The organism is Mesorhizobium sp. RCC_202 (assembly GCF_041355295.1).
Taxonomy (GTDB): Bacteria; Pseudomonadota; Alphaproteobacteria; order Rhizobiales; family Rhizobiaceae; genus Mesorhizobium.
In genome coordinates, this window is sequence record NZ_JBFUPO010000016.1 from 1 (window position 1) to 56,918 (window position 56,918).

Below are 56,918 nucleotides of genomic sequence, written 5' to 3' on the forward strand. Positions count from 1 at the left end.
ACAGATCGAAACTTCAGCGCAATGATCTACGCTTGCGCATCCGTCATCAACTCACGCTGATTCTCAACAGGCCCTAGGCCGCAGCCCGCGCTGCCGACAATTGGATCGAACCGGCATCGTCGACCGCAATGGCAACTTCGTCATAGGAACGTATTGCCGGGTGCGGCGTGACCAGCGGATGGACGTGCGTGGCGGCGATCACCATCACCGAGGCGCCGGAAGCCTCGCCGGCCGCTATTCCCGCCGGCGCATCCTCGAAGACGAGGCAGTCGCGTGCCGCGACGCCGAGACGCTTTGCCGCCATAAGAAAACAGTCCGGCGCAGGCTTGCCGTGGGTGACTTCCTCGCCTGTGACCATCATGGCGGGAACCGGGATGCCGGCCGCGTGCATGCGCAACAGCGCCAGCTCGCGCGGGGCCGACGTGACGATGGCCCAGCGCTGCGGCGGCAGCGCGTTGAGGAACGCTACGGCGCCCGGGATCGGGACGACGCCTTCGAGATCCTCTGCTTCGGCCTTGAGCAGTGCCGTGGCCTCCGCGACGGCGTCAACGCCAGGCAGCCCCAGTCCGCCAATCGTCTCGATTGCCCGCTTGCCGTGGATCGTCGGCAGGAAGCTTGCCACGTCGAGCCCATGGCGCTCTGCCCATTTCGCCCAGACACGCTCCGCGGCAGCGATCGAATTGAGGACCGTGCCGTCCATGTCGAAGAGAAATGCAGCGAACTTTCTGCCTGCGAACATCGGGTGCCCTGAGTCTGTTTCGGTGAGGGGATCTGTTTTCGGGGAGGCGCCAAGCGCGACCGCACCGTAGCCGCGATGGCGCCATGTGGGAAGGCGGCATTTCGACATGACCCGGGAACAAGGCCGGCCTTGTGGCGTTGAGCGAAAAGTTTTCCAACAATCGTCAAGGGGGAATGCGATGCTGATCCGGCTCGGCTATGAAATCACCATCGGCTGCGTCGCCGCGACGCCCATCATTTCGCTGCTCGAAATCCATCCGGAACGGCAATCCGACATCAAGCGGCAGACGCGCGTGCTGACGTCCCCTTCCGTACCGACTCGAACCTATCGTGACGGCCATGGCAATATGTGCCGGCGCTTCACCGCACCGGCCGGAAGCTTCCGTATTCTCTATGACGCGGCGATCGAAGACAGCGGCGAGACCGACGAGGTCAACACGCTGGCGGGTGAAACGCCGGTGGCGGATTTGCCGGATGACGTGCTGGTGTATCTGCTCGGCAGCCGCTATTGCGAGACGGATCACCTCAGCAACGTCGCCTGGCAGCTTTTCGGCCATGTACCGCCCGGCTGGGCCCGGGTGCAGGCGATCGTCGACTACGTCAACAACCGGCTTTCCTTCGGCTACGGTTACGCACGCTCCACCCGGACGGCCGCGCAAGCGCATGAGGAGCGGGTCGGGGTCTGCCGCGACTTCGCGCATCTGGCGATCACGCTCTGCCGCTGCATGAACATTCCGGCGCGCTATGTGAACGGCTACCTCGGCGATATCGGCGTGCCGGCCGATCCGGCGCCGATGGATTTCTCGGCCTGGATGGAAGTCTTCCTCGACGGCAAATGGTACACGTTCGACGCGCGCCACAATCGGCCGAGGATCGGCCGGATCGTCATCGCGCGCGGCCGCGATGCCACCGACGTGCCGCTGCTGCACAGCTTCGGGCCGCACACGCTCAGCCGGTTCAAGGTCTGGACCTATGAGCAGGAAGGCAAGCTTTTCAATCCGCCGCATCACGGCATCGACCGGACGGCCAGCGCACAGATGCTGGCTTAGGGTCTGTCGGGATTCAGATGAGGCCGGCCTGCAAATGGCGGCTTCCTGCGCTTCCGGTGCTCACGTACGAAGAGTACGATCCGCTCCGGTTCTCGGAATCCGTCCAGTTTGGTCGCTTCGCGCCCGTCTTCGACTCCGACTCGGCCTGACCTGATTCCCAACAGACCCAGCTTCGGTGTTTCATCCCGGCTCATGATCGTCGTTGAGCCGCTTCGGGACAGGCTCCGCTGTGCCGAAGCGGGAAGCGCCGCCATTGCGCTACAGTGCTTGGGTCGGCCTATGGTAAGCGATTCCTGAACGGCCCGCCGCCGCCGCTTTCCCGTTTACCTCTCGTTCACCGTCATGTGTCCGAAAATCTAACAAAAACAACAAATTAACCGAGTGTTAAGGCTGTTCTCGCCGCGCTCCCGGCGCGTCTGGCCGAAATCCTGCAGCGCATTCGCCGAGCGGCACGAAGCCGCACACAGTGGAGGCGGAAGGGATGCGGCAGTTCAGAGGTGTCGTTCGTGGGGTGGACGACTTTGCCCGGGATCGCGGGGGTAATTTCGCGGTTCTGTTCGGAGCTGCCGCATCGGTCCTCGCGCTGGGGGTGGGATTCGCGGTCAATATCTCGCAGCTCTACAATGCGAGATCGAGCCTGCAGGGCGTCGTTGACGCCGCTGTGACTTCGACGGCCCGCGATCTCACCCTCGGCGTAATCCAGGAGGCGGATGCCAACAAAATGGTGCAGGCGTTCCTCGACGCCAACAGCACCGCCGGCATCCTGCAGGCCAACCAGATCGTCATCGACAAGCTTACCGTCGACAGGACAGCCAACACCGTGCAGGCGGATGTGCACGTCGATGTCGGTCTCTATTTTCCGCTGTTCGGCACGGACAGCATGCGGCGCGTGACCGGATCGACCACCGCGCTTTATTCCGACAAGACGATCGAAGTGGCGATGATGCTCGACGTCACCGGCTCGATGGCCGGCCAGAAGATCAAGGATCTGAGAGCGGCGGCCGGCAATGCGGTCGATGCCTTCCTCGACGGCCAGAATGCCTCCAATCCCCGGGTGCGGGTGGCAATCGTGCCCTATGCCAATTCGGTCAATGCAGGTTCACTCGCCGCAAGCAGCGTCTTTGTCGAAACCAAAGCCAGCGAGCGCAAGCAGGCGCCGGGCAATGAGGATCCGAAATATGTCTCGGCGTCGTCGCGCCCGGATAATTGCGCCACCGAGCGCAAGGGCGCCTATCAATATTCGGATGCGGGTCCCGAAATCAGCATGGTAAACCGCGATCTCTATCTGTCCGATTTCGCCAGGCAGAGCGGCACACGCGCCTGTCCGGTTGCAACGGTGCAGCCGCTGACCACGGATGCCTCGGCTTTGAACAATGTCATCAAGAACCTCGATGCGTCCGGCGGCACTGCTGGCCATATCGGCGTGCAGTGGGCCTGGTACATGCTGTCGGAGAACTGGGGCGGCGTGATGAAGACTTCGGAGCGGCCGGCCAGGATGGACCCGAAGAAAGTCGCCAAGTATGTGATCCTGATGACCGACGGCGAGTTCAACCTGTCCTATTTCGACGCCACCGATCCTAATCAGGTCTACAACGATGCCGGCAAGGTGCAGACACGCACCGCAGCGACGACACTGTGCTCGGCGATGCGCGGCCAGGGCATCGAGATATTCACCATCGGCTTTGCCCTCACCGAGAGGAATGCCAAGTCGACACTGCAGAGCTGCGCCACTCCGGACACCGGGAACACCAAGCATTTCTACCAGGCCGCCAACGGCGCCGAGCTCGATCAGGCGTTTCAGGATATCGTGCGCAACATCGACAAGCTGACGGTGACCAAGTAGCTGCGAGAAACCGCTGAACAGTCGTGTTCAAAAGGAAAAGGCCGCCGCTTCTTGACGAAGCCGGCGGCCTTCCGTGTTTCCGTCCATGACGCGGCTTCAGGCGATAGCCGCTTCGGGCTACCTGCCGCGCGTTTCGCGCCTTAACGGGAAGACTGCTTCCCGAAAGTGCAATCCGCTGAGCTCACGTTATGGAAAACGAAATCACTCGACATCGGATCACCTCCTTTCAGTTTGTTGAACACTCCCTCATGATGGGGTGCGTCGCGGCAAAAGACAAGATGCGGTTTGAAATAGCCAGGGACCGTGGGCTCACGGCGGCCTGGTTGCGATTGGCCGTCGGCGCAGGCACACTCCGGGGTGAGGAGACTGCTGGTACTTGGGAGGTGTCCGCATGGAGGCAGCCGAAAAAGCCGCTCGCATCGTGCGAACTGTGATCGAAACGCTAAAGCCGGGTTTTGCGGTCAGGCTCTGGACCGGGGAACGCATCGGTCCGGCCACCGGTCCAGTGCTCACCATCAATGACCAGGACATCGTCTGGCAGTTGGTGCGTCGGCCGGTGTTCTCGACGCTGATCGAGATGTGGATTTCCAAGACCGTCGACATCGAAGGCGGGACGCTGTTCGATTTCTACGCGCTGCCCTCGCAAGGCAAGCTCAGGACGAAGCTCAAATCCTTGCCGAAGCTGGCGATCCTGCGCGACCTGCCGGCGGTGCTGTTCTCGCGAAGAGAGATGAGCGCGCGCAGCGATCTTTCCGGTCGCAACCCCTATGTCAGCGGATCGAGCCAGGAAGCGATCCAGCATCACTACGATATCTCGAATGCCTTCTACCGCCTCTTCCTCGATGAACGCATGGTCTACAGCTGCGGTTATTTCACGGATTTCGCCAACAGCATCGACCAGGCGCAATTCGACAAGCTCGACCACATCTGCCGCAAGCTCCGGCTGAAACCGGGCGAAAGGCTGCTCGACATCGGCTGCGGCTGGGGCGCCATGCTGATCCATGCGGCGAAGAATTACGGCGTCGTCGGCCACGGCGTTTCGTTGTCGCAAGCCCAGACCGATCTCGCGCGCGAGCGCATCCGTGCCGAAGGCCTGGAAGACCGCATCACCATCGAGATCAAATCCTATGCCGAGCTCACCGGCTCTTTCGACAAGATCTCGTCGATCGGCATGTTCGAGCATCTCGGGCTCGTCAACCATGCGGCCTATTTCTCGACGGTACATCGCCTGCTGAAACCAGGCGGCATCTATCTGCATCACGCCATCACAAGGCGCAGCAAGGGTGACATCAAGAAGACGCTGCGCAAGGGGGCGGAGTACAAGGCGCTGCTCAAATACATCTTTCCCGGCGGCGAGCTCGACACGATCGGCATGACAACAGGCAATCTCGAGGCGCACGGCTTCCTTGTCTACGACGTGGAGAATTTGCGCGAACACTACGCGCGCACCTGCCGCCTGTGGGCCGAGCGCCTGCAGGCGCGTTTCGACGAGGCGATCGCCGAGGTCGGCGAGGCCAAGGCGCGGCTATGGCTGCTCTATCTCACCGGCTGCTCGGTCACCTTCGAGCGGGCTTCGGCGCAGATTTTCCAGACCGTCGCCACCAAACGCGCGCGCGGCCCAAGCGGCCTGCCGCCGACGCGGGCGGACCTGTATCGGTAGCCGCCCGCGAAAGGTGCTGGGGCTCAGGACGGAAATCGTTCTGTCGCGATCCTTCGCGCCCCCCTCTGTCCTGCCGGACGTCTCCCCCACAAGGGGGAGATTGGCAGCTTCGTCGCAGGCGCCGTCCTGCAACGCTGGTGATTGGCGAAAGCGGCGGTGACATCGATCTCCCCCAATTGGGGGAGATGGCCGGCAGGCCAGAGGGGCGCGCTGTCCCGCCGGCATCTCAAGGGTTCTACACCAGCTAAACGAACCGCATCGGTGCGCCGATCGCGACGCGCGCCGGCCGGTCGACGGTGCAGTAGACGCCGAGATTGTGGGCGTTGTGGCGCACCACATTGCGCAGGATGCCGGGATCGTTGTCGAAACCGTCCTGGGCGATGATGGTGAAGCCGCAGCGGCGGCAAGGCTCCGAGACGGTCAAGAGCAGGTCACCGATCGCGAGCTTGCGGCCAATCCATTCGGTTTCCGGGAAGGAGCCGTCGACGGCTTTCATGTCGATCAGGATGTTGGGTCGGAAACGGCGCGGATCGGGGACGCCTTCCGGGTGCAGTGCCTTCAGCCGAGCCAATGAGGCGGTGGTGAGCAGGTGGATCGGCGCCTTGGCGTAGCGCGCGGCCGTCAATGGGCCAGTATAGTCCGAAGCTGCATTTTCTTTCCCGAAAGGCAGGATCGACGCCGCAAAGCCAAGGAAGGCGGAAACGGCGCGGTCGCTTTCGGGATCAGGCGCCGGCAGCCAGTCGCCGCCCGGCACCGCCACTTCGAGCCGGCGATCTTGGGTCAGCCGGGTGCGGATCAGCGGCACTTTGTGCCATTTCGGGCTGCGATCGGGACGCGCGATCTCGCCATCGGAAGCATCGACCAGGCCGAACAGCCGGTCACCGTCAACGGTCGTCGTCCCGATCGAGATGGCATCAAGCGGCTCACCGGCGAGCGAACTCGCCGGGTAACGCCACAGCTGGCGGACGGTGCCGAGTGAGGTCTCGCCGGTCATCAGCCCTTCTTGTTCTGCCGGTTGGCGATCAGATCGTCGACCACAGCCGGATCGGCCAAGGTCGAGGTGTCGCCAAGCGCGCCGAAATCATCCTCGGCGATCTTGCGCAGGATGCGGCGCATGATCTTGCCGGAGCGGGTCTTGGGCAGGCCCGGCGCGAACTGGATCTTGTCGGGTGAAGCGATGGCGCCGATCTCCTTGCGGACATGGGCGATGAGTTCCTTGCGCAGTTCCTCGGTCGGCTCCACGCCCTTCATCAAGGTGACGTAGCTGTAGATGCCCTGGCCCTTGATGTCGTGCGGATAGCCGACGACGGCGGCCTCGGAAACCTTGTCATGGCTGACCAGCGCCGATTCCACTTCCGCGGTGCCCATGCGGTGGCCCGAAACGTTGATGACGTCGTCGACGCGGCCGGTGATCCAGTAATAGCCGTCGGCGTCGCGGCGGCAGCCGTCACCGGTAAAGTACTTGCCCTTGTAGGTGGAGAAATAGGTCTGCACGAAGCGGTCGTGATCGCCGTAGACGGTGCGCATCTGGCCGGGCCAGGAATCAGTGATGCAAAGATTGCCGTCGGCCGCACCCTCCAGCACCTTGCCCTCGCCGTCGACCAGCTGCGGTTTGACGCCGAAGAAGGGCCGCGTCGCGGAGCCGGCCTTGAGGTCGGTGGCGCCGGGCAGCGGCGTGATCAGGATGCCGCCGGTCTCGGTCTGCCACCAGGTGTCGACGATCGGCACCTTGCCGTTGCCGACGACGTTGAAATACCACTCCCAGGCTTCCGGATTGATCGGCTCGCCGACCGAGCCCAGCACGCGAAGCGATTTGCGCGAGGTCTTTTTCACGGGATCGTTGCCGGCGCCCATCAGCGCGCGCAGCGCCGTCGGCGCGGTGTAGAAGATGTTGACCTTGTGCTTGTCGATGACTTCCCAGAAACGCGATTGCGACGGGTAGTTGGGCACGCCCTCGAACATCAGCGTGGTGGCGCCATTGGCGAGCGGGCCATAGACGATGTAGCTGTGGCCGGTGACCCAGCCGACATCGGCGGTGCACCAGTAGATGTCGCCGTCATGGTAGTCGAAGACATATTGGTGCGTCATCGAGGCATAGACGAGATAGCCGGCGGTGGTGTGCAACACGCCCTTCGGCTTGCCGGTCGAGCCCGAGGTGTAGAGGATGAACAGCGGATCCTCAGCCTTCATCTTCTCCGGCTTGCAGTCCGGCTTCACGGTGGCGATCTCGTCATGGTACCAGACGTCGCGCCCGGCCACCCAGTTGATCTTGCCGCCGGTGCGGCGCACGACGACCACGGTCTCGACCTTGGTGCCGGCCCGGGCCGCGATCTCGATCGCCTTGTCGGTGTTGTCCTTGAGCGGGATCGGCTTGCCGCCGCGCAGGCCCTCATCGGCGGTGATGACGAAGGTCGACTTGCAGTCGTCGATGCGGCCGGCCAGCGCGTCGGGCGAAAAGCCGCCGAAGACGATCGAATGGATGGCGCCCAGCCTGGTGCAGGCGAGCATCGCGTAAGCGGCTTCCGGGATCATCGGCATGTAGATGGTGACGCGGTCGCCCTTCTTGACGCCGTGCTTCTTCATCACATTGGCTAGCCGGCAGACATGCTCGTAAAGCTCGTTATAGGTGACCTTCTTGTCGTCGTAGGGGTTGTCGCCTTCCCAGATGATGGCGGTCTGGTTGCCGCGCTTCTTCAAATGGCGGTCGATGCAGTTGTACGAGACATTGGTCTCGCCGTCCTCGAACCAACGGATTGAGACCTTGCCGTCGAAGGAGGTGTTCTTGACCTTGCTGAACGGCTTGAACCAGTCGATGCGCTTGCCGTGCTTGCCCCAGAACTTGTCCGGATTTTTCACGCTGTCGGCGTACCATTTGAGGTAGGTGTCGTTGTCGATCAGCGCGTTCTTCTTCCACGCCGGCTGGACGCGGTGTACGTGAACCTCGGACATTTCTGGCATTCCTCCCGAACCGTTCCGTTGGCTTGGCGCCAACGGCTTCACGGCGACGCAGCCGCGAATTCGGCGGCATTATTAACAGTTCCGCGCCGACGGCAACATTAGACGTTGGATTCGCGTGGCGGGATGACGCAGGGCATGCGCAAGGCGCTGTCAGCACTCGTGCCGCGTCGCTGCTAACCAGCTGTTTTGGCGATGAAAATGCCGATCGCGATCAGAAAAAATCAATAGACAGTTAAGCAACTGGGCGCAGAATCCAACGTTGGGAGGAAAGGAGAACCGACCAAGGGTACCGCGATGCGCGACCATTCCGAAATGGACCTGATGCTCAAAGGCTATGGCCTGACCACGGCCAAGATTCTCTACCATTTTCCAGACCATCCGCATTTGCTGCAGAGCTTTATCTGGCAGGACTACGATCTAGCACCGAAGTTCCCTGTGCTGATCCGCTTCATCGAGTTCTGGAAAGCCAAGCTCGACGGCCCGCTGCACTCGATCACCTATACGCATCAAAAGCTGATCGCGCCGAACGAGTGGCGCAAAGTGGATGGCGAGTTCGTGCTGCATTAGTCGAGATCGAAAACGCTACCTCGTTCTTCGCCACCCAACTCTGTGGACCGATGCCACCCCAACCATATCGGCTCTGATACGCTGCCTTTTTCTAAAAGGGCGCCTAAAAGTGTGCGTGCAAGCCAGCTTGGCTCTGGTGCAAGCCGATCATCGTCCACGTAGCAGTCGACTCTCGAATGCGTAAAATACCCCTCCGGATGGATCTGTGGTCGCCATGCATAAAACCGACCGACGGGAGTGCTGATAGACCCTCCAGCCTTGTTGCGCGTGATATGGAAAATTACGCCATGTTGAAACCGTCCATCTGCATCGGACGTGGCGTAGTAGTCAGCACTTAGGTTCAGTTTATCCACTACAGCACGATATGCAGATTGGTCGGTACTGTCGAGGCGCGACGCGACCCTTTGCGCCCCCCAGTGAAAGACAGACTGTCCCCCGTAGCGGTTCCGCGCTAGTTAGACCGCCGGTGGGTTGAGCCGGGCAAAACCTTCCTGCCGCCGATAGGGGAAGTACGGATAGGGCGCGGTGACCTCGCTTGCGGCATCGAGCGTCTTGATCTGGTCCGGCGTCAGCGCCCAGCCGATCGCGCCGAGGTTCTGACGCAGCTGTTCCTCGTTGCGGGCGCCGATGATCACCGACGACACGGTCGGCCGTTGCAAGAGCCAGTTGATGGCGATCTGCGGCACGCTCTTGCCGGTTTCCTGCGCCACCGCGTCGAGCGCATCCATGACCCGATAAAGATGTTCGTCCGCCACCGGCGGGCCGAAATCGGCCGTGTCGTGCAGCCGGCTCTTTTCCGGCAGAGGCTGGCCACGGCGGATCTTGCCGGTCAGGCGGCCCCAACCCAGCGGGCTCCACACCAGCGCGCCGACGCCCTGGTCGAGGCCAAGCGGCATCAGTTCCCATTCATAGTCGCGCCCAAGCAGTGAGTAATAGACCTGATGCGCGACATAGCGCTGGTAGCCGCGCTTGTCGGCCTCCGCCAGCGATTTCATCACCTGCCAGCCGGAGAAGTTCGACACGCCGACATAGCGCAGCTTGCCCGCCCGGATCAGATCGTCCAGCGTCGACAAGGTCTCATCGATCGGCGTCGAGGCATCGAAGGCGTGCAGTTGCAAAAGGTCGATGTAGTCGGTGCCGAGGCGTTTCAGCGCCGCGTCGACCGATTTGATCAGCCGCGAGCGCGACGAGCCCCAGTCGGCCGGGCCGTCACCCATCGGCAGCGAGGTCTTGGTCGAGATCAGCACCGCGTCGCGGCGACCCTTGATCGCCTCGCCCAATACCTCTTCCGAAGCGCCGTTCGAATAGACGTCGGCGGTATCGAAGAGATTGACGCCGGCCTCCAGGCAGATGTCGATGAGACGGCGCGCTTCGCTCGCGTCGCTGTTGCCCCAATGGCTGAACAGCGGGCCGGAGCCGCCGAAGGTTCCGGCGCCGAAGGAAAGCGCCGGCACTTTGAGGCCGGAAGCGCCGAGAGGTCGATAGTCCATCTTTTTTCTCCTGAGTGTCGAAGACGGGAATTCAGCGGGTCAGCACTGGGCGGTGGCCGGCGCGCCGATCGTCGGGCCGCGCTCCAGCCGCAACGCGAGAAGCACCACGCCAAGTGCGGCGAGCGGCACGATGGCGGCGATCAGTGGAACCGCGCCGAGGCCCGGGCCATGGTCGATGACGAAGCCGCCAAGCCAGGCGCCAATCGCATTGCCGAGGTTGAAGGCGGCGATGTTGAAGGACGAGGCAAGGCCCTGGCCGGCACCCTGGGCTTTTTCCAGCACCCACATCTGCAGCGGGGCGACGGTGGCAAAGGCGGCCGCGCCGAGCAGGCCGACGGCGACGATGGCGGCAACCGGCTGGTGCAGCGCGGCCGTCATGGCGAACAGCACGGCCGAGAGCGCGACCAGCGTGCCGATCACCGTCGGCACCAGGCGCCGGTCGGCAAGGCGTCCGCCGAGCAGATTGCCGGCGACCAGGCCGCCGCCGAAGACCAACAGGATCGGTGACACGGAGGCTTCCGAAAAACCGCTGATCCGGGTCAGCATCGGCGCCAGATAGGTGAAGGCGGCGAAGACGCCGACCCAGCTCAGCACGGTGGTGAGCAGGCCAAGCAGCACAGGCCGGCGGCCAAGCACGGCAAGCGTGCCTTCGGAACTCTCTTCTTCGCTTGCGGCAGCCGGCTCGTCGCGCGGCACCAGGAGCGCGATGACGGCAAAGGCGAGCACGCCGACCAATGTCACGGCCCAGAAGGTCGAGCGCCAGCCATAGGCCTGGCCAAGCCAGGTGCCGAACGGCACGCCAAGGATGTTGGCGACGGTGAGGCCGGTGAACATCAAAGCGATGGCCGAAGCCTTCTTGTTGGGCGCGACCAGACCGGTGGCGACGACCGAGCCGACGCCGAAGAAGGAGGCGTGGGCAAAAGCCGTCAACACCCGCGCGGCCATCAGCGTCCAATAATCGGGTGCCAGCGCGCAGGCGAGGTTGCCGACGGTGAAGACCACCATCAAGGCAAGCAGCAAGGTCTTGCGCGGCAAGCGGCCGGCGAGCGCGCCAAGCAGCGGCGCGCCGACGACGACACCCAGCGCGTAGCCGGAAATAAGCAGGCCGGCGGCCGAGATCGAGACGCCGAGATCGGCGCTGACGTCGAGCAGCAGGCCCATGATGACGAATTCGGTGACGCCGATGCCGAAGGCGCCGGCTGTGAGGGCATAGAGAGCAAGGGGCATGGCGGTGGTCCGTCCGATCAGGAAAAGGACGCTTGATGCCGCGCCCTGGATTCTTGTTGGAGCATGATCTTTTCCGAAAACCGGCTCGAGTTTTCGGGATCGTGCACCGACCCGGAAGATCGTGATCGTTTCGCCTGTGAACCAGCCTTGCGTCAGGCATATTATCTGTGAAATAGATTCACGAATGGCCAGGCCCGAAATCAATCGCTCCGGCGAGATCGAAGTGTTCGTGCGCGTCGTCGAGGCGGGCAGCTTCTCGGCGGCGGCGCGAGCGTTGCGCATGACGCCGTCGGCGGTCAGCAAGCTGATCGCGCGGCTGGAGACGCGGCTTGGCGCTCGACTGGTCAGCCGCTCGACGCGCAAGCTGCAGCTCACGCCGGAAGGAACTGCTTTTTTCGACAATGGCAGGCGTGTCCTTGCCGATATGGACGCGGCCGAGCGTGAAGCAGCGGCGGGAGCCGCACCGCGCGGGCGGCTCAGGGTCAACAGCTATGTGCCGTTCGGCCAGCACCGGCTGATGGCGCTGCTGCCGCGGTTTCTGGAGCGTTATCCCGAGATTAGTGTCGAGGCCGTGCTGACCGACAACGTCATCGACCTGTTGGAAGAACGCGCCGATGTCGCCATACGCGCCGGGCCGCTGCGCGAGTCACGCCTGGTGGCGCGCAAGCTTGGCGAGAGCCGGATGGTGGTGGTCGCGGCGCCGTCCTACCTTGAAGTGCGTGGCACGCCGCGCACGCTGGCCGAGCTTGCGAGCCACAACATGCTGGCCTTCGGCTTTGTGCGGCATATAGACGGCTGGCCGTTCGTCGATGCGACGGGCGCCTCGATCATCGTCCCGGTTGGCGGAAACCTGACACTGACCGATGGCGAGGCGATGCGGCGCACGGCGATCGCCGGCGCGGGCATCGCCAGGCTGGCGCTCTGGCATGTCGAGCCCGACATTGCCGCTGGCCGCCTGGTGCCGTTGCTGGAAGCGTTCAACCCCGGCGATTTGGAACCGACGCATGCGGTCTATGTCGGCCAGGGCAAGCATTTGCCGGCCCGGGTGCGGGCCTTTCTGGATTTTCTCGCCGAGACCGTGCATCTCTAAAACAGAAATCAAAAGCCGCGCGCCGATGGGCACGCGGCTTCCTGGAAATGTCGAAGCGGATTACGCCTTCGGGACGAAAGGCGCGGGACGGCGCCCGGCGCCCTGCCGCTCCAGCATCCAGCCCGGATATTCGGCCGGCAGCGCGCTGACCTCATCGAGCTTGGCGAGGTCGTCGGCGTCGAGTTTCACGGTCGTTGCCGCAAGATTCTGCTCGAGCTGGTCCATGCGGCTGGCGCCGATGATGACGCTCATCACGAACGGCTTTGCCAGCACATAGCCGAGCGCCACCGTGGCGACGCCGACATCGTGCTTTTTGGCGATGTCGCGCATGACGGCGACCGCCGCCCAGGCACGGTCTTCATTGACCGGCGGGAAGTTGAAGGCGGCGCGGCGGCCCTCGCCATTGCCCGGCGCGCCGGGGCCGTACTTACCAGACAGCAGGCCGCCCGCCATCGGCGACCAGACCATAAGACCGAGCTTCTCTTCGTTGATCAGCGGCACGATCTCGCGCTCGAGATCGCGGCCGGCGACCGAATAATAGGACTGGATCGTCTCGAAGCGGGCGTACCCCTTGCGTTCGGCAAGGCCGAGCGCCTTGGCGATGCGCCAGGCCTGCCAGTTGGAGACGCCGACATAGCGCACCTTGCCGCTGGCGACGAGATCGTCGAGCGCGCGCAGCGTCTCGTCGATCGGCGTCACGGTGTCGGTGCCGTGCAGCTGGTAGAGATCGATGTGGTCGAGCTGCAACCGTTTCAGGCTGCCCTCTACCGAATCCATGATGTGGCCACGCGAAGAGCCGCGCTCGTTCGGGCCGCCGCCCATCGCGCCATGCACCTTGGTGGCGATGATGACATCGGAGCGCTTGACGCCGAGATCCTTGAGCGATTGGCCCAGCAATTGCTCTGACTGGCCGACGGAATAGACGTCGGCCGTGTCGAAGAAATTGACGCCGGCGGCGATCGAACGGCCGACGATCTCGTTCACCCCCTTCTGGTCGAGGCTGGCGATCAGGCCCCATTGGGCATTCTGGCCGGCGGCGCCGAAGGTCATGGTGCCGAGGCAGAGTTCGGAAACGAACAGGCCGGTATTGCCGAGCTGGTTATAGCGCATGGTGGGATTCCCCGAGGAATGTTGGATGACAGGGAGCAAATAGGAACGGGGCGTTTCGTTTCAAGAGGTGGCGCGGCGACCTTGCCAAGCTGGCCTAAATGCCCGGCTTGTCAGCGGCTGCCGAAGATCGCCGAGCCGACCCGCACGCTGGTGGCGCCGAAGGCGATGGCGGTCTCGTAGTCGCCGGACATGCCCATAGACAGTTTTGCGACGCCGGCCTCACGCGCCAGCTTTTCCAGCAAGGCGAAGTGCGGACCGGGGTTTTCGTCGACCGGCGGGATGCACATCAGGCCTTCGATGGCGAGACCGTGGACATCGCGGCAGCGGGCAACGAAGGCAACCGCGTCACGTGGCTCGATGCCGGCCTTTTGCGGCTCCGAGCCGGTGTTGACCTGGACATACAGCCTTGGTGTGCGGCCTTGCCTGGCGATCTCCCTGGCGAGCTCGGCGGCGATCTTCTCGCGGTCGACGGTCTCGATGACGTCGGCCAAAGCGACGGCTTCCTTGGCCTTGTTCGACTGCAGCGGACCGATCAGATGCAGTTCGACGTCGGGGAATTCGGCTTTCAGCGCCAGCCATTTGGCCTGCGCCTCCTGCACGCGGTTCTCGCCGAAGACGCGCTGGCCAGCTTCGATGACCGGGCGGATGGCGTCGGCCTCAAAAGTCTTCGACACGGCAACCAACGTCACCGAACCGGCGTCGCGGCCGGCCTCGCGCTCGGCAGCGGTGATCCTCGCCTTGACGGCGAAAAACTGTTCGACGGTGGTCGCCATGCCTATATCCTGCCTGTCTTTTAATCGTCCTGGCCGGCTCGCCGCAGTTGACGGGTCCGGCAATCCATGGTGAACACCGCGACGACATTTACCTTGGCCACCGGCCTCGTCCGGCGGCCTGCGCCTGCTTTTAAGTGAAAAACACCCGATGGCAACCGAACGATACAATCCGCGCACCTCAGAGCCCAAATGGCAGAAGGCCTGGGCCGAAAAGAAGCTGTTCGAGGCCCGGAACGACGACCCGAAGCCGAAATATTACGTGCTCGAGATGTTTCCCTATCCGTCGGGCAAGATCCATATCGGCCACACCCGAAACTATACGATGGGCGACGTGGTGGCGCGCTACAAACGCGCCAAGGGGTTCAACGTGCTGCATCCGATGGGCTGGGACGCCTTCGGCATGCCGGCCGAAAATGCCGCCATGCAGAACAAGGTCCACCCCAAGGAATGGACCTACGCCAACATCGCCGCCATGCGCGAGCAGCTCAAGATGATGGGCCTGTCGCTGGACTGGGCGCGCGAATTCGCCACCTGCGACGTCGACTATTACCATCGCCAGCAGATGCTGTTCCTCGATTTCGTCGAAAAGGGGCTGGTGACGCGCAAATCCTCCAAGGTCAATTGGGATCCGGAGGACATGACGGTGCTCGCCAACGAGCAGGTCATCGACGGTCGCGGCTGGCGTTCGGGCGCGCTGGTCGAACAGCGCGAGCTGACGCAGTGGTTCTTCAAGATCACCGATTACGCGCAGGACCTGCTGGAGTCGCTGGATAGCCTTGGCGAATGGCCGGAGAAGGTCAAGCTGATGCAGCAGAACTGGATCGGCCGCTCCGAAGGGCTGCTGATCCGCTGGCCGCTGGCCAAGCCTGTCGGCGATGCCCACGAGCTGGAAGTCTATACGACAAGGCCCGACACTATCTTCGGCGCGTCGTTCATGGCGGTCGCCGCCGATCATCCGCTGGCAAAAAAGGCGGCTGAGACCAATGTCGAGTTGGCCAAGTTCGTCGACGAGGTCCGCCATATGGGCACCTCGGTGGCGGCACTGGAGACAGCCGAGAAGAAGGGTTTCGACACCGGCATTCGCGTCGTCCATCCGTTCGACGAGAGTTGGACGCTGCCGGTCTATGTCGCCAATTTCGTGCTGATGGAATATGGCACCGGCGCCATTTTCGGCTGCCCGTCTGGCGACCAGCGCGACCTTGACTTCGCCAACAAATACGGCCTGCCGGTCATCCCGGTGGTGATGCCGGAAGACGCCGACGCAAAAACCTTCCAGGTCACGGAAGAGGCCTATGTCGACGATGGCGTGATGATCAATTCGCGCTTCCTCGACGGCATGAAGCCAGAGAAGGCTTTCAACGAAGTGGCGAGGCTGCTGGAAGAAAAGACGATCGGCGGCCGGCCGATGGCGGAGCGCAAGGTGAATTTCCGCCTGCGCGACTGGGGCATCTCGCGCCAGCGCTATTGGGGCTGCCCGATCCCGATGATCCATTGCGAGCATTGCGGCGTCGTGCCGGTGCCGAAGGCAGACCTGCCGGTCAAGCTGCCGGACGACATCGAGTTCGATCGTCCCGGCAATCCGCTCGACCGTCACCCGACATGGCGGCACGTCAAATGTCCGCAATGCGGTCGCGACGCGCGGCGCGAGACCGACACGATGGACACGTTCGTCGATTCGTCCTGGTATTTCGCCCGCTTCACCGCCCCCTGGGCCAATGAACCGACCGAGCCGAAGGCCGCCGATGAATGGCTGGCGGTCGACCAGTATATCGGCGGCATCGAGCACGCGATCCTGCATCTGCTCTATTCGCGCTTCTTCACCCGCGCCATGCGCGAGACGCATCATCTGAACCTCGCCGAGCCGTTCAAGGGCCTCTTCACGCAAGGCATGGTGGTGCACGAGACCTACCGTGTCGGCGGCGCGTCGACCAATGGCCGCTGGTTGTCGCCGAGCGAAGTCAGGATCGAGGATGCGGGCGGGGGAAAACGCCGCGCCATCGAGATCGCGACCGGCGAGGAAGCCGCGATCGGCTCGCTCGAAAAGATGTCGAAGTCGAAGAAGAACACGGTGAGCCCGGAAGACATCACCGACGGCTACGGCGCCGACACGGCGCGCTGGTTCATGCTGTCGGATTCGCCGCCCGAGCGCGACGTCGAATGGACCGACGATGGCGCCGCCGGCGCGCATCGCTTCATCCAGCGGGTCTGGCGCCTGGTATCGATCGCCGCCGAGACACTTGGCGGCGTCAAGCCGGAAGCGGCGAGGGATGGTGAGTCCGGTGTTGTTTCCAAAGCCGCCCATAAGATCCTGAAGGCGATCGGCGAGGATATCGAGAGGCTCGGCTTCAACCGGGCGATCGCCCGCATCTACGAACTCGCCAATGCCTTGACCACGCCGCTCAACGACGTCGCCGAGGGCAAGGCCGATGCGGCGCTGAAAGGCGCTTGCCGCGAGGCGGTGGAGATCCTGGTGCATGTGGTCGCGCCGGTCATGCCGCATTTGGCCGAAGAGTGCTGGCATGAGCTGGGCGGGACCGATCTGGTCGCCGAACGGCCGTGGCCGGTCTACGATCCGGCACTCGTCGTCGACAATGAGATCGTGCTGCCGGTGCAGGTCAACGGCAAGAAGCGCGGGGATTTGACAATTGCCCGCGACGCGGATCAAGGTGCCGTCGAAAAAGCGGTGCTGGCTCTCGACTTCGTGCAAAAAGCACTGGAAGGTAAGGCTCCGCGCAAGGTGATTATCGTGCCGCAGAGGATCGTCAATGTCGTTGCCTGATCCGGTGAAATCAGAAGCGGCCCGCCTGCGCGGCCGCTTTGCGGTCTGCGGCATGGTCGCAGCCCTGGCGCTGGTGTCGGCCTGCACGGTCAGGCCGCTCTATTCCAGCCAGCCGCTGTCGCCCGGATCGCAGCTCAGCGCGTCCGCCGAGCTTGGCTCGATCTCAATCAAGCCGGTCAACACCCGCTACGCGCAACAGGTGCGCAACAATCTGATCTTCGCCTTCGGCCAAGGCTCGGGCCAGCCGGCCTCGCCGGCCTATGTGCTCGACCTCGGCGTTACCGAACTGGTCGAATCGGCGGCGACCGTGCAGATCCAGACCGAGGAAGACGAACCGACCGCCGGCACGGTGACGCTGACTGCCAATTATGTGCTGCGCGACACGGCGACCAACACGGTTGTCGCCGTCGGCAAACGCTCGGTGCCATCGTCCTTCGACCGGCCGCTGCAGGAATATGCGGCCTATCGTGCCCAGATCGATGCCGAGAACCGCGCAGCACGCGAGCTGGCTGAATTTTTGCGGCTGTCGATCGCGCAGGATCTGGTCAAGCACGCCAAGAAGACCTGAATCGGAACGCAGCTTCGGGCGGCTTGTATTCAACAAAAAAGGCCGGTCACCCGGCCTTTTCCTTATCTGACGGGCTGCAACCTCAGCCGATTTTCTGGCCGGTCTTTGCCCAGTCGGCGAGGAACTGCTCAAGACCCTTGTCGGTCAACGGGTGCTTGACCAGCGCCTTCAGCGTGGCCGGCGGGGCGGTCACGATGTCGGCGCCGATAAGGGCCGCCTGCTTGACATGGTTCACCGTGCGCACCGAGGCGGTCAGGATCTCGGTCTTGAAATCATAATTGTCGTAGATTTGCTTGATCTCGGCGATCAGCTCCATGCCGTCCGAGCCGGTGTCGTCGACGCGGCCGACGAAAGGCGAGATGAAGGAGGCGCCGGCCTTGGCGGCCAGCAACGCCTGGTTGGCCGAGAAGCAGAGCGTCACGTTGACCATGCGGTTCATCTCGGTGCGGATGGTCTTGCACGCCTTCAGGCCGTCAAGCGTCAGCGGCACCTTGATGGCGATATTCGGCGCGATCTTGGCCAGCACCTTGGCTTCCGCGATCATGTCCTTGTACTCGGTCGCCACGACCTCGGCCGAAACCGGACCCTCGACGATGTCGCAGATCTGCTTGGTGACGTCGATGATCTTGCCACCCGATTTCAGGATCAACGACGGGTTGGTGGTGACGCCGTCGAGCAGCCCAAGATCGTTGAGCTCCTTGATTTCCTTGATGTCAGCGGTGTCGGCAAAAAATTTCATGGTGGTCTCCTTGGGGATTGCCAGGCGCCAGCCAGGCAGATGCGAGGCTCCTCTTTGATCTAGACCAAAGTCAGGGCAAGGTCACGCCTGATGATCGAAGATTCGCCCTTTGTCGCGGCCGCGCCGGTGCTGGTGCCGATGCCTGCCGAACGGCCCTACACCTATGCCGTGCCGCCTGGCATGCGCGTGGTGCCGGGCTCGATCGTGCGCGTGCCGCTCGGGCCGCGCCAGGTCGCGGGCATCGTCTGGGACGGCGCCGTCGAAACCGTCGATGCCAGGAAACTACGGCCGATCGAGCAGGTCTTCGACTGCCCGCCGATCGACCGGTCAATGCGCCGCTTCGTCGACTGGATCGCGCAGTACACGCTGTCGGCGCCCGGCATGGTGGCGCGCATGCTTTTGCGAGCGCCTGAAGCTTTCGACCCGGAGCCCTGGATCGAAGGCCTGCAGCGCACACTGGCCGAGCCCGACCGGTTGACCGATGCGCGGCGTCGCGTGCTCGAGACAGCCGAAGGTGGCCTCGCCTGGACGCGCTCGGGGCTGGCGCATGCCGCCGGCGTGTCCTCGACCGTCATCGACGGGCTGCGCGCGCAAGGCGTGTTCGAGACGGTGACGATCCCGCCACGGCCGGTGGTGGCGGCGCCCGATCCGACGCACGCACTGCCAGAGTTGATGCCGGACCAGGAGGAGGCGGCTGAGAAGCTCCGTTCGGCGATCGCCGGCGATGCCTTCAACGTCACCTTGCTCGATGGCGTCACCGGATCTGGCAAGACGGAAGTCTATTTCGAAGCGGTGGCTGCGGCGCTCGACAAGGGCAAGCAGGTGCTGATCCTGTTGCCGGAAATCGCGCTCACCCATGCCTTCCTCGAACGCTTCCAGGACCGTTTCGGCGCCAAGCCGGCGGAGTGGCATTCCGACCTGCCGCCGAGAATGCGCGAGCGCGTCTGGCGCCAAGTGGCGGAAGGCGGTGTGCGCGTCGTTGCCGGCGCGCGCTCGGCGCTGTTTTTGCCGTTCAAGGAGCTCGGCCTGATCGTCGTCGACGAGGAGCACGACCCTGCCTACAAGCAGGAGGACCGCGTCTTCTACAATGCCCGCGACATGGCGGTTGTGCGCGGCCACATAGGCGGCTTTCCGGTCGTGCTTGCCTCGGCAACGCCCTCGGTGGAAAGCCGGGTCAATGCCAGCCAGGGCCGCTATGACAGGGCGGTGCTGTCGTCGCGCTTCGCGGACGCGGCACTCCCCGATCTGAAGTCGATCGACATGCGGCGTTCGCCGCCGGCGCGCGGCGGCTTCCTGTCGCCGATCCTGATCGACCAGATGCAGCGCACCCTGGAGCGGAAGGAACAGTCGCTGCTGTTCCTCAACCGGCGCGGCTACGCGCCGCTGACGCTGTGCCGGGTCTGCGGCCATCGTTTCGGCTGTCCGGTCTGCTCGGCCTGGCTGGTCGAGCATCGCTTTCGCGGCCAACTCGTCTGCCACCATTGCGGTCACAACGAAAAGCGGCCCGAAGCCTGTCCCGAATGCGGCACGCTCGACCACCTCGTCGCCTGCGGTCCAGGCGTCGAGCGCATCGCCGAGGAAGTGGTCGCGCATTTTCCCGACGCCCGCACCATCGTGCTGTCGTCCGACCTTCTGGGCGGGGTGCGCCGGCTGAGGCTTGAACTCGAAGCCGTGGCCAATGGCGAGGCCGACATCGTCATCGGCACGCAGCTCGTCGCCAAGGGCCACAATTTTCCCGGCATGACGCTGGTCGGCGTGGTCGACGCGGATCTCGGCCTTGCCAATGGCGATCCGCGCGCCGCCGAGCGCACTTTCCAGCTGCTCAGCCAGGTGACGGGGCGCGCCGGCCGCACCGGCAAGAAGAGCCTGGGCCTGCTGCAGACCTACCAGCCGGACCATCCTGTGATGCGGGCGATCGTCTCCGGCGATTCGGAAGCTTTTTACGAGCGTGAGATCACCGAGCGCGAGCGCGCGGCGTTGCCGCCCTTCGGCCGGCTCGCCGGCATCATCATCAGCGCCGCGACACGGGGCGAGGCCGAGAGCCATGCGCGCGCCTTGCGGCGTGCCGCCCCCCAGGCTTCGGACCTGTTCGTGCTCGGCCCGGCCGAGGCGCCGTTGTCGCTGCTCGGCGGCCGTCATCGTTTCCGCCTGCTGATCCAGGGCGAGCGGCGCGCCGACATGCAAGGCTTCATTCGCGCCATGCTGGCCGAAGGACCGAAGCTGCGCGGTTCGGTGCGTGTCCAGGTCGACATCGACCCGCAGAGCTTCCTATAAGCTCCCGAGCAGCCCAAAGGAGCACCCGCGCATGAAAACCCTTGGCCTCATCGGCGGCATGAGCTGGGAATCGACGGCGATCTATTATCGCCTGCTCAACGAGATCGTGCGCGAGCGGCTCGGCGGGCTGCATTCGGCGAAGCTCCTGTTGTGGTCGTTCGATTTCGCCGAGATCGCCGAACGGCAGCATGCGGGCGACTGGCAGGGCGCCGGCGCCCTTCTGGTGGAGGCGGCGCGCAGGCTGGAGGCGGGTGGCGCCGAAGGTCTGCTGATATGCACCAACACGATGCACAAGCTGGCCGACGACGTGCAGGCTGCGATATCGATCCCGCTCATCCACATCGCCGACGCGACGGGCCGTGCTGTCGTCGAAGCCGGTGTCCGGCGTCCGGCGCTGCTCGCCACGCGCTTCACCATGGAGCAGGATTTCTACAAGGGACGGCTCGCCGACAAATACGGCCTTGAGCCGATAGTGCCCGGCCCGGCCGGTCGGGACATGGTGCACAGGGTGATCTACGACGAACTTTGCCAGGGCATCGTCAAGCCCGATTCGCACGCAGCGTATGTCGCCGAGGTCGGCCGCATGCGGCGCGACGAGCGGGTGGACGGCGTCATCATGGGCTGCACCGAGATCACCATGCTGATCGGGGAGCGCGAATTCGACTTTCCGGTGTTCGACACGACGCGTATCCATGCCGAGGCCGCGGTCGATTTCGCGCTGTCCTGATGCGCGACGTCTAATGTGTCCGGGACCATCTGGCGCGGCGTTTTTCCTCCGCTAGAATGCCTCGCAATTCAAAACAAGAATTGACGAGGGGACAGATGGATTTTGCGTTTCCGTGGCCGGCAAGCCAGGGCGAATGGCTGGCATGGTCGAGCGCCGTCGTCACCCTGGCGCTCGGCCTGTTCCTGTTCCTGGCGCCGGGGCTCGCTTTTCGCGTGCTGCGCCTACAGCCGAGGCCGGAGAAAGCGGCGGCGATCGCCGAGGGGCGTGGCCGTATGTCGGGCTTCTATCTCGGCGTCAGCCTGTGCTGCATCCTTCTGGCGCAGCCGCTGCTTTACATGGCGCTCGGCTTCTCCTGGCTGTTCACCGCCTTCGGCCGGCTGTTGTCGATGATGTCGGATGGCGCCAACACGCCCTTCAACTGGGTTTCGATCGTCGTCGAGCTGGCGCTCGCGGCGTTGCCGCTTGCCTTCGCCTTCGGCTTTTTGCCTTGATTCATTGACTAATCCGCCGCGCGGGCTGGACTCTGTAGCCTGATGCGACAAAAGTGCCTGAAAAGCATGCCGGAGGATGCATTGCGGTCTTAAAAAGCCTGTGCTAGACGGCAATCGACTTTCGGCCGGGGATAGCGGAAGCCGCATCTCCGTGCATTGAAAAATTGCAGTAAGGTCAAAGATTTAGCCAGAGTTTTTGCTCGCGCCAACAATCTGCGGCCTGTCAGACAAGAGAAAAGACGGTCCGTGGCCCAATCGTCATCGCCAATCTCAGCTGTCGCAGAGCGCTACGCAGGCTCGCTGTTTGATCTCGCGCTGCAGGAAAATTCCGTTGCCAAGGTTGAAGCCGACCTCAATGGCTTCGAGGCAATGCTCAACGGCAGCGCCGATCTCGGCCGCCTGATCAACAGCCCGGTATTCTCCAGCGAGGAGCAGGCGAAGGCAATTGCGGCGATCGCCGACAAGGCGGGGATCACCGGCCTGGTCGGCAATTTCCTGCGCGTGGTTGCCCGCAACCGCCGCCTGTTCGCGGTGCCAGGCATGATCAAGGCATTCCGCCAGATCGCCGCCGAGCATCGCGGCGAGGCGTCCGCCGAGGTCGCTTCGGCGCATGATTTGACGGCCGCGCAGCAGACCGAGCTCAAGGCGACGCTGAAGAGCATCGCCGGCAAGGACGTGACCATCGCGATTACCGTCGATCCGTCACTGCTCGGCGGGCTGATCGTCAAGATGGGCTCGCGCCAGATCGATACGTCGCTCAAAACCAAACTCAATTCGCTCAAGCTTGCACTGAAAGAGGTCGGCTGATGGACATCCGCGCCGCGGAAATTTCCGCAATTCTGAAAGACCAGATCAAGAATTTCGGCAAGGAGGCCGAGGTCTCCGAAGTCGGACAGGTGCTGTCCGTCGGTGACGGCATCGCCCGCGTCTACGGCCTCGACAATGTCCAGGCCGGTGAAATGGTCGAATTCCCCGGCGGCATCCGCGGTATGGCGCTCAACCTCGAAGCCGACAATGTCGGCGTCGTCATCTTCGGCGCCGACCGCGACATCAAGGAAGGCGACACCGTCAAGCGCACCGGCGCCATCGTCGACGCGCCTGTCGGCATGGGCCTGCTCGGCCGCGTCGTCGACGCGCTCGGCAACCCGATCGACGGCAAGGGCCCGATCAAGGCGACCGAACGCAAGCGCGTCGACGTCAAGGCGCCCGGCATCATCCCGCGCAAGTCGGTGAACGAGCCGATGTCGACCGGCCTCAAGGCCATCGATGCGCTGATCCCGGTCGGCCGCGGCCAGCGCGAGCTGGTTATCGGCGATCGTCAGACCGGCAAAACCGCCATCATCCTCGACACGATGCTCAACCAGAAATCGGTGCACGACAACGGCCCCGAGAAGGAAAAGCTCTACTGCGTCTACGTCGCCGTCGGCCAGAAACGCTCGACCGTCGCGCAGTTCGTGAAGGTTCTCGAAGAGCGCGGCGCGCTCGAATATTCGATCATCGTCGCCGCCACGGCTTCCGATCCGGCGCCGATGCAATTCCTGGCGCCGTTCACCGGCGCCACCATGGGCGAATATTTCCGCGACAACGGCATGCATGCGCTGATCAGCTATGACGATCTGTCGAAACAGGCCGTCGCGTATCGCCAGATGTCGCTGCTCTTACGCCGCCCGCCGGGCCGCGAAGCCTATCCGGGCGACGTCTTCTACCTGCACTCACGTCTGCTCGAGCGCGCCGCCAAGCTCAACGACGATCTGGGCGGCGGTTCGCTGACCGCGCTGCCGATCATCGAGACGCAGGCCAACGACGTGTCGGCCTACATCCCGACCAACGTGATCTCGATCACCGACGGCCAGATATTCCTCGAAACCAATTTGTTCTTCCAGGGCGTTCGTCCGGCGGTCAACGTCGGCCTGTCGGTGTCGCGCGTCGGTTCGTCGGCGCAGATCAAGGCGATGAAGCAGGTCGCCGGCTCGATCAAGGGCGAGCTCGCGCAGTACCGCGAAATGGCGGCCTTTGCGCAGTTCGGCTCCGACCTCGACGCCGCCACGCAGCGCCTGCTCAATCGCGGCGCACGCCTGACCGAACTCTTGAAGCAGCCGCAGTTCTCGCCGCTCAAGGTCGAGGAGCAGGTCACGGTGATCTTCGCCGGCGTCAACGGTTATCTCGACAAGCTGGCGATCAACCAGGTCGGCAAGTTCGAGCATGGCCTGCTGTCGCATATGCGCGCGGCCGGCAAGGACATTCTCGACGCCATCCGCAAGGAAAAGGCGCTGTCGGACGATCTGCGCGCCAAGCTCAAGGCCGAGATCGACGCCTTCGCCAAGACCTTCGCTTGAAGAAGCCGGACGCACGGGATCAGGTTTGAAGCATGCCTTCATTAAAAGACCTTCGTAACCGTATCGCCTCGGTCAAGGCGACGCAGAAGATCACCAAGGCGATGCAGATGGTCGCCGCGGCGAAGCTGCGTCGCGCGCAGGAAGCGGCGGAAGCGGCGCGTCCCTATTCCGAGCGCATGGGCGCGGTGCTGGCCAACATCACCCAGGCTATCGGCGGCGGCGGCGATGCCCCGGCGTTGATGACCGGCACCGGCAAGGACGATGTGCATCTGCTCATCGTCTGCACCGCCGAGCGCGGCCTGTGCGGCGGCTTCAATTCGCAGATTGCCCGCCTCGCCCGCGACCATATCCGCAGGCTCCTGGCCGACGGCAAGCAAGTTAAGATCATCTGCGTCGGCAAGAAGGGTTTCGACATCCTGCGCCGCGACTACGGTTCGCTGATCCTCGAGCGCGTCGACCTGCGTGAGGTCAAGACTCTCGGTTTCGTCAATGCCGATGCGATCGCGCGCAAGATCATCCACCTGTTCAACCAGGGCGAGTTCGACATCTGCACGCTGTTCTATTCGCAGTTCAAGTCAGTGATCAGCCAGATCCCGACGGCGCAGCAGATCATTCCGGCAGGCGTCGCTTCCGCCCCGGCCGAAGCGACGGTCGGCGGCAACGCCGTCTACGAATACGAACCGGAGCCGGGCGAAATCCTCTCTGACCTCATCCCGCGCAACATCTCGGTCCAGGTCTTCCGCGCGCTGCTCGAAAACGCAGCCGGCGAGATGGGCGCCAAGATGAGCGCGATGGACAATGCGACGCGCAATGCCGGCGACATGATCAACAAGCTGTCGATCACCTACAACCGCCAGCGGCAGGCGCAGATCACCAAGGAACTGATCGAAATCATTTCGGGCGCCGAGGCGCTCTAGGCACGGCCGCGCGGATCTATGGATCCCCGGCGGACGTGAGCAACAGAAAGACGAAAAGGGCAAAGACGATGGCGAAAGCAGCGACCCCGAAGACGGCGGCCCCCAAGACGGCAGCGGCGGCAAAAGCTCCGGCAGCAGCCGCGAAGGCCGCTCCGGCCAAGAAGGCAGCGGCACCGGCCAACGCAGCGGCCGCTCCGGCCAAGCCGGCCGCCGCGAAGTCGGCAAGCGTTTCGACCAAGCGGGTCGGCGCGGCCGGCAAGGTCCGCCAGGTCATCGGCGCCGTCGTCGACGTGCAGTTCGAAGACCATCTGCCGGCGATCCTGAACGCGCTGGAAACCGAGAACGTCGGCAACCGCCTGGTTCTCGAGGTCGCCCAGCATCTCGGCGAGAACACTGTGCGCTGCATTGCCATGGACTCCACCGAAGGCCTGGTTCGCGGCCAGGACGTGTTCGACACCGGCGCGCCGATTTCGGTCCCGGTCGGCCCGGGTCTGCTCGGCCGCATCATCAACGTCATCGGCGAGCCGGTGGACGAGGAAGGTCCGGTCGACGGCATCGAACAGCGTGCCATCCACCAGCCGGCCCCGGCCTATGTCGACCAGTCGACGGAAGCGCAGATCCTGATCACCGGCATCAAGGTCCTCGACCTGCTGGCTCCCTACGCCCGCGGCGGCAAGATCGGCCTGTTCGGCGGCGCCGGCGTCGGCAAGACCGTGCTGATCCAGGAACTGATCAACAACGTCGCCAAGGCCCATGGCGGCTTCTCGGTGTTCGCCGGCGTCGGCGAGCGCACCCGCGAAGGCAACGATCTCTATCACGAGTTCATCGAATCCGGCGTCAACAAGAAGGGCGGCGGCGAAGGCTCCAAGGCAGCACTCGTCTATGGCCAGATGAACGAGCCGCCGGGCGCCCGCGCCCGCGTCGGCCTGACCGGCCTCACCGTCGCCGAGTATTTCCGCGACCAGGGCCAGGACGTGCTGTTCTTCGTCGACAACATCTTCCGCTTCACGCAGGCGGGCTCGGAAGTGTCGGCGCTGCTCGGCCGTATCCCGTCGGCCGTGGGCTATCAGCCGACTTTGGCCACCGACATGGGCGCGCTGCAGGAGCGCATCACGACGACAACCAAAGGCTCGATCACCTCGGTGCAGGCCATCTACGTGCCCGCCGACGATCTGACCGACCCGGCGCCGGCGACCTCGTTCGCTCACCTTGATGCGACGACCGTGCTCAACCGCGCGATCTCGGAAAAGGGTATCTATCCGGCCGTCGATCCGCTCGATTCGACCTCGCGCATGCTCGACCCGCTGGTTGTCGGCGAAGAGCATTATGGCGTCGCCCGCCAGGTGCAGTCGATCCTGCAGCGCTACAAGTCGCTGCAGGACATCATCGCCATCCTGGGCATGGACGAGCTGTCGGAAGAGGACAAGCAGACGGTGGCTCGCGCCCGCAAGATCGAGCGCTTCCTGTCGCAGCCGTTCTTCGTTGCCGAAGTGTTCACCGGCGCGCCTGGCAAGCTGGTTGATCTGGCCGACACCATCAAGGGCTTCAAGGGCCTCTGCAACGGCGACTACGACCACCTGCCGGAAGCCGCCTTCTACATGGTCGGCGGCATTGACGAGGCGGTCGAGAAGGCGCAGCGCCTGGCGGCTGAAGCAGCGTAATTTAGGGAATAGGGAGTAGTGAATAGTGAGTAGTGAATAGCAGATGTGACGTGGGCTGTTTGGCCCCTTCACTACTGACTACTCCCTATTCCCTACTCGCTAAGTTGATCATGGCTGAAGCTTTCCAATTCGAACTGGTCTCGCCCGAACGGCTGCTCGTTTCCGAGAAGGTCGAGTCCGTCGTCATTCCGGGCGCCGAAGGCGAGATGACCGTGATGGCGCAGCACGCTCCGGTCATGACCACGATCAAGCCCGGCGTCGTCACAGTGAAGACCGCCGGCGGCGCGGAAGAGCGTTACGTGGTGTTCGGCGGTTTCGCCGACATCCTGCCGTCCGGCTGCACGCTGCTTGCCGAATCGGCAGTGCACGTCAACGACATCGACCGCGCCGATCTTGCCCGCCGCATCCAGGAGGCCAAGGAAGACGCGGCCGACGCCAAGGATGACGCCAGCCGCAGCCGGGCGGAGCAGTTCCTCAGCCAGCTCACCACGCTGGAAGGTGCGCTGCTGCCGGCCTGATTTCGGAATCCGATAATGGTATGAGAAAGCGGGGCTTGCCCCGCTTTTTGTTTGCCCCGATTTTCCGTTTGCGAGACGGTCCCGCTTGTTGCCGAAACGCCCATCGCGACGGTGGGGCGGCTTCGACCAATCCCCTGGCGTTTGCGCTGATTTCACGGAAAGCTTGCACCAAGACTAACGGCAACCTTTCAAAATCCCTGCGCTATCCGCCCAGCCTGGGCGGTTCGTTGCCGATACCGAGAGCGGCGAAGGCCAACTTCGGACCGCCCTGCTTGAAATGGACGAGATGCGTGGCGACAAACTCGATCAATTTCTGCCGCTCGGGATGGGCTTTGGCAAAGCCGGCGAGATCGAAGACGGCTGTCACTGCCTCGTCTGTTGCCGGGTTACGGCTGAACAGATCGTTGAGAGCGGCATCGAGCGGGTCGGTGAAGTGGCGTTGCGGCAATGCCGAGCCGCGCGCCGCGCAAGCGGCGATCCAGGCAGCGACAACCAGGGAAAGGTGTTCGGGCAGCAATCCTTCCTCCAGCCTGGCAAGGGCGGAGGCGACGATGCGCTGCGGCAGCTTCTGGCTGCCGTCATTGGCGATCTGCGCGGTGCGATGAGCAAGCGCGGTGTTGGAAAAGCGTTCGGCGAGTTCCGCCGTGTAGGCGGTGGTGTCGAGCCCGGCATCCTGTGGCAGCGTTGGGATCGCTTCGGCCCAAAGCCGATCGACGAACTGTCTTATCGCCGGGTCGGCAAAAGCGCGGTCGACGGTGGCATGGCCGCTGAGCAGGCCGAGATAGGCGATACCGGAATGCGCGCCGTTGAGGAGCCTGAGCTTCATGTCTTCGAACGGCCGCACATCCTCGACCATCGCGACGCCGAATTTCTCCCAGGCCGGCCGACCGGCCGGGAACCGGTCCTCGATCACCCACTGGCAGAACGGCTCGGTCATCACCGGCCAGGCGTCCTCGATGCCGAGCGTGGCGGCAACGCGCGCCCTGTCGGCATCGGTGGTGGCCGGCACGATGCGGTCGACCATGGAAGACGGGCAGGCCACGTCGTCGGCGATATAGCGTGCCAGTTCGGCATCGCCTTGGCGCGAGAGCTCCGTGCCAACCGTGCGCGCGTCGCGTAATCTGGCGAACTCGATCAGCAGGCGATGCAGCGTGGCGCCGTTGGCCGGCAGATTGTCGCAGCAGAGCACGGTGAAGGGCGGTGTGCCGGCGGCGCGGCGGCGCGCCAGCGCCTCGGTGAGATAACCATGCGCTGTCTTCGGTGAGCCCGGATTTGCCAGGTCGTGGGCGATGTCGGGGTGGCTCTCGTCGAGCGTGCCGTCGGCGGCCCTGAGATAGGCCTTTTCGGTGATCGTCAGCGTGACGATGCGGATGTCTGGCTCGGTGAGCGCGGCAAGCACGGCTGCGGGGTCCTCCGGCGCCACCAGCAGCGACAGGATCGATCCGACGACCTGCAATCGCTCGCCGGCGCTGTCCCTGATCGCCAGCGTGTAAAGGCCGTCCTGCGGCGCCAGCGCGTCACGCGTATCGGGGCTGCGCAGCGACACGCCGACAACGCCCCAATGCGTTTCGCCATTGGCCAGGCAGGCATCGACATAGGCCGCCTGGTGGGCGCGATGAAAGGCGCCGACGCCGAGATGGACGATGCCCGGCCTGACCGCGCGGCGATCGTAGCGCGGGAGCTCGGTGCCGGCCGGCAAGGTTGCGATTGTGGCGTGGGACAGGCGGCTATTCATGGCTGCGAAGCGTCTCCGGTCAAGTCGCCCGTCGAGCACCGGGCAAGGATTGCGGCAAGCGGCGTAGCACCCAGCCGCCATGCGGCACAATGCCCGTCGAAAGTCATCATACAACAATCCAGTTTTTGTATGTTGACATTATTTCTGGTCAATTTACCAATAGGCCCAAATTGGGAGGAGCCTTTGGCTGGACTGACCGATCCGGATCTATTGTTTCCGCCGGAAAACCGCTCCCTGGCCCGCACGCTCTATGCGGGGGTAAAAGACCTGTCGATCGTCAGTCCGCACGGACACACCGATCCGCGCTGGTATGCGCAGAACGAGCCGTTCCCTGACCCGGCGCAGCTGCTGATCGTGCCGGACCACTATATTTTCCGCATGCTGTTCAGCCAGGGCGTGCGGCTGGAAGAGCTCGGCATAGCCGGCCTCGATGGCGCCCCGGTCGAGGCCGACGGCAGGGTGATCTGGCGGCGCTTCGCCGAACATTATTATCTGTTCCGGGGCACGCCGACGCGGCTTTGGCTTGACCATGTGTTCGAGCACCTGTTCGGCATCCAGGAACCGCTCACCGCGACCACCGCCGACCGCTGCTACGATACGATCGCGACACTGCTGCAACGTGACGATTACCGGCCGCGAGCCCTGTTCGAGCGCTTCAACATCGAGGTGATCGCCACCACCGAGGGCGCGCTCGACGATCTCAAATGGCACAGGATGATCCGCGACGGCGGCTGGGGCGGCCGCGTCGTCACCGCCTACCGGCCCGATGCGGTTGTCGATCCCGATTTCGAGGGATTTGCCGCCAATCTCGATCGTCTTGGCGAGATCACCGGATGCGATACAGGGACATGGGCCGGCTATCTCGACGCGCATCGCAAACGTCGCGCCTATTTCAAGGAGTTCGGCGCGACCTCGTCGGATCATGGCCATCCGACGGCCGAGACCGCCAATCTTTCCGACGCCGCAGCCAAGGAGCTGTTTGACCGCGTCCGCGGTGGTTCCGACGACGAGCGCGAGCGGCGGCTGTTTCGGGCGCAAATGCTGACCGAAATGGCCAAGATGAGCCGCGACGATGGCCTGGTGATGCAGATCCATCCCGGATCGTGGCGCAATCATTCGTCGGGTGTCTTTCAGAAGTTCGGCCGCGACAAAGGCTTCGATATCCCGACCCGCACCGACTATGTGACGGCGTTGAAGCCGCTGCTCGACTGCGTCGGGCTGGAGCGCGACCTTACCGTCATCCTGTTCACGCTCGACGAGACCAGCTATGCGCGCGAGCTGGCGCCGCTCGCTGGCGTCTATCCAGCGGTGAAGCTCGGACCGGCCTGGTGGTTCCACGACAGCCCGGAAGGCATGCGCCGCTTCCGCGAAATGACCACCGAGACGGCTGGCTTCTACAACACTGTCGGCTTCAACGACGACACGCGCGCCTTTCCGTCGATCCCCGCGCGTCACGACGTCGCGCGGCGGGTCGACTGCGCATTCCTGGCGCGGCTGGTTTCCGAGCATCGCCTCCGGGAGGAGGAGGCGCATGAGCTGGCGCGCGAGCTTGCCTACACGCTTGCCAAGAAGGCGTACCGGCTCTGAGCCGGGCGCCGCTATTTTTAGAAGGGAGGAAGTCATGTTGTATTTTTCAAAATTGACGGCAGCCACATTCGCCTTCGGCTCGTTGCTGGTTGGGATTGCCAATGCCGAAACCGTGCTGCGTTCGGCCGATACCCACCCCGACGGCTATCCGACTGTCGAGGCGGTGAAGTATATGGGCGAGCTGATCAAGCAGCGCACCGACGGCCGTTATTCGGTCGAGGTCTATCATTCGGCGCAGCTCGGCGAGGAGAAGGACACGATCGAGCAGACGCAGACCGGTGTCATCGATCTCAACCGCGTCTCGATGGGCCCGTTCAACGGCATCGTGCCGGAAACCGCGGTGCCGTCGCTGCCTTACATCTTCCGCTCGGTCGACCAGATGCGTCATGTCATGGATGGGCCGATCGGCGACGAGATCCTGAAAGCCTTCGAGGCGCATGACCTGGTCGGGCTCGCCTTCTACGATTCCGGCGCGCGCTCCTTCTACAACACCAAGAAGGACATCACTTCGATCGCCGACCTCAAGGGCATGAAGTTCCGTGTCATCCAGTCCGACGTCTTCGTCGACATGGTCAAGGCGCTTGGCGCCAACGCCACGCCGATGGCCTATGGCGAGGTCTATTCGGCGCTGGAGACCGGCGTCATCGACGGTGCAGAGAACAACTGGCCGAGCTTCGAATCGGCCAAGCATTACGAGGTCGCCAAGCACTACACGACGGACGAGCACCAGATCGTGCCCGAAGTGCTGGTGATGTCGAAATCAAGCTGGGACAAGCTGTCGCCCGAGGACCAGGCGATCGTGCGCCAGGCGGCCAAGGACAGCGTCGTCAAGATGCGTGAACTGTGGGACGCGCAGGAGAAGAAGTCGCGCGACATCGTCGAGAAGGCCGGCGTCAAGGTCAGCGAGATCGACAAGCAGCCGCTGATCGATGCCATGAAGCCGGTCTACGACAAATATCTGTCGACGCCCGAGCTCAAGGATCTCGCCGCCCGTATCCAGGCGACCAAGTAAGGCTCCGCGGGGCGGACTCGGTGTCCACTCGGCACTTCTTGACCAGGCTAGGGACCGGGAGGATCGGATGGCGACAACAGCAAAGCCGGGCACGGCGCCGCCGCGTTTCAGCATCGTGCTGTCGAGGATTTGCGACGGCGCGCTTTATCTTGCCGGCTTCGGACTGGTGGTCATGACCGCTTTGGTCGCCTACCAGGTTTTCTTCCGCTTCGTGCTCAACGACTCGCCGAGCTGGACCGAAACCTGCGCCATCATGCTGATGAACTGGTTCATCTTCCTGGGTGCGGCCGTCGGCGTGCGCGAGAACTATCATATGGGCTTCGACGTGCTGCTCTATATCCTGCCGAAAGGCAGCAAGGGCGCGCTGCGCACGCTTTCCGACCTCATCGCGCTCGGCTTCGGCTTCGGCATGGTCTGGTATGGCTGCAAGCTGGTCAGCCTGACCTGGCACACCATCATTCCGGCGCTCGAATTGCCTGGCGGCTTCGACTATCTGCCGCTGGTTGCGGGCGGCGCGCTGATCTGCCTGTTTTCGGCCGAACGCGTGGTGCTGCGCTTGTCGGGCGTGGACATCGACAAGGATATCAATCTCGAAGAGGTGCCGGAGATGCCGGCGGTGCAGGAGGCCTAGATGGAACTCTGGATCCTGTTCGGCGTCTTCACGCTGTTGATGTTTGCCGGTACGCCGATCGCGTTCTGCCTGGGTGCGGCGTCGTTCGCGACGGTGATCTATCTCGGCTTGCCGCCGCTGGTGGTGTTCCAGCAGATGAAATCGGGCATGTCGGCGTTTTCGCTTATGGCCATCCCGTTCTTTATCTATGCCGGCGATCTGATGGTGCGCGGCGGCATCGCGCAGCGCATCGTTTCCTTTGCCGGCTCACTGGTCGGGCATGTGCGTGGCGGGCTCGGCCAGGTCAACATCATCGCCGGCACGCTGTTTGGCGGCATTTCCGGGTCGGCCGTGGCTGAAGCCGCCGCTGTCGGCGGTCTGATGATCCCGCAGATGAAAGCCCGCGGCTACGGCGCCGACTATGCGGTCAACGTCACCTCGATGGCGGCGCTGATCGCGCTGCTTTTGCCGCCGTCGCAGAACATGATCATCTATTCCATCGCCGGCGGCGGCAAGATCTCGATCGCCGACCTGTTCACGGCCGGTATCCTGCCCGGCCTGCTATTCGCGGCCTCGCTGATGGTTACGGCCTATTTCGTCGCCCGCAGCCGCGGTTACCCTGTCGAAGCTTTCCCTGGTTTTGCGCGTGTCGGGCACCTTGCGCTGATCGCTGTTCCCGGACTGCTGTTGATCGGCATCATCTTCGGCGGCGTCCGCTCCGGCATTTTCACGGCGACCGAAAGCTCCTGCATTGCCATTCTCTATGCCTTGCTGGTGACCGTCTTCGTCTATCGCTCGATGGGCTGGAGCGATTTCGTCCACGCCACCAAGGGCGCCGTGCGCACCACCTCTATGGTGCTCTTGATCATCGGCACGGCGGCTTCGTTCAGCTGGCTGATGGCCTATCTCAAGGTGCCGGTTCTGCTGATCGCCGGCATGAACGCCATTTCCACCGACCCGCTGGTCGTGCTGCTGCTGCTCAACGTTTTGATGCTGTTGCTCGGCACCTTCATGGACATGGGGCCGATGATCATCATCTGCACGCCGATCTTCCTGCCGCTGGTCACGCATTATGGCGTCGACCCGGTGCATTTCGGCGTCATCACCATCCTCAATCTCGGCATCGGGCTCAACACGCCGCCGGTCGGCACGGTGCAGTTCGTCGCTTGCGCCGTCGGCAAGATCACGGTGTGGGAAGCGATGCGCTCGATCTGGCCGTTCTATGGCGCTGGTATCGTGGTTCTGGGACTGGTGACGTATATTCCGGCCATCTCGCTCTGGCTGCCGAGCGTGTTCAAATAGGAAGTTCAACGTGGCTGACATCGCATCGGATCTCAGGGTCGAACGGAAGCCGAAACTGTCGGAAACGGTGGTGGCGGCGATCCGCAAGCAATTGCTGGCGGGCGAGATCCCGCCCGGACACAAGCTGCCGACCGAGGGCCAACTGACCGAGACCTTCGGCGTCAGCCGCACCGTCATCCGCGAAGCGCTGGCCAAGCTCGCCGCCGACGGTCTGGTCGAGGCGAGGCAAGGCGCCGGCGTCTTCGTCACGGAACACCTTTCGACGACCTTCGGCGTTCTCGCCGCCGACATGGGCAGCAAGGATTCGATCGCGCTCAACGTGTTGGAAGTGCGCCTGGCCATCGAGATCGAATCAGCCGGTCTTGCCGCCATCCGCCGCAACGCCGCGCAGGAGGCGGCGATCCAGGAAGCCTTCTTCGAGTTCGAGCGCCTGTTGCTCGACAGCCAGCCGACCGGCCCGGCCGATCTCGCCTTCCATCGGGCAATCGCCAGCGCCACCAACAATCCGTTCTATATCGAAATGCTCGACGTGCTCGGGCGCCGCGCCATCCCCTGTGACGTGACTTCGCCCTGGTCGACGGAGCTCGTGCAGTCGGACGATTACCAGCGCGGCCTGCAGCGCGAGCATCTCGTCATCCTCAACGCGATCTCGGCCGGAGATGCCAATGCGGCGCGCGAGGCGATGCGCACGCATCTTACCGCCAGCCAGCAGCGCTACCGCGAGCGTCTGCAGGCGCGGCAAGCCTACTATTCCAAGTCGGCGCAGGCAGCATCGACCGAATAACCATTCGAGCAAGGGCAGCATGGACCAGAAACACACCGAATTCTCCTCGCGCTTCGCTGTCGATCCCGCTGCCGCGGCAGCCATGGGCACCGATGAGCTGCGCCACCATTTCCATATCGAGGGGTTGTTTCAGCCCGGTCTCGTCAACCTGACCTATACGCATTACGACCGCATGATCGTCGGCGGTGCGGTGCCGGTGAATTCAACCTTGCCGCTCGAAGCGATCAAGCCGACCGGCACCAAGGCTTTCCTCGATCGCCGCGAGCTGATCGCCGTGAATGTCGGCGGCGCGGGGACCGTCACCGCCGATGGCCTGCCTTATGAGATGGCGGCGCGCGACATGGTCTATCTCGGCATGGGCACGCAGGAAGTCTCGTTCGCCTCGACGGCTCCGGATAAGCCGGCAAAGTTCTACCTGCTGAGCGCGCCGGCGCATCAGAGCCATCCAAGTCAGCTGATCCGCATCGGCGACGCCAAGCGGCTCGACCTCGGCAGCCAGGCAACCAGCAACGAACGCTCGATCTTCCAGTTCATCCACGCCGGCGGGGTCAAAACCTGCCAACTTGTCGTCGGCATGACGCAGCTGGCGCCAGGATCGGTGTGGAACACCATGCCTTGCCATATCCACGACCGGCGTATGGAGGCGTATCTCTATTTCGACTTGGTTGAAGGCGCGCGCGTCTTCCATTTCATGGGCGAGCCGGACGAAACGCGCCACATCGTCATGCGCAACGAGGAAGCTGCGCTGTCGCCGGGCTGGTCGATCCACTCGGGCGCCGGCACATCCAACTATGCCTTCATCTGGGCGATGGCCGGCGACAATGTCGACTATACCGACGTCGATCAGGTAGCGATGGATCAGCTCAGGTGAGCGATCTCTCCGCCTTCAGCCTTGCCGGCAGACGCATTCTCGTCACCGGCGCCAACACCGGCATCGGCCAGGGCATCGCGGTGTCGGTCGCGCGCGCCGGTGGTTCCGTCATTGGCGTTGGCCGCTCGGCGATGGATGACACGGCGCAAAAGGTCGCCGCCGCCGGAGGTAGTTTCGAAGCGGTGGCCGCCGATCTTGGCGATCCGGCAAGTGCGGCGGCCATGCTCGAGCGCGTCTGGGACGCAAGCGGACCGATCGACGGGCTGGTCAACAATGCCGGCATCATCCGCCGCGCCGATGCGGTCGACCTGACGGAGGCCGACTGGGACGAGGTGATGGACGTCAATTTGAAGACGGTCTTTCGCCTCTGCCAGGCTTTTGCCAGGCGCGTGCTGGCCGAGACCGGACGGCGTGGCAAGATCGTCAATATCGGTTCGGTGCTGAGCTTCCAGGGCGGCATCCGCGTCGCCTCCTACACCGCTTCGAAACATGGCGTGCTCGGCCTCACCCGGCTGCTGGCCTGCGAATGGGCACCGAATGACATCAACGTCAACGGCATCGCGCCGGGCTATATCGAGACCAACAACACCGAGGCGCTGCGCGCCGATCCGGACCGAAGTGCTGCCATTCTCGGGCGCATCCCGGCCGGGCGCTGGGGCCGTCCATCCGATATCGGCGACGCGGCGGTGTTCCTGCTGGCGGCAGCCTCCGACTACATGCATGGCGCGGTGATGCCGGTCGATGGCGGCTGGCTGGCACGGTGATGCAAGCACCTAGGCAATTTCGAATGGAAGCTAAGCGATGACCGAGATTTTTTCGCACGCAGGCAGCAAGGCCTGGGAGCCGACGCCGGACGGCAACAGGCGACGCGTGCTGGTGCACACCAATGAACTGATGATGGTGGAATTCGCGTTCGAGAAGGGCGGCGTCGGTGCGCTGCATTCGCATCCGCATGTGCAGGCAAGCTATGTCGCCGAGGGCCGCTTCGAGGTGACGATCGACGGTCGGTCGGAAATCCTGGAAACGGGCGGCAGCTTCATTGTGCCGTCCAACCTGGTCCATGGCGTCAAGGCACTCGAGGCCGGGCGGCTGGTCGACAGCTTCGCGCCTTACCGGGCCGATTTTCTGGCTCGCTAGTTCAACGCAATTCCAGACGGAAAACCGCTCACACTTTTCCTGGAACTGCTCAAAACGAAAAAAGCCCGCGCCGTGAAGCGCGGGCTTGTTGCCTGGGCGCACTTTGCTTCACGCAATTCCGGACGGAAAGCCGCTAGGCACTTTTCCTGGAATTGCTCGAGGCGCCACCGCGGTACTCAAACATCGCCGCAGGAGGGCAAGCGTGCCGCAACATGGTGAAGATAGGTTTAACGGGACCGGCATGGCCAAGGCCGATGCCTGGCGATAAAGTGAGTTCGAGTTGCATCAGGCAACCGACAGCGGCAACCACTTTCCGCGCCCGTAAATCAAGCCGGATCACCGTCATTCCGACCCGCGCGACAGCTTTACAGCTATAGAGCCGCCCAGTTGCTCCAATGTGAAGTGGCTAACAGTCAGGGCAGACGGTCGCGGCGAAAGTTCGCGTAGCGGTACTTGAGGCCTTCCGCCTGCCGAGACGACAGTTCGGGGGCTGGTTGCCTGCTGCCGCGGCGTTCGAAAGAGCAAGACGTCCGGCAGGAAATATAGACCGATATTTCCTTGCCTTTCATCGCAATTGGTGCACAGTTTACTTGTTGGGGAAACTTCGATCGCCTGTATAATTAAGGGTGGCGCATGCTGATTTTTCGGCGTGCTTGGCTATTGGGGGAATAAACATGCTGACGCGCGCAGCAGTTGGAAGTGGCGTCAATGCAATCGAACGGGCACGCGACGCCGGAACAGGATTTGCGTTTGCCGGGACAACAAGGCGGCGCCTCCTTCGCTTCGCCGTTGTCTTCGCCGCCGTCGCCACGGCCGCACCGGCCTTCGCGGAAGGCACCGACACCGGGCTGAACATAGGCAAACTCGGTGTCGAGCTTGGCGCGCTCGCCGTCATCGTGCTGGTGGTTGAAAGCGCGCTCGCCACGATCTTCCAATGGCGTCTCTACCGAATGCTCTTCAACAACCGCGCCTTGAAGACCGTGGTGATGGTGGCTGTCGGCCTGATCATCGTGCTTGGCTTCAACTATGACATCTTCGGCCGTTTGATGGCGGAGCTTTCGCCGGGCGGCACGACGCCGGACTCAAGCGCCAAGGCAGTGTCGGTCGTTCTGTCCGCCCTCATCATTGCCGGCGGCAGCGCCGGCGTGAACACGCTGCTGCAGCGGCTGGGCTTCCGCAACCCCGTGCAGGCCGAGCCGGCACTGCCGGTGCTCAACGAAAACCAGGCCTGGGTATCCGTCCGGGTGAACCGAAAAGAGGCTGTTGGCCCGGTGCAGATTGCGGTGCGCGAAGCGGCTGATGACCCGCAGGCGTCGGCGCTGGCCGGCACGGTTCGGGAACGCGGTTTCTGGGAGACGGTGAAGGAGGCGTTCACCGCCGACGCGATGCGGTTCCCGAACTATGGCGGGCGCACGGTGACGGTGGGCAAGACCTATGAAATCGTCGCGATGGCCAGGCGGCCATTGGCGCCCGTCAACGGCGCCCCTCAGGACGAGGCGTTCTCGATCCCCGTCTACAAGGGCAGCTTTGCGTCGCGGGCTATCGTCGACTTCAACGTCGACGTCTGATGCCGGTCGTCCAGGGACACGATGATCCGGATGAGCAAGGGACCTGGCGGCAGGGACCGCTGATGGACGTGGCAATACGCAATTCCATGATCGAGGCCGCGCCGACGAAACGGCCGCTGCCCGATTTTGCGCCGGGGTGATCGATGCTGCTGCCCGCCGAGGATCCGCTTCGCAAGGACGGTCTGGTCTATCTGGACGGCGCGCTCGTCGATGGGCCAGCCACCCATGTGCTGATCATCGGCGTCGGGGCCTATAAGTCGCCCCAATTCAAGATACCGCTGACCAGCACCACAGTGTCCGCCCGCGCGCTGGCCGACTGGTTCGTCGACGGAGCGAAGCCACACTTCCAGAACAAGGACTGTCCGCTTGGCAGCGTTGCCGTGCTTCTGTCCGAGCCGGCCGTCGGTGGCGGCAACCTTGCATCCTATGCGGGCGGCGACGTTCCAAGGGCGACTCTGGCGAATTGCGCCTGCGCCGTGAAGGCCTGGGTGAGGCGCATCAACACCAACAAGGACAATCTCGCCATCCTTTACGTCGCCAGCCACGGCGAGAGTTTCCTGAACCAGACCGCCTTCCTGCTCGAGGACTACGGCCTCGATGATCTCGACAAGACGTCCGGCATGTCCAAGATCGAACAGCTCGCCGGCGCGCTCGAGAACGCCAAGCCGGTCGCTCAGTTGCTGTTGTTCGACTGTTGCCGGGTGCCAACCGATATGCGCCTGCCCTGGAATGAGGAACTGGGCACCAAGCTGATATCGCTGACCCGTGCCGATGACGATCATGGCGAGCCGCGAAAACAATGGATGATCGCCGCCACCTCGCTTGGCGAGGTGGCCACCGGGCGCAGCAACAAGACGACTTTGTTTGCCGATGCGCTGATCAATGCGCTCGATGGCGTCGCCGCCGATCCGGCCGAGGACGGCTGGCCGGTGCGACCGGGAACGCTTGTCGACAAGATCGACAGCCTGCTCGCGCTGCACCGGCTGCCAAGCGAAAAGGCGCAGACGCCAAGCGGACGCATGGCGGGATCGTTCGAAATCACCTTCGCGGGCGAAAAGTCCGAAGTGCCGGTCTATGTTTCCTTCAACGATCCGGCCGAATGGCCGGACAGTGTCATCACCGTCACCGCCAATCCGGGAAACGGCATCACTATTCAAGGGGTGCAGAACGAGTCGCCGTTCCGGATGATGTCGGTTCCGACGATGGCGGATGTGCAGGCGAGTGCCGTCCGGAACGACGAGTCCGTCGGCAGCGCCAGGAAGAAAGCCTATGCGCCGGCGATCTTCCTGGAGTTAAGGAAGGTGCCGCAGACGGCGGCAGTCGTCGTCGGAGCCTTGGAAGCGAGCCGCGGCATAATCGGACGCGGCAAGCTTACGGTCGCGCTGCGCAGCCCGGTGCAGATCGGCGCCGGCGCCGTCGCCGACATCGTCTGGCGGGGCAAACAGAAGAAGCCGGTCAAGCAGATCGCGGTGCCGCTCGGCGGCGAAGCATCGCTTGAAGTCCAGGATGGCGATTACACCATCACATTGCGCACGCCTGACGGCCGGGTGCAGACGAAAGACGTCCAACTGGCTAAGGATACGATCCTTAAGGTCGAATTCTCGACGCAGGATTCGCCGCATGAGTGGCTGGCGACCGCTGCAGTCTCGGGCGCCGTTGGAGACGCAACAGCGCCGCCGGCGCCACAGCCGCAATCATCACCTTTCGAAAGGATGGTACGCCGCCATCTCAGGGAGTTTGGCGGCAAATTAGGCTTGGGAGGGCCTGCCGGAGAGGCCGCCGAGTATGACGATTCCGGCGGTTCGGATGGGATCGAAGAATCGAACGATGACGTCGTTACGGCAACGATCGCCGGCCAGCTGGATGTCGACTTGGTCCAGAAGCCGGCGCCGGGGGCGAAATTGGATATCGCTGTCGAGCGCGATGACGGTCTCCTGATGCGGTTTGACATCAGGGACGGCGCCGACTGGCGATACATGCCTGGAGGCGGAGAGTGTCCGCTGTTTGCGGTGATAAAAATGGGCGGTCGTCAAGAGCTTGCCGTTGTTCCAACCTTGGGCGCCAGGCCAGGAGAAGCGGATTCTCCGGGCGGTTGGACGCCATACATCCTGATCGACAGGACGGCCGGCATTGAGCAGATGATGAGCACTGTCATCGTCGAAGACAGCGTCTGGGCGGGCCTGCTGGGGTTCGTCGCATCGCGCGATATGATCATGGGCGAAAAGCTGCTCGACAGCGGCCTGGTGGAGGTCGCGGTGAGCGCCTTCGCCGGCAAACGGCAGAACCCGCTTGCAGCTCTTGCCGGCGCGCTGGTGGCGGTGGCGGCCGCCAGCGCCGATGTCGAGAAGCGATGGGAACCCTGGCTCAGGAATCTTGCCGACTGGTTCCCCGGTCTGCCCGACGGGCCGATCATCCTCGGCCGCCGTCTGCTCATGCGCGCACGCAATGCCGAACAGATCGCGGAAGCGAGAAAGTGGCTGTTCGAGGGCTTCGACCGGGGCGTGCCCGTCTATTCGCTTTGTGTCGATTGGCTGGCGCGCGGGCTGGAAAGCCTGGGCGGAGACGAAGCCGATTTGAAGGCCAGGAAGCTGGCCGCGCGTCACCTGGCCAATCGGGTCGACCCGACACGCGCCTTCACAGTGATCCGTCTCGACGATTGAGGGAGGACAATTTGCCGACATTCAAACTGGCCATGCATCCGGCTTCCGAGGGCGACGCTTTGATGCTGACCTGGGGCGATGCCAAGCTGCATTACGCCCTTGTCGATCTCGGCCGCACCGGCGACTACAAGGCGCTCAAGCCGCTGCTCGGCAATATCGGTGCGTTCGAGCTGTTCACCATCAGCCATATCGACGCCGACCATATCGAGGGCGCGGTGCCGCTGTTCAAGGAAGAGGTGCTGCCGTTCAAGGCCAGGAATGTCTGGTTCAATGCCCGATACCAGCTGAATGCGGCGAACAAACGCATGACGGAGCGGGTCGATCTTGGCGCGATCCAGGCCGAGAAGGTGACGGCCGGCATCGTGAAAAGCAAATGGCCGTGGAACGCGCAATTCGCCAGCAGCATCGTCTCCCTCGACAGTCCCGAGGCACGCGCGCCCTTGACGTTCGACGGCGATCTCAGACTGACGCTGCTGTCGCCGTCCGACAGGAAACTGGCCGAGCTGCTGCCGGTTTGGGACGCGGAACTGAAGAAGGCCAATTTGCGCACCGCCGATCCCGACGAGGTCGAGGCAAGTCTGGCCGAGGGCCGCGAACAGCTTTCGGCGCTCAACGTGGCGTTTCTTGCGGCGCAGAAGTTTCAGATCGACACGACAAAGCCAAACGGGTCGAGCATCACCTTCATTGCCGAATTCGATGGCAAGCGCGTGCTGATGGGGGCGGACTCGCATCCCGATATTATCGAGGCGTCGCTGTGTAGGCTCGGCGCCAGCGAAACCAACAAATACCGGCTCGACTGCCTGAAAGTCTCGCATCATGGCAGCAAGGCCAACACGTCGCCCGCGCTGCTGAAGATCATCGATTGCACGCGCTTCGCCTTCTCGACCGATGGCTCCCGGCACCACCACCCCGATGCCGAGACGATCGCGCGCATCCTGGCAAACGACCCCGGCCGCAAGAAAACACTGATCTTCAACTTTCGGCAGAACAGCACCAGCCAATGGGATGACGACGAGTTGAAGAAAAAATGGAACTATGAATGCCTGTTCCCCGAGGCGGGGAAAACCGGCATTGAGTTCGATATCTGAGATGTGAGGCCTGATGCCGATCGAGGCAACGAACGCAGCCGGTCCCGGTGGGCCAGTCGAGCGGCGCGTGGCGCTGGTGATCGGCAATGGCGGTTATCAGCATGCCTCGACGCTGGAGAATCCCACCCAGGACGCGCGCGGCATGGTCGCTGCGCTGCGGGCGCTGCGCTTCGAAGTCCTCGAAGGGTTTGATCTCACGGTCAGCCGCATGGACGAGGTGCTCAGCGCCTTTGCCCAAAAGATCGACGACGCCGACGCCGCTCTTCTGTTTTATGCCGGGCACGGCTTGCAGGTGAATGGCGAAAACTACCTGGTGCCGATCGACGCCGAGCTCGACAATGAAGGCCAGCTGAACCGGCAGACGATCAAGCTGCAAGACCAGCTCGACATGATGTCGGCGCGGGCAAGGGTCAGCGTGCTTTTGCTCGATTGCTGTCGCGACAATCCGTTCGTACGCTCGCTCGGCCGCCTGCGGCCCGGCAGGACGCGCGGCGTCGCCGCCGACCGCGGCCTGGCCGAAATGGAGACCACCGAAGGCTCGTTCATCGCGTTCGCGACCGGGCCGGGCTCGGTCGCCGAGGATGGGGAAGGCGGGCACAGTCCGTTCACTGCCGCACTGCTTGCGCATATCGATTCGCCCGGACAGTCGATCGCCGACATCATGACCGATGTGACCAATACGGTGGCGTCGGCGACCAACGACAAGCAGGTGCCCTGGTATCATTCGTCGCTCAGGCGAAGGTTCATTCTGAGGCCGTTGCCGGCGGTGGTGGCAGCCCCCGTCGCGATGGCTGCGCCGGTCGTGACCCCTGCAGATCCGACGAAGCAGACTGACAGGGCGGTTGTGGACGCGACGCCTGTCGCTGAGAAAACGGAAAAGGCGGGAGCGGAACAGCAAACCGAAAAACTCCCCTCAGCGGCGGAGCCTGTTTCGACGGAAGTGAAGCCCAGGGCAGTTGAAATTCCGGCCGTTACGCCGAGATCGACGAATCTGCGTAAAGCGCTGGCCTGGGCGCTGACGCTGGTGGTGATTGCCGCCGTCGGGGCTTTTGCCGCGTCGGATCGTCTGTGGACTTACCTGGCGAAAGGCCCCGCGACCGTCGAGGTGCCCGACCCCGCCGGCTTTACCGAAGCCTCGCAGAGGCTGATCGCGCGCATCGATATGCGCGACGGCGGTCTCGGCGATGCGTTGCGACAGGATGTCGTGAATTTCATCCTCGGTCCGGCTCCGGACCGATCGAAGCAGCAGGTGCTCTCTGTACTTGCCGCCATGGCGCAGTCGTATGTTCGCGAGGTGACCGCAACGGATCCCGTGCCGAGCAATTGCCGCGCCCCGACACCAAATCTGCGCCCGGGCGACAATGTGCGTACCTTGGTCTGCTCCGGCCTGGCCGACCCAGATCGGCAAGGGATCATATCGATATTGGCGGCATTGCCGCCTTCGACCTGGAGTAGTCCGGAGTTTTCCGGTGCGCACAGCCTCATTCGCCTCGCCGTCGCGGATATCGCCGCCCTCTACAAATCTCAGTCATCCGCCGCCGTACTGCCTGGCCACATCCAGGCCTTGTCGGACAATGTGCATGTCACGTCCGGGGCCACGGTTGCGCGGCAAGTGACGCTCCAATTTGCCGGGGATTTTCAGCGCGGCAATGCGCAGGCGATCATGGACAGGCTGGTATCGTTCGGGTGGAATCTCGGTGGCGTCCAGCGCGATGGCGGCGCCGCGGGCCTGAATGAAATTCGCTACGGCAATCAGGCGGGAACGGCGGAGGATGCAAAAAAGCTATCGGCCGATCTCGCGCTGCAGGGACTGACCGTAACACCCAAGGCCAACGCCGCGATCGGCGCCGGCAGGCAGCTCGACATCTATATCTCGACGCCTTTGGCGCTGTGGGACGACAAGGCTCCGCAATTCGCCTGGTGCTATCAGGAATATGATCCTTCGAAGAGCGCCGACACACGCTACCTGGTGGCCTGTCATCCCTCGCAGATGGCCTGCGCCGACGCGCGCGGCAATCCGTCGGCCAAGACCCAGTCGGCCTGCATCTTTCGCGAGGATCTGAGCAGCGGCAACTCGATCCTGAAGGCAGGCGGCTGGGCGAAGTCATGGTTCGCTGAAGCGGGCGCCCCGTTCCAGGCGCCGTTCCCGGCGCTGCCGCCACAGTGATCGACTGCCCCAGGCTTGCGCCTGTCGCCGCAGGCAAAGCCGAGCCATTTCACCGCTGTTGCAGCGCGAGCCGGATGCCAAGCGCGCAATAGATGCCGCCGACCACTTTGCCTTGCCATTTCAGCACCACGGGATTGCGGCGCAGGAAGGCGCCGAGGCCGCCCGCGCTGACGGCGAAGATGACCGTGCTGAACAGGCCGAGAGCCACAAAAATGATGCCCAGCAGCATCAGTTGCAGCGCCACGAAACCGTTTTGCGGATGCACGAACTGCGGCAGGAAGGCGAGGAAGAACAGCGCCGTCTTCGGGTTCAGCACCTCGGTCAGGATCGCCTGGCGGAAAGCCTTGCCGGCCGAGATGGGCAGCGACCGGCCTGCAAGATCGGCCGGCGCCTTTTCCAGAATGGCGCGGATGCCGAGGTAAACGAGATAGGCCGCGCCGATATATTTGACGATGCTGAACAGTATCGCCGAGGTGGCGACGATGGCCGAAATGCCGACGATGGCCATGATGGTGTGGATCACGTCGCCCGCCGCGACGCCGGCGCCGGTGGCGATGCCGACCTTGGTGCCCGAACTGGTGGCGCGTGCCACCGTGAGCAACGTCGCCGGCCCGGGGATAAAGACAAAGCCGAACACGACCGCTGTGTAGGCGATGAGCGTGGCGGGGTCGATCATGCGAAGGCTCCTCTTGGCATTCGGCCGCTAGAGCAATTCCAGGAAAAGTGTGATCGGTTTTCCGCCCGGAATTGCATCAAAACAAAGAGATAGAGCGGTTCGCCGTTTCCGTGAAACGGTGAAACGGTCTATCGGGTCCCGGACCTATAGCACCGGGAGCCGCACGGGCGGAACTCTTCAGCCGCCGTGCCGCAATGCTCGGCGATGGCGAAAAGCTCCACGGCGGCGATGCCGGCGCTGGCCAGGCGGCGTATGCCGCGGCTCGATGGCGCGGTCGTGGCTGACCACGCAGCCGCCATGGCGTAGCCTGACGATGGTATCGCCAGCTTCCTGCAAAGGGCGTTGTGGCCGCGTGATTGCTGCGCTAGATCAGGATGGCGACTCGTCACCCTGATCTAGCTGTGTTGCTGGAGCATCATCTTTTTCCGAAAACCGGTGCCCACTTTTTGCTTTCGCTGACCTTCGGTTCGAGATCATGCTCTACCCAGAGACGTCATAGGGTGAATCACTTGACCGGTCCTCACATCCTTTCGAAAATTGCCTCTTGCGCGGTGTCCGCCTGATGCCGGCGCAAGCAGCGAGCATGCGGGCCGAGGATCCGAAACGCCGCGTTCTGAAGGACGTGTTCGGCTTCGACGATTTTCGTCCCGGACAGGCCGATGTCATGGATGCGCTACTGGCCGGGCGCCATGTGCTGGCGGTGATGCCGACGGGTGCGGGCAAGTCGCTCTGCTATCAGGTCCCGGCGCTGGTCAAGGGCGGCCTCACCATCGTGGTCTCGCCGCTGGTGGCGCTGATGCAGGACCAGGTCGCGGCACTTCGGCTTGCCGGCGTCGCCGCCGATACGATCAATTCCTCGTTCGACCGCGACGCCAATGTCGCGGCCTGGCGCCGGGTGGCGGCCGGGCAGACACGGCTGCTCTATCTGGCGCCGGAGCGGCTGATGACCGAGCGCATGCTCGACGCGCTGTCGCGGCTGGAGGTCAAGCTGATCGCCATCGACGAGGCGCATTGCATCTCGCAATGGGGTCCGGCGTTCCGGCGCGAATATGAGGATCTGTCGCGGCTCAGCGGCATCTTCCCGCAAGTGCCGATCATCGCGCTGACGGCCACCGCCGATGAGGCCACGCGCAGCGACATCGAGGCGCGGCTGTTTGCCGGGCGCGCCGAAACCCTGGTGCTGGGCTTCGACCGACCCAACATCAAACTGGCCATGGAGTCCAAGCAGGACAGCAAGCGTCAGCTGCTGCGCTTCGTCGAGCGGCACCCCGGCAAGAGTGGCATCGTCTATTGCCTGTCGCGCAAGAAGACGGAGGAGATGGCCGCCTTCCTCGAGAAGAACGGCGTGCGCGCTCTCGCCTATCACGCCGGCATGAGCAAGGAGACGCGCGAGGCGAACCAGAACACTTTCATGACCTTGTCCGGCGTCGTCATGGTGGCGACCATTGCCTTCGGCATGGGCATCGACAAGCCCGACGTCGCCTATGTCTTCCACACCGACCTGCCGGGTAGCCTCGAGGCCTATTACCAGGAAATCGGCCGCGCCGGGCGCGACGGGCGAGCGGCCGAGGCGCATATGCTTTACGGGGCCGGTGATATCCGCACGCGCCGCATGTTCATCGACGACGAGGATTCATCGCCCGAGCACAAACGGCGGACACATCGCAGGCTCGACACGCTGATCGGCTATTGCGAAACGGCGCAGTGCCGGCGCCAGGTGCTGCTCGGCTATTTTGGCGAGGAAGCCCAGCCCTGCGGCAATTGCGACAACTGCCTCGACCAGGCGCCACGCGCCGACGGCTCCGCGGAAGCGCGCATCATCCTCGCCGCAGTCGCGCAGAGCGGCGAGCGTTTCGGCGCCGCCCATGTCATCGACATTCTGCTCGGCCACGAGACCGAGAAGGTGCTGGCGAGGAACCATCACAAGCTCAGCAGTTTCAGGACGGGTGTCGCGCACAGGAAGACGGTCTGGCTGTCGCTGATCAGGCAACTGGTCGCCGGCGGATTCCTGGTGCCGGATCCGGACGGCCATGGCGGCCTCGCCATTTCGGAAAGCGGCCGCGCCCTCGGGCGGGGCGAGGTGGCGTTCGAGTATCGGGTCGAGGGCAGGGACCGTCTCGCGCGCGGCAGGAAGCGCGCCGCGCAGGGCTCAGTCGCGGATGGTGAGGGCGTCGATGCATCGCTTCTGGCGACGCTCAAGACGCTGCGGCTGCGGCTCGCCAAGGAACGCCAGGTGCCGGCCTATGTCGTGTTTTCCGACCGCACCCTGATCGACATGGCCGAACGCCGTCCGCAAGACCTCGACGACTTCGCCGAGGTCAATGGCGTGGGCGCCGCCAAGCTCAAGGAGTTCGGCGAGGTGTTTTTGAAGGCGATTGCCGCGCATGGGGCGGGTGGGACGAGTTGAGGACACGCCTCGTTTGGTGCATCACAACACTATTCGGAAATTGCCAGGCAGCATTTCTTGAATTTCTTGCCGCTGCCGCAGGGACATGGGTCATTGCGCCCGACATGCCGCAAAGGGTTCGTCACCGGCTCCTCCGCGCTCGCCCAGGGCAACGGTGAGGAAGACAGCCAGTCTTCCTCCTCGTCGCCATCGTCGCTTTGCCAATCGCCGAACCACTCCAGCGTTTCGATCACATCATCGATATAGCCGAGATTGTTGCTCTTGAACCGCTCGATGTCGTCCGGCGCCTTCTCGGCTGCTTGAAGGTCCTCTTCGAAATGGTGCCGCTCCAACACGCCTGGCGGTATGCGTCCTTCATCCCATGCGCTAAGGACGAGCGGCGCGAGATCGCGCCATCCCAGTATGGCGATCGCCCCGAGCCAGGCGACCCAGACCTGCTCCTCGTCGTCGGCCATCTTCTCGGCATGGAACCGCTCGAGAAACAGCCGCATCCGGTCGCGCTCGATGCGCCCGTCCCAGGTGAGAAAGGCCGCCGCGCTCAACAGCACGTCGCGCGTGAATTCATCGACGGTGCGGTCGCCGATGGTGTTGAAGAGGGCTTGGGCATCGCCGTCGAACATGCCTGCGAAGATGCGCGGCAGCGTTTCCGTGATGGCGTCGCCGAGCAGATCCTCGACCTCGCAACCTGGACGACGGAGCAAACGCAGCAAGGATTGACAGACCTGCGTATCGCGCGCGCCGCCCAGAATATGCAAGCCTCGGAAGAGGAGCCTCTCGTCGTCCTCCGACAGCATCTCTCCGTCGGCGGCCCTTGCCAGAACCGCCCGCAAAGCGGGAGCGGCTTCCTCGATCCTGATGGTGCAAACGCCAATTGCAACCTTCGGCATTTGCCGCTCGGTCGCGAGGGCATGCAGGTAGCGGTCTATCGGATACAGCACGAAGTCTTCGGTGTCGGTGCTGAGGAGTTTTTCCAGCTCTTCTTTTTTCATCACTCGCCTCGATGGAACGCCGTTGCGGCGGCGTGCTATCGATCGCTGAGCCGCACTTTGTATCAATCCTGAGCGTAGCAATGAGCGAATACCAATACTATGAATTCCAGGTAATCGATCGGACGCTCAGCCAGGCGGATCGCCGCGCTCTGCGCGAGTTTTCGACACGGGCGCGCATCACCGCCACCAGCTTCACCAATTTCTACGAATGGGGAGATTTCAAAGGCGATCCGGACGCGTTCATGGAACGCTGGTTCGATCTTCATCTCTATCTGGCCAATTGGGGCACCCGCCGCCTGATGATCAAGCTGCCGGCGCGGCTGGCCGATCGGGATCGCATGGGCGCCTTCCTCATGGAGACTGACGACGTCGTGCTCGTCACCGCCGGCGAAAACATGATCGTGAGCATCGCGCGCGAGGAGTTGGAGTTCGAGGACCGCGACGATGACGATGCGAGTTGGCTGGCAGCCCTGGCGCCGCTGCGAGCGGATCTACTCGCCGGCGACCTTCGGCTTTTCTATCTCACTTGGCTGATGGCTGTCGAAACGGATGCGGTCGAACCCGATGCGCCGGAGCCGATGCCGGGGATCGGGCCGCTGACTGACGCGCTCGAAGCATTCGCCGAGTTCTTCGGCATCAATCGCAATCTCGTCCAGGCGGCGGCTGAGCAAGGCGCGGCAACAGTTTCCGATGACGCGACGCCGGAGATGGTTCGACGGACCATCGCTGCCATGCCGGATACCTGGAAAACCGATCTGCTGGTGCGCACCTTCGACGATGGACCGCATGCGTCGGTGGAACTGCGGGCTATGGTTCGGGCGCGCCTAAGGCCCAAGAACGCGACGCCGGTCACCGCCTTGCGTACCGCCGCCGAACTGCGGGCCCGTGCCGATGAAATCCGCCTTGCCCGCGAGCGTGCCGAGGCGGAACTGGCCGCGGCACAGCGACGACTGCAAATGGAAGCGGCCGAGAAAGCCCGCCAGATACGACTTGAGGCCATCAACAGCCAAGGCGAAAGCGTCTGGGACGATGTCGAAAACGAAATCAGACGCCGCAACCCCAGCGGCTACGACAAGGCGGCGGCGCTGCTTTTCGACCTGCAGGCGCTTGCCGAACGACACGGCACCGTCGATGCGTTTCGCCTCCGGCTTCAATCCATCCGGGAGCGTCATGCCGGCAAGGAGCGTTTCATCGAACGTCTGACGCAGCTTGAGTAGAGGTTCGCGATTATCGCGGATCGATCCGCGAATTCGACCTCAGCTGAAAGCCGGCCGGTTCAGCGATACTGCAAGGCGAGCCGCACGCCCAGGCAGCAATAGATGACGCCGACCACCTTGCCTGTGCTTGGACTAGCATCGCTATAGTGCCATGACCTCAACTTAACCTGGGGTTCTATCAGCCCGTCAGCTTGCACCGGCAAGCCCTCGTCCGTACCCCAGCTTGCCGCGCTAGTCGCGGCGGTGATCTCGGCTGGCAACGCGTCTTGCGTTTCAGTGACGCGGCCGAGCCTGCTGGCATCCTGCTCGCCGAGAAGTGTTGCAAATGGCGGTCGCACCGGCGAAATCGGCTACGTGGCAGATATGCAACGCAAGGTGGTGTTTCCGCTGCCGTCGCGAGAGATCCGATGGTTTTGCGATCGAAAGCGCGATATTTACGTCACCAGCGAAGGGACTTGGCATGAAAGCTATTTTTGTTGCGGCGGCCATGCTTGCCGGGTTTGCGACCAGCGCCATGGCGGCGGACGCCTTAGGCGAGCTGCCGGTCGCATCGGCCTATAGTTGGACCGGCGCTTATGTCGGCGTGCATGCCGGCGGCGGCTGGGACCATGTCGACTTCACCTTCCTGCCCGCGCCCAATCCTGCCAACCACAGCGGCAGCGGCGGCCTTGGCGGTTTGCAGGCCGGCTACAACTTCCAAACCGACAACATCGTCTACGGCATGGAGGCCGACATTTCGGCTGCCGGCATCAACGGCTCGACAGAGTGCCCGAACCCGACTTTTACCTGCGGTTCCAAGGTGAGCATGCTCGGCTCCGTTCGAGGCAGGCTCGGGCTGGCGATGGACAATCTGCTGATCTATGGCACCGGTGGCCTGGGATACGGTACGGTCGATATTTATGACCGCAATGGTGCCGGGACCACATTCGACACCAAGAAAACGAAGGTCGGATGGACCGTCGGCCTCGGCGGGGAATATGCTTTCAATCAGCATTGGACGGCCAAGGCAGAGTACAAGTATTTCGATTTGGGGTCGGCCGACTACATGACGGATGGTGAACTGGTCCGCGCCAAACCACAAATACATACCGCCGTCATCGGTCTGAACTACAAATTCTGAGCGGGTACTCCGCTGGCGCGGCCTCAGGCCTCAGCGTCGGGTTGGCTGTTCATCGTCACAAGCTCGGCCTTACGATGCGAAATCGGTGGATCGAGAGACTTCTTCCCAGGCGCCAATCTCGGCTTTCATCATATCGATCTTGTCCCCGACGAGCTTGAGGGCGTCGGTGCCGAGATAAAGCCGTACGGGCGGGTTTTGCGCCGCCACCAGCTTGAGCATAGCCTGCGCCGCCTTGGCCGGATCGCCGGGCTGGTTGCCGCTCTTGGCCCGCCGCGCGGCGCGGATGGGGTCCATCACCGCGTCATAGTCTGCAATGTCGCGCCCGGCACGGACCATCGAGCGTCCGGCCCAGTCCGTCCGGAATTGGCCGGGCGCCAGCGCCGTCACGTGGATGCCGAGCGGCTTCACCTCCTTGCCCAGCGCCTCCGAGATGCCTTCGAGCGCGAATTTGCTGCCGCAGTAATAGGCGATGCCAGGCATGGTGATGAACCCGCCCATGGATGTGACATTGACGATGCGGCCGGAGCGCCGCGCCCGCATGCCGGGCAAAACGGCCTTGATCATCGCGACCGGGCCGAACACGTTGGCGTCGAACTGGCGGCGCATATCCTCAAGCGAGGACTCCTCCAGAATGCCTTCGTGGCCATAGCCGGCATTGTTGACAAGGACGTCGATTGGGCCGGCGTCGCGTTCCGCCTGAGCGACAGCGCCGGGAATGGCATCGAAATCGGTCACATCGAGCAGCATTGCATGCGCGCGGCCGGGTGCGAGCGCCGCGAAAGCCGATGCGGCATCCGCGTTGCGGACCGTGCCGACGACGCGATGCCCCTCCGCTAACGCACCCTCGGCAAATGCCCTGCCGAGACCCGAGCTGACGCCCGTGATGAGAAATGTTTTGGTAGTCATAGCTGCTCCTTTTGAGAATGGCCGGAGGCCTTCGATATCGTGACATAATATTTATATCATGATATAACTTTTCAAGAGGTAACGGAATTCAGGCGGAACGGATGATGGAAGACACGGCGCGTCAGCCCTTGAGGGAGAGAAACCGGCAGCTTGCACGCGACGTCGTGCTCGACGCCGCCGAGCGGCTGCTGCGGAAAAGCGACACGGCGGACTTCTCGATGCGGGCATTGGCCGTGGAAGCCGGCGTTGGCTTCGCGACGCCGTTCAATCATTTCGGCAGCAAGAACGCGATCATGCAGGCGCTGTCGTCCCGCCTGATCGAACGGATGGCGAAGCGCTTCCACGACGAGGCGCCCGAGGGCGATGCAATCGATCGCGTTCTCGAGATGGGGCGCATCAGTGTCGCGCTGCTCTTGGAGAAGCCGGACGTCCACAAAGCGGTGGTCGGCTCGCTCGGCGTCGCCAGCCCCGTCCCGAGTTCCGTCCGTCAGAACTCGCGGCAGCTTTGGGCGCTTGCATTGGCAAGCTTCACTGGCATCGCCGAGGATATGAGGGCGATGGCGCAGGCGACGCTTGCCGAACAGCTTGCCTTCGATTTTCGCGGCTGCGTTTCATTCTGGATCGCCGGCGAGCTCGAGGACGAAGATCTCGGAACCGCGTTCCGTGTTGGCGCCTGCACCCTTCTGCTGGGCTTCGCCAATCCGACGCGACGCTCCTACCTGATCGGGCAGATCAAGAGCCTTCAGAGCGCCCGGAGCGGCCTCGCCTGGTGACTATCGCAGCGCCGGACTGCAGGCTTGCGGGAAAATTTGACCTCAGTCCACCGTCACGGCGAAATTCCTAAAAGAGCCGCGGTCGAGACGCTTTAGGGTGCTGAAGTCGTCAGCCTGGATGGCGGCAGGCGAACGATCAATTCAACAATTCGGCGCTGCGCCTGAGTGCAGGAGCATCAGGGGGAATGCCGAGACGGCGAAGGCTGTGTGTCCACATAGCCGCAAATCCATTTTTGGGAATCCGCGAATGACTGTAACCATCGACAATGCCGCAAGCTGGCGCGAGATCGCACGCGTGGGGGACGGCGAGACGCTGGCGTTGGCGCCGGCTGCCTGGGAGCGCATCGCCTATGCGAATCGCATTGTCGCAAGCCTCGTCGAAAAGGGCATCCGCGCCTATGGCGTGAACACCGGGGTCGGCGCGCTGGCAAACCAGGTGGTGGCGCCTGCCTTGCAGGAGAAGCTGTCGCGCAACATCATCTTCAGCCACGCCTGCGGTGTCGGCGATCTGGTGGCCGAACGCGGCATCCGCGCCATCATTGCCGTGCAGGTGGCAAATTTCGCGCATGGCCATTCGGGGGTGCGGCCTCAGATCGTCCGCAACCTCATCACCTTCCTCGAGCGGGGCTGCATTCCGGATGTTCCTTCCCGGGGATCGGCGGGGTATCTGACGCACAATGCCCATATCGGTCTGGTGCTGATCGGCGAGGGCAGGGCGACTGTCGCCGGGCGCAGGATGAGCGGTCGCGAGGCGCTGGCCGAGATCGGCCTGGAGCCGCTGGTGCTGGGTGCCAAGGAAGGTCTGAGTCTCGTCAACGGCACGGCATGCGCCACCGGCCTGATGAGCATCGCGCTCAATCGCGCTGAGCGTCTTATGCGTTGGGCCGATGCCGCGTCGGCGCTGACGCTGGAGGCTGCCGGCGGGCAGATGGCGGCCTTCGACGAACAGGTGCTGGCCCTGCGACCGTCCCCCGGCATCGAGGCGGTGGGCGCCTCATTGCGGCGCCTGCTTGACGGCAGCGGCCTGATTGCGGCGGCGCATGGCAGCCGCACGCAGGATGCGCTCAGCCTTCGCGCGGTGCCGCATGTGCACGGCGCGGCGCACGAAGTGCTGGAACGCTCCGTGCAACTGGTCGACCGTGAGCTGGCTTCGGTAACCGACAATCCCACCGTTTCCGGCACGATCGATCAGCCGCTGGTGTTTTCGCAGGCGCATGCGGTCGCGCCGGCGCTCGGGCAAACCGCAGACGCCTTGACGATCGCGCTTGCGCAGGTTGCCGCGATGAGCGAACGCCGCATCGACCGCCTGGTCAATCCGCTGGTCAACAATTTGCCGGCATTCCTCGCCGCGGAAGGCGGTTGCAACTCCGGCTTCATGATCGCTCAATACACCGCCGCTTCGCTCAGCAACGTCAACCGGCGCCTTGCCGCGCCGGCCGCGACCGATGGCGGCGTCACATCCGGCCTGCAGGAGGATTTCCTCGCCCACCCGACGGTCGCGGCCAACAAGCTTCTGGCCGTCATCGACAACGCCGAGTACATCTTGGCGATAGAACTCATGGCCGCCGCGAAGGCGCATGACTTGCTGACCGGCAAGGCCGCGCGGGCGCCTGGCACAGACGCCATCTACCAGGCCGTGCGCCAACGCGTGGCGCATTATGGCGACGATCGCCCGCTGTCCTGGGACATGGAAACGCTGCGCGATTTCATCCGCGAGGTGGATGTGGCTCAGTAAGGGCAACAGCGGGAGAGGCCCGAGCCACCCTCTCGTCAACTACCCAATCGATCTGTTTCACTCAACCAGGCGGCCGCCCTGAGTTGGCTAATGCCAAAGGCAGATCCGGACGTCCTTGCCGACAAAGCACGCGCCTTCGCGGCGAAGGTCGTCCCATCTTTCGTCGCCGTGGGTTTCGTCAATATCCGCGTTCGAATAGCCTGCCCAGGTATCGCCGTCCTTATAAACAACGGCCCAGTAATCCTTGGACATTTCACCGGCCCCGCTATGTGCGTCGGGATAGTCGACGCCGGCAAAAACCTGCTTGGGCCCCTGGATGTTGAAATCGCCGCCCTTCTCGATTTGATAGGAGCATCTTCCGGATATGCGGGTCTCACCGCTAACGACAAGCTGGCAACGGCCCCATTTGTAGCCGCTCGGCAAACGATGCTGTGCCGCCTGCGCAGGCGGAAAGGAAAATGCAATCGCAAGGGCAGCCGCTATGGTTCGTCCGGCCTTTGAATACTGCCCAGAGCGCATGTCGAAGGGTCCTCCGCAGGATAATCCCTGAGATCATATACTATCGACCATAGTCGGATTTTGTCACGCGACTGTGTGCTGCTTCACGGCCGGAGCATGGACCGATCGAGACGCGTAGCCCGGAATTCAAGCCGGGATCCCGGCCCTCCCATGCTAAAGCTTCGGAGGCATCCTGCGAAGCTCGAAGAGCGAAGCAGGATGGCGGGCCGAGAACGATGAAACGGAGACCTACGTCTACGCTATAACCCTCCAAAATTCAGGCACGAGCGAATGGGAACGATTCACGGACTGGGAGATGGCTGATGCTGTGTCCTGTGGCCGCTTCAGCTGCGCGACGCAGCATGGCCGGGTCTGACACTCCCTGATGGTCGAGCCGCGGCGTATAGGGGGCCTCCAGCCTGGCTGCCTCGTCGTCGGTTAGGCTGATCGACAGGGAGGCCACCGCGTCGTCGATATGGTCTGCTTTCAGCGCCCCCACGATCGGAGCTGCCACAACAGGATTGCGACGCAACCAGGCCAGCGCGATCATTGACCGGCCAACGCCCCGTTCTTCCGCAATCGCCCCCACCGCATCGATAATCAGCTTGTCGCTGTCGGCAGTGGCTGCTCCCAGATTGTAGACGGCTTCGGCTTGCGCCCTTGCGGTGATGCTCCCCACGGCCGGGCCAGCCGACCACGGTTGAGAGGGCTGTAGACAATGGTCTGCACCCCTTCATCGATGCAAAGCGCATGCATCTCGCGCTCTTCCTCGCGGTCGAGAAGATTGTAGGTATCCTGCATCGACACGAAGCGGGCCCAGCTGTTGTATTTCTGCAGGTGCAGCGCTTTGCCGAATTCCCAGGCCTTCATGGACGATGCGCCGAGATAGCGGACCTTGCCGGCCTTGACGACCTCGTTCAGGGCCTCGAGCGTTTCTTCCCAGGGGGTGGTCCTGTCACGACGATGGATTTGGTAGAGGTCGATATAGTCGGTGCCCAGGCGCCTGAGGCTCATATCGACTTCGGTCATGATCGCCTTGCGCGATAGCCCGATGCCATTGGGTCCGTCGCGCATTGGCGCGCTGAGTTTGGTCGCAATCACAACGTTTTCGCGGTGCGCAAAGTCCTTCAGTGCCCGCCCGAGAATTTCCTCGCTGGAACCTTTTGAATACAAATTGGCGGTGTCGAAGAAATTGATGCCCGCTTCGAGTGCGTGGCGAATGAGCCGCCGACTTGCTTCCTCGTCGAGTGACCAGGAAGGGTAGCCGCGCGACGGGTCCCCGAACCCCATGCAGCCAATAGAGATAGGCGAAATATCGAGGCCCGTCCGGCCGAGCTTGGCATATTGCATGTCTGTCTCCACATCCGCTATATTCGGACAAGTGTCCGCTTAGCGTCAAATAACGGACAATTGTCCGTTTAGTCAAGAGGCGATATGGCTGTAGAAGAGGATGGATTGCGAGCAGACGCCCGCGCCAACCGTGATCGCATCCTCGAGGTGGCACGGGAGGCTCTGACCGCCGATCCCGAAACGCCGCTGAGCGCCATCGGCAGGGCAGCCGGAGTCGGGCAAGGCACGCTCTATCGCCACTTCCCGACGCGGGAAGCTCTGGCCCTGGCCATTTATCGCAAGGAGATTAACGCCCTTGCGGCTCTCGCATCCACGCTTCTTCAGGAGCATCCGCCGCTGGAGGCGTTCCGTCTGTGGTGTGCCCAACTGGCCGTTTCCAGTGCGATGAAACGCGGGGTGGCAAAACTTCTGCAAGGAGCCACTTCCGAGGACGATCAACGCGAGGCCTATCAGCAAATGGTGTTGGCGCTGCGTTCACTCCTAGCTGCATGCGAGACTGCCGGCGCGATTGATCGCGATGCAGATGCCGACGATGTTTTGATGCTTCTCGGAGTCCTTTGGCAAATCCCATCCCATCCCGGGAGGGATGCTCAGGCAGCGAGGATAATAGCGCTCATCTTCAGGGGGTTGGGCGCCAAAGACTAGGCGACCGGCGGTGTTTGGCGGACCGCGAACGATGAAACGGAGAACTGCGTCTACGCTATAGCCCTCCAAAATTAAGGCACGAGCGAATGGCAACAATGGGCGGGAAGCGGACGGTCAGCTATTGCAAGGCAAGACTGCCAAATCGGACGAGCGTGACCACGTTCTGCTTCTCGGCATGAACAGTGGTCCGATGGCAAGATGCGACGACGGGTAGCGGCGATCTTGCGCACACCTGAACTCGGTGGAAGCAAACGGGCTCCATCGGAGGGCTGCATACTCCCGATCAATCAGGCTGCCGCAGCGCGATTGAGTTTCGGAACAACGGCGTCGATGAACGTATCCATCGTTGCTTCACCCATATCCACGGCCTTGGCACCTTCGCCATGAATAATCCTCACGTCGGTGATGCCGAGGACGTTGAGAATGGCCTTGAGGTATCGTGGGGCAAAATTGAGGTGGTTGATTGGCGAGGCCTCGCCATAGATGCCGCCGGACGCCAGCGTCACGGTGGCTTTCTTGCCGATCAGCAGTCCCTTGCCGTCGAAGCCAAGCGTTACGCCCTTGCG

The 56,918-nt window shown here is 63.3% G+C and carries 48 protein-coding genes and 3 pseudogenes (1 of these 51 running past the window's edge); 33 read left to right on the top strand and 18 right to left on the bottom strand.

Features of this window, described 5'->3' with window-relative positions; genetic code table 11:
- Nucleotides 1-73 precede the first annotated feature (73 nt).
- Nucleotides 74-739 carry an HAD-IA family hydrolase gene (locus AB6802_RS27290; RefSeq protein ID WP_371013314.1) on the bottom strand — a complete coding sequence of 222 codons (666 nt, stop codon included), beginning with the start codon at nt 737-739 and terminating at the stop codon, nt 74-76.
- A 178-nt stretch (nt 740-917) separates the two neighbouring features.
- Here AB6802_RS27290 and AB6802_RS27295 point away from each other — a divergent pair, with 178 nt between their 5' ends.
- From AB6802_RS27295 to AB6802_RS27305, 3 genes are all read left to right on the top strand, one after another.
- Nucleotides 918-1,787 (top strand): transglutaminase family protein, encoded by an 870-nt coding sequence (locus tag AB6802_RS27295; RefSeq protein WP_371013315.1) that lies wholly within the window; start codon nt 918-920, stop codon nt 1,785-1,787.
- Nucleotides 1,788-2,268: 481 nt separating this feature from the next.
- The gene (locus AB6802_RS27300; protein WP_371013316.1) at nt 2,269-3,630 is read left to right on the top strand and encodes a pilus assembly protein TadG-related protein; all 1,362 of its coding nucleotides are present in this window, start codon (nt 2,269-2,271) and stop codon (nt 3,628-3,630) included.
- Between the two features lie 391 nt (nt 3,631-4,021).
- Nucleotides 4,022-5,290: a class I SAM-dependent methyltransferase gene (locus tag AB6802_RS27305; protein WP_371013317.1), complete on the top strand. Its 1,269-nt coding sequence runs from the start codon at nt 4,022-4,024 to the stop codon at nt 5,288-5,290.
- 244 nt (nt 5,291-5,534) lie between these two features.
- Here the strand turns inward: AB6802_RS27305 and AB6802_RS27310 are convergent, their stop codons facing one another.
- Together AB6802_RS27310 and acs are read right to left on the bottom strand one after the other, a co-directional pair.
- Complete coding sequence (locus tag AB6802_RS27310; protein ID WP_371013318.1) at nt 5,535-6,284, bottom strand: MOSC domain-containing protein; 750 nt, start codon at nt 6,282-6,284, stop codon at nt 5,535-5,537.
- Entirely contained in the window at nt 6,284-8,239 is a 1,956-nt protein-coding gene (gene acs, locus AB6802_RS27315; protein ID WP_371013319.1) for an acetate--CoA ligase, read from the bottom strand. Before acs ends, AB6802_RS27310 begins: the two co-directional genes overlap by 1 nt.
- Before the next feature lie 303 nt (nt 8,240-8,542).
- Between acs and AB6802_RS27320 the strand changes: the two genes are divergently transcribed.
- Nucleotides 8,543-8,815 (top strand): usg protein, encoded by a 273-nt coding sequence (locus AB6802_RS27320; RefSeq protein WP_371013320.1) that lies wholly within the window; start codon nt 8,543-8,545, stop codon nt 8,813-8,815.
- A 455-nt stretch (nt 8,816-9,270) separates the two neighbouring features.
- Here the strand turns inward: AB6802_RS27320 and AB6802_RS27325 are convergent, their stop codons facing one another.
- Nucleotides 9,271-10,305, bottom strand: coding sequence for an aldo/keto reductase (locus tag AB6802_RS27325; RefSeq protein ID WP_371013321.1), 1,035 nt, complete (start codon nt 10,303-10,305; stop codon nt 9,271-9,273).
- A 39-nt stretch (nt 10,306-10,344) separates the two neighbouring features.
- Nucleotides 10,345-11,532, bottom strand: coding sequence for an MFS transporter (locus AB6802_RS27330; RefSeq protein ID WP_371013322.1), 1,188 nt, complete (start codon nt 11,530-11,532; stop codon nt 10,345-10,347).
- A gap of 184 nt (nt 11,533-11,716) precedes the next feature.
- On the opposite strand from AB6802_RS27330, the gene AB6802_RS27335 reads away from it, so the two are divergent.
- Entirely contained in the window at nt 11,717-12,622 is a 906-nt protein-coding gene (locus AB6802_RS27335) for a LysR family transcriptional regulator (RefSeq protein WP_371013323.1), read from the top strand.
- A 60-nt stretch (nt 12,623-12,682) separates the two neighbouring features.
- Here the strand turns inward: AB6802_RS27335 and AB6802_RS27340 are convergent, their stop codons facing one another.
- Both AB6802_RS27340 and AB6802_RS27345 read right to left on the bottom strand, forming a co-directional pair.
- The gene (locus tag AB6802_RS27340; RefSeq protein WP_371013324.1) at nt 12,683-13,732 is read right to left on the bottom strand and encodes an aldo/keto reductase; all 1,050 of its coding nucleotides are present in this window, start codon (nt 13,730-13,732) and stop codon (nt 12,683-12,685) included.
- A 110-nt stretch (nt 13,733-13,842) separates the two neighbouring features.
- Complete coding sequence (locus AB6802_RS27345; protein WP_371013325.1) at nt 13,843-14,505, bottom strand: YggS family pyridoxal phosphate-dependent enzyme; 663 nt, start codon at nt 14,503-14,505, stop codon at nt 13,843-13,845.
- A gap of 148 nt (nt 14,506-14,653) precedes the next feature.
- On the opposite strand from AB6802_RS27345, the gene leuS reads away from it, so the two are divergent.
- Together leuS and lptE are read left to right on the top strand one after the other, a co-directional pair.
- Nucleotides 14,654-17,284, top strand: a complete 2,631-nt coding sequence (gene leuS, locus AB6802_RS27350; protein WP_371013326.1) for a leucine--tRNA ligase — start codon at nt 14,654-14,656, stop codon at nt 17,282-17,284.
- Nucleotides 17,271-17,852 (top strand): LPS assembly lipoprotein LptE, encoded by a 582-nt coding sequence (gene lptE, locus AB6802_RS27355; protein ID WP_371013327.1) that lies wholly within the window; start codon nt 17,271-17,273, stop codon nt 17,850-17,852. The genes leuS and lptE overlap by 14 nt, the downstream gene beginning before the upstream one ends.
- An 82-nt stretch (nt 17,853-17,934) precedes the next feature.
- Here lptE and fsa read toward each other — a convergent pair whose 3' ends face one another.
- Entirely contained in the window at nt 17,935-18,591 is a 657-nt protein-coding gene (gene fsa, locus AB6802_RS27360) for a fructose-6-phosphate aldolase (protein ID WP_371013328.1), read from the bottom strand.
- Between the two features lie 90 nt (nt 18,592-18,681).
- Between fsa and AB6802_RS27365 the strand changes: the two genes are divergently transcribed.
- The 8 genes from AB6802_RS27365 (at nt 18,682) to AB6802_RS27400 (ending at nt 27,515) form a co-directional block, all read left to right on the top strand.
- Nucleotides 18,682-20,865: a primosomal protein N' gene (locus AB6802_RS27365; RefSeq protein WP_371013329.1), complete on the top strand. Its 2,184-nt coding sequence runs from the start codon at nt 18,682-18,684 to the stop codon at nt 20,863-20,865.
- 31 nt (nt 20,866-20,896) lie between these two features.
- Entirely contained in the window at nt 20,897-21,592 is a 696-nt protein-coding gene (locus AB6802_RS27370) for an aspartate/glutamate racemase family protein (protein ID WP_371013330.1), read from the top strand.
- Between the two features lie 95 nt (nt 21,593-21,687).
- A complete protein-coding gene (locus AB6802_RS27375) occupies nt 21,688-22,083 on the top strand; it encodes a DUF4345 family protein (protein ID WP_371013331.1) in 396 nt (131 codons plus the stop codon).
- A gap of 246 nt (nt 22,084-22,329) precedes the next feature.
- A complete protein-coding gene (locus AB6802_RS27380) occupies nt 22,330-22,890 on the top strand; it encodes a F0F1 ATP synthase subunit delta (RefSeq protein ID WP_371013332.1) in 561 nt (186 codons plus the stop codon).
- A complete protein-coding gene (gene atpA / locus AB6802_RS27385; protein ID WP_371013333.1) occupies nt 22,890-24,419 on the top strand; it encodes a F0F1 ATP synthase subunit alpha in 1,530 nt (509 codons plus the stop codon). The genes AB6802_RS27380 and atpA overlap by 1 nt, the downstream gene beginning before the upstream one ends.
- A 32-nt stretch (nt 24,420-24,451) precedes the next feature.
- On the top strand, nt 24,452-25,336 hold the full coding sequence (locus AB6802_RS27390) for a F0F1 ATP synthase subunit gamma (protein ID WP_371013334.1): 885 nt from the start codon (nt 24,452-24,454) through the stop codon (nt 25,334-25,336).
- Between the two features lie 68 nt (nt 25,337-25,404).
- Entirely contained in the window at nt 25,405-26,997 is a 1,593-nt protein-coding gene (gene atpD / locus AB6802_RS27395) for a F0F1 ATP synthase subunit beta (protein WP_371013335.1), read from the top strand.
- A 110-nt stretch (nt 26,998-27,107) separates the two neighbouring features.
- Nucleotides 27,108-27,515: a F0F1 ATP synthase subunit epsilon gene (locus AB6802_RS27400; RefSeq protein WP_371013336.1), complete on the top strand. Its 408-nt coding sequence runs from the start codon at nt 27,108-27,110 to the stop codon at nt 27,513-27,515.
- A gap of 202 nt (nt 27,516-27,717) precedes the next feature.
- Here the strand turns inward: AB6802_RS27400 and AB6802_RS27405 are convergent, their stop codons facing one another.
- Complete coding sequence (locus AB6802_RS27405; RefSeq protein ID WP_371013337.1) at nt 27,718-29,250, bottom strand: mannitol dehydrogenase family protein; 1,533 nt, start codon at nt 29,248-29,250, stop codon at nt 27,718-27,720.
- A 183-nt stretch (nt 29,251-29,433) separates the two neighbouring features.
- On the opposite strand from AB6802_RS27405, the gene uxaC reads away from it, so the two are divergent.
- The 12 genes from uxaC (at nt 29,434) to AB6802_RS27465 (ending at nt 44,036) form a co-directional block, all read left to right on the top strand.
- On the top strand, nt 29,434-30,837 hold the full coding sequence (gene uxaC, locus AB6802_RS27410) for a glucuronate isomerase (RefSeq protein ID WP_371013338.1): 1,404 nt from the start codon (nt 29,434-29,436) through the stop codon (nt 30,835-30,837).
- Between the two features lie 34 nt (nt 30,838-30,871).
- Nucleotides 30,872-31,849 (top strand): TRAP transporter substrate-binding protein, encoded by a 978-nt coding sequence (locus tag AB6802_RS27415; RefSeq protein ID WP_371013339.1) that lies wholly within the window; start codon nt 30,872-30,874, stop codon nt 31,847-31,849.
- A 67-nt stretch (nt 31,850-31,916) separates the two neighbouring features.
- Nucleotides 31,917-32,480 carry a TRAP transporter small permease gene (locus AB6802_RS27420; protein WP_371013340.1) on the top strand — a complete coding sequence of 188 codons (564 nt, stop codon included), beginning with the start codon at nt 31,917-31,919 and terminating at the stop codon, nt 32,478-32,480.
- Nucleotides 32,481-33,761 carry a TRAP transporter large permease gene (locus AB6802_RS27425; RefSeq protein ID WP_371013341.1) on the top strand — a complete coding sequence of 427 codons (1,281 nt, stop codon included), beginning with the start codon at nt 32,481-32,483 and terminating at the stop codon, nt 33,759-33,761.
- Between the two features lie 10 nt (nt 33,762-33,771).
- Entirely contained in the window at nt 33,772-34,545 is a 774-nt protein-coding gene (locus AB6802_RS27430; protein WP_371013342.1) for a FadR/GntR family transcriptional regulator, read from the top strand.
- A 19-nt stretch (nt 34,546-34,564) separates the two neighbouring features.
- Nucleotides 34,565-35,416 (top strand): 5-dehydro-4-deoxy-D-glucuronate isomerase, encoded by an 852-nt coding sequence (kduI, locus tag AB6802_RS27435; protein ID WP_371013343.1) that lies wholly within the window; start codon nt 34,565-34,567, stop codon nt 35,414-35,416.
- Nucleotides 35,413-36,180: a 2-dehydro-3-deoxy-D-gluconate 5-dehydrogenase KduD gene (gene kduD / locus AB6802_RS27440; protein ID WP_371013344.1), complete on the top strand. Its 768-nt coding sequence runs from the start codon at nt 35,413-35,415 to the stop codon at nt 36,178-36,180. Before kduI ends, kduD begins: the two co-directional genes overlap by 4 nt.
- A gap of 37 nt (nt 36,181-36,217) precedes the next feature.
- Nucleotides 36,218-36,553, top strand: coding sequence for a cupin domain-containing protein (locus AB6802_RS27445; RefSeq protein ID WP_371013345.1), 336 nt, complete (start codon nt 36,218-36,220; stop codon nt 36,551-36,553).
- A 674-nt stretch (nt 36,554-37,227) separates the two neighbouring features.
- A complete protein-coding gene (locus tag AB6802_RS27450) occupies nt 37,228-38,121 on the top strand; it encodes a hypothetical protein (RefSeq protein ID WP_371013346.1) in 894 nt (297 codons plus the stop codon).
- A 143-nt stretch (nt 38,122-38,264) separates the two neighbouring features.
- Nucleotides 38,265-40,781: a caspase family protein gene (locus AB6802_RS27455; RefSeq protein ID WP_371013347.1), complete on the top strand. Its 2,517-nt coding sequence runs from the start codon at nt 38,265-38,267 to the stop codon at nt 40,779-40,781.
- 11 nt (nt 40,782-40,792) lie between these two features.
- Nucleotides 40,793-41,869, top strand: a complete 1,077-nt coding sequence (locus AB6802_RS27460) for a hypothetical protein (RefSeq protein ID WP_371013348.1) — start codon at nt 40,793-40,795, stop codon at nt 41,867-41,869.
- A gap of 13 nt (nt 41,870-41,882) precedes the next feature.
- On the top strand, nt 41,883-44,036 hold the full coding sequence (locus AB6802_RS27465) for a caspase domain-containing protein (RefSeq protein ID WP_371013349.1): 2,154 nt from the start codon (nt 41,883-41,885) through the stop codon (nt 44,034-44,036).
- Between the two features lie 49 nt (nt 44,037-44,085).
- Here the strand turns inward: AB6802_RS27465 and AB6802_RS27470 are convergent, their stop codons facing one another.
- Entirely contained in the window at nt 44,086-44,712 is a 627-nt protein-coding gene (locus tag AB6802_RS27470; RefSeq protein ID WP_371013350.1) for a LysE family translocator, read from the bottom strand.
- Between the two features lie 562 nt (nt 44,713-45,274).
- On the opposite strand from AB6802_RS27470, the gene recQ reads away from it, so the two are divergent.
- Nucleotides 45,275-47,119 carry a DNA helicase RecQ gene (gene recQ / locus AB6802_RS27475; RefSeq protein WP_371013351.1) on the top strand — a complete coding sequence of 615 codons (1,845 nt, stop codon included), beginning with the start codon at nt 45,275-45,277 and terminating at the stop codon, nt 47,117-47,119.
- 29 nt (nt 47,120-47,148) lie between these two features.
- On the opposite strand, the pseudogene AB6802_RS27480 reads toward recQ, so the two are convergent.
- From AB6802_RS27480 to AB6802_RS27490, 3 genes and pseudogenes are all read right to left on the bottom strand, one after another.
- Nucleotides 47,149-47,253: pseudogene (locus tag AB6802_RS27480) on the bottom strand (SEC-C metal-binding domain-containing protein); the annotation flags it as partial.
- A gap of 84 nt (nt 47,254-47,337) precedes the next feature.
- A pseudogene (locus tag AB6802_RS27485) lies at nt 47,338-48,108 on the bottom strand (DUF1186 domain-containing protein); the annotation flags it as partial.
- Nucleotides 48,109-48,170: 62 nt separating this feature from the next.
- A complete protein-coding gene (locus tag AB6802_RS27490; RefSeq protein WP_371013352.1) occupies nt 48,171-48,374 on the bottom strand; it encodes a hypothetical protein in 204 nt (67 codons plus the stop codon).
- Between the two features lie 33 nt (nt 48,375-48,407).
- Here AB6802_RS27490 and AB6802_RS27495 point away from each other — a divergent pair, with 33 nt between their 5' ends.
- Nucleotides 48,408-49,325, top strand: coding sequence for a hypothetical protein (locus tag AB6802_RS27495; RefSeq protein WP_371013353.1), 918 nt, complete (start codon nt 48,408-48,410; stop codon nt 49,323-49,325).
- 59 nt (nt 49,326-49,384) lie between these two features.
- Here the strand turns inward: AB6802_RS27495 and AB6802_RS27500 are convergent, their stop codons facing one another.
- The gene (locus AB6802_RS27500; RefSeq protein WP_371013354.1) at nt 49,385-49,663 is read right to left on the bottom strand and encodes a hypothetical protein; all 279 of its coding nucleotides are present in this window, start codon (nt 49,661-49,663) and stop codon (nt 49,385-49,387) included.
- Between AB6802_RS27500 and AB6802_RS27505 the strand changes: the two genes are divergently transcribed.
- Nucleotides 49,651-50,445, top strand: coding sequence for an outer membrane protein (locus AB6802_RS27505; protein WP_371013355.1), 795 nt, complete (start codon nt 49,651-49,653; stop codon nt 50,443-50,445). The two genes, AB6802_RS27500 and AB6802_RS27505, sit on opposite strands and share 13 nt — an antisense overlap.
- 69 nt (nt 50,446-50,514) lie before the next feature.
- Here AB6802_RS27505 and AB6802_RS27510 read toward each other — a convergent pair whose 3' ends face one another.
- Nucleotides 50,515-51,351 (bottom strand): oxidoreductase, encoded by an 837-nt coding sequence (locus AB6802_RS27510; protein ID WP_371013356.1) that lies wholly within the window; start codon nt 51,349-51,351, stop codon nt 50,515-50,517.
- 101 nt (nt 51,352-51,452) lie between these two features.
- Between AB6802_RS27510 and AB6802_RS27515 the strand changes: the two genes are divergently transcribed.
- Together AB6802_RS27515 and hutH are read left to right on the top strand one after the other, a co-directional pair.
- Nucleotides 51,453-52,124, top strand: coding sequence for a TetR/AcrR family transcriptional regulator (locus tag AB6802_RS27515; protein WP_371013357.1), 672 nt, complete (start codon nt 51,453-51,455; stop codon nt 52,122-52,124).
- A 247-nt stretch (nt 52,125-52,371) separates the two neighbouring features.
- A complete protein-coding gene (gene hutH, locus AB6802_RS27520) occupies nt 52,372-53,859 on the top strand; it encodes a histidine ammonia-lyase (protein WP_371013358.1) in 1,488 nt (495 codons plus the stop codon).
- A gap of 87 nt (nt 53,860-53,946) precedes the next feature.
- On the opposite strand, the gene AB6802_RS27525 is transcribed toward hutH, so the two are convergent.
- On the bottom strand, nt 53,947-54,378 hold the full coding sequence (locus AB6802_RS27525; RefSeq protein WP_371013359.1) for a hypothetical protein: 432 nt from the start codon (nt 54,376-54,378) through the stop codon (nt 53,947-53,949).
- A 376-nt stretch (nt 54,379-54,754) separates the two neighbouring features.
- Nucleotides 54,755-55,707, bottom strand: a pseudogene (locus AB6802_RS27530) (aldo/keto reductase); the annotation flags it as partial.
- A gap of 84 nt (nt 55,708-55,791) precedes the next feature.
- Here AB6802_RS27530 and AB6802_RS27535 point away from each other — a divergent pair.
- A complete protein-coding gene (locus tag AB6802_RS27535) occupies nt 55,792-56,352 on the top strand; it encodes a TetR/AcrR family transcriptional regulator (protein ID WP_371013360.1) in 561 nt (186 codons plus the stop codon).
- Between the two features lie 287 nt (nt 56,353-56,639).
- Here AB6802_RS27535 and AB6802_RS27540 read toward each other — a convergent pair whose 3' ends face one another.
- Nucleotides 56,640-56,918: the final stretch of an FMN-dependent NADH-azoreductase gene (locus AB6802_RS27540; RefSeq protein ID WP_371013361.1), read on the bottom strand. The gene runs 339 nt beyond the window's last position; the window shows 279 of its 618 coding nt (coding positions 340-618); its start codon lies off the right edge, out of view; it ends in the stop codon at nt 56,640-56,642.

What these genes read in the sequence shown, in the direction of transcription:
- AB6802_RS27290 (WP_371013314.1), bottom strand. Translation starts at nt 739, where the DNA reads ATGTTCGCAGGCAGAAAGTTCGCTGCATTTCTCTTCGACATGGACGGC.
- AB6802_RS27295 (WP_371013315.1), top strand. Translation starts at nt 918, where the DNA reads ATGCTGATCCGGCTCGGCTATGAAATCACCATCGGCTGCGTCGCCGCG.
- AB6802_RS27300 (WP_371013316.1), top strand. Translation starts at nt 2,269, where the DNA reads ATGCGGCAGTTCAGAGGTGTCGTTCGTGGGGTGGACGACTTTGCCCGG.
- AB6802_RS27305 (WP_371013317.1), top strand. Translation starts at nt 4,022, where the DNA reads ATGGAGGCAGCCGAAAAAGCCGCTCGCATCGTGCGAACTGTGATCGAA.
- AB6802_RS27310 (WP_371013318.1), bottom strand. Translation starts at nt 6,284, where the DNA reads ATGACCGGCGAGACCTCACTCGGCACCGTCCGCCAGCTGTGGCGTTAC.
- acs (WP_371013319.1), bottom strand. Translation starts at nt 8,239, where the DNA reads ATGTCCGAGGTTCACGTACACCGCGTCCAGCCGGCGTGGAAGAAGAAC.
- AB6802_RS27320 (WP_371013320.1), top strand. Translation starts at nt 8,543, where the DNA reads ATGCGCGACCATTCCGAAATGGACCTGATGCTCAAAGGCTATGGCCTG.
- AB6802_RS27325 (WP_371013321.1), bottom strand. Translation starts at nt 10,305, where the DNA reads ATGGACTATCGACCTCTCGGCGCTTCCGGCCTCAAAGTGCCGGCGCTT.
- AB6802_RS27330 (WP_371013322.1), bottom strand. Translation starts at nt 11,532, where the DNA reads ATGCCCCTTGCTCTCTATGCCCTCACAGCCGGCGCCTTCGGCATCGGC.
- AB6802_RS27335 (WP_371013323.1), top strand. Translation starts at nt 11,717, where the DNA reads ATGGCCAGGCCCGAAATCAATCGCTCCGGCGAGATCGAAGTGTTCGTG.
- AB6802_RS27340 (WP_371013324.1), bottom strand. Translation starts at nt 13,732, where the DNA reads ATGCGCTATAACCAGCTCGGCAATACCGGCCTGTTCGTTTCCGAACTC.
- AB6802_RS27345 (WP_371013325.1), bottom strand. Translation starts at nt 14,505, where the DNA reads ATGGCGACCACCGTCGAACAGTTTTTCGCCGTCAAGGCGAGGATCACC.
- leuS (WP_371013326.1), top strand. Translation starts at nt 14,654, where the DNA reads ATGGCAACCGAACGATACAATCCGCGCACCTCAGAGCCCAAATGGCAG.
- lptE (WP_371013327.1), top strand. Translation starts at nt 17,271, where the DNA reads ATGTCGTTGCCTGATCCGGTGAAATCAGAAGCGGCCCGCCTGCGCGGC.
- fsa (WP_371013328.1), bottom strand. Translation starts at nt 18,591, where the DNA reads ATGAAATTTTTTGCCGACACCGCTGACATCAAGGAAATCAAGGAGCTC.
- AB6802_RS27365 (WP_371013329.1), top strand. Translation starts at nt 18,682, where the DNA reads ATGATCGAAGATTCGCCCTTTGTCGCGGCCGCGCCGGTGCTGGTGCCG.
- AB6802_RS27370 (WP_371013330.1), top strand. Translation starts at nt 20,897, where the DNA reads ATGAAAACCCTTGGCCTCATCGGCGGCATGAGCTGGGAATCGACGGCG.
- AB6802_RS27375 (WP_371013331.1), top strand. Translation starts at nt 21,688, where the DNA reads ATGGATTTTGCGTTTCCGTGGCCGGCAAGCCAGGGCGAATGGCTGGCA.
- atpA (WP_371013333.1), top strand. Translation starts at nt 22,890, where the DNA reads ATGGACATCCGCGCCGCGGAAATTTCCGCAATTCTGAAAGACCAGATC.
- AB6802_RS27390 (WP_371013334.1), top strand. Translation starts at nt 24,452, where the DNA reads ATGCCTTCATTAAAAGACCTTCGTAACCGTATCGCCTCGGTCAAGGCG.
- atpD (WP_371013335.1), top strand. Translation starts at nt 25,405, where the DNA reads ATGGCGAAAGCAGCGACCCCGAAGACGGCGGCCCCCAAGACGGCAGCG.
- AB6802_RS27400 (WP_371013336.1), top strand. Translation starts at nt 27,108, where the DNA reads ATGGCTGAAGCTTTCCAATTCGAACTGGTCTCGCCCGAACGGCTGCTC.
- AB6802_RS27405 (WP_371013337.1), bottom strand. Translation starts at nt 29,250, where the DNA reads ATGAATAGCCGCCTGTCCCACGCCACAATCGCAACCTTGCCGGCCGGC.
- AB6802_RS27415 (WP_371013339.1), top strand. Translation starts at nt 30,872, where the DNA reads ATGTTGTATTTTTCAAAATTGACGGCAGCCACATTCGCCTTCGGCTCG.
- AB6802_RS27420 (WP_371013340.1), top strand. Translation starts at nt 31,917, where the DNA reads ATGGCGACAACAGCAAAGCCGGGCACGGCGCCGCCGCGTTTCAGCATC.
- AB6802_RS27425 (WP_371013341.1), top strand. Translation starts at nt 32,481, where the DNA reads ATGGAACTCTGGATCCTGTTCGGCGTCTTCACGCTGTTGATGTTTGCC.
- kduI (WP_371013343.1), top strand. Translation starts at nt 34,565, where the DNA reads ATGGACCAGAAACACACCGAATTCTCCTCGCGCTTCGCTGTCGATCCC.
- AB6802_RS27445 (WP_371013345.1), top strand. Translation starts at nt 36,218, where the DNA reads ATGACCGAGATTTTTTCGCACGCAGGCAGCAAGGCCTGGGAGCCGACG.
- AB6802_RS27450 (WP_371013346.1), top strand. Translation starts at nt 37,228, where the DNA reads ATGCTGACGCGCGCAGCAGTTGGAAGTGGCGTCAATGCAATCGAACGG.
- AB6802_RS27455 (WP_371013347.1), top strand. Translation starts at nt 38,265, where the DNA reads ATGCTGCTGCCCGCCGAGGATCCGCTTCGCAAGGACGGTCTGGTCTAT.
- AB6802_RS27465 (WP_371013349.1), top strand. Translation starts at nt 41,883, where the DNA reads ATGCCGATCGAGGCAACGAACGCAGCCGGTCCCGGTGGGCCAGTCGAG.
- AB6802_RS27470 (WP_371013350.1), bottom strand. Translation starts at nt 44,712, where the DNA reads ATGATCGACCCCGCCACGCTCATCGCCTACACAGCGGTCGTGTTCGGC.
- recQ (WP_371013351.1), top strand. Translation starts at nt 45,275, where the DNA reads ATGCCGGCGCAAGCAGCGAGCATGCGGGCCGAGGATCCGAAACGCCGC.
- AB6802_RS27490 (WP_371013352.1), bottom strand. Translation starts at nt 48,374, where the DNA reads ATGAAGATCGAACCAGCGTTCCATGAACGCGTCCGGATCGCCTTTGAA.
- AB6802_RS27495 (WP_371013353.1), top strand. Translation starts at nt 48,408, where the DNA reads ATGATCAAGCTGCCGGCGCGGCTGGCCGATCGGGATCGCATGGGCGCC.
- AB6802_RS27505 (WP_371013355.1), top strand. Translation starts at nt 49,651, where the DNA reads ATGGCGGTCGCACCGGCGAAATCGGCTACGTGGCAGATATGCAACGCA.
- AB6802_RS27510 (WP_371013356.1), bottom strand. Translation starts at nt 51,351, where the DNA reads ATGACTACCAAAACATTTCTCATCACGGGCGTCAGCTCGGGTCTCGGC.
- AB6802_RS27515 (WP_371013357.1), top strand. Translation starts at nt 51,453, where the DNA reads ATGATGGAAGACACGGCGCGTCAGCCCTTGAGGGAGAGAAACCGGCAG.
- hutH (WP_371013358.1), top strand. Translation starts at nt 52,372, where the DNA reads ATGACTGTAACCATCGACAATGCCGCAAGCTGGCGCGAGATCGCACGC.
- AB6802_RS27525 (WP_371013359.1), bottom strand. Translation starts at nt 54,378, where the DNA reads ATGCGCTCTGGGCAGTATTCAAAGGCCGGACGAACCATAGCGGCTGCC.
- AB6802_RS27535 (WP_371013360.1), top strand. Translation starts at nt 55,792, where the DNA reads ATGGCTGTAGAAGAGGATGGATTGCGAGCAGACGCCCGCGCCAACCGT.